Source organism: Bacillus sp. FSL H8-0534, from assembly GCF_038005885.1.
Classification (GTDB): domain Bacteria; phylum Bacillota; class Bacilli; order Bacillales; family Bacillaceae_G; genus Bacillus_A; species Bacillus_A pseudomycoides.
This window is the reverse complement of sequence record NZ_JBBOUC010000003.1, coordinates 115,344-173,014: the sequence shown is the minus strand read 5'-3', so window position 1 is coordinate 173,014 and position 57,671 is coordinate 115,344. Positions and strand designations below refer to the sequence as shown.

General features: G+C 32.9%; 56 protein-coding genes and 8 pseudogenes (1 of these 64 only partly in view). 29 read left to right on the top strand and 35 right to left on the bottom strand.

Annotated features, from left to right (window positions below):
- Nucleotides 1–452: 452 nt before the first annotated feature.
- The 4 genes and pseudogenes from MHH71_RS29255 to MHH71_RS29240 all read right to left on the bottom strand — a co-directional run bounded on the left by MHH71_RS29255 (nt 453) and on the right by MHH71_RS29240 (nt 2,918).
- Nucleotides 453–914: a CarD family transcriptional regulator gene (locus MHH71_RS29255; RefSeq protein ID WP_018783411.1), complete on the bottom strand. Its 462-nt coding sequence runs from the start codon at nt 912–914 to the stop codon at nt 453–455.
- Between the two features lie 215 nt (nt 915–1,129).
- Nucleotides 1,130–1,690 (bottom strand): annotated as a pseudogene (locus MHH71_RS29250) (acyl-ACP desaturase); the annotation flags it as partial.
- A 41-nt stretch (nt 1,691–1,731) separates the two neighbouring features.
- Nucleotides 1,732–2,613: an IS3 family transposase gene (locus MHH71_RS29245; protein WP_006096990.1), complete on the bottom strand. Its 882-nt coding sequence runs from the start codon at nt 2,611–2,613 to the stop codon at nt 1,732–1,734.
- A gap of 8 nt (nt 2,614–2,621) precedes the next feature.
- The gene (locus MHH71_RS29240; RefSeq protein WP_006096989.1) at nt 2,622–2,918 is read right to left on the bottom strand and encodes a transposase; all 297 of its coding nucleotides are present in this window, start codon (nt 2,916–2,918) and stop codon (nt 2,622–2,624) included.
- A gap of 780 nt (nt 2,919–3,698) precedes the next feature.
- Here MHH71_RS29240 and MHH71_RS29235 point away from each other — a divergent pair.
- The 3 genes and pseudogenes from MHH71_RS29235 to MHH71_RS29225 all read left to right on the top strand — a co-directional run bounded on the left by MHH71_RS29235 (nt 3,699) and on the right by MHH71_RS29225 (nt 6,159).
- Complete coding sequence (locus MHH71_RS29235) at nt 3,699–3,848, top strand: hypothetical protein (protein ID WP_006096988.1); 150 nt, start codon at nt 3,699–3,701, stop codon at nt 3,846–3,848.
- A 667-nt stretch (nt 3,849–4,515) separates the two neighbouring features.
- A pseudogene (locus tag MHH71_RS29230) lies at nt 4,516–5,185 on the top strand (IS6 family transposase).
- Nucleotides 5,186–5,769: 584 nt separating this feature from the next.
- Nucleotides 5,770–6,159, top strand: coding sequence for a hypothetical protein (locus MHH71_RS29225; RefSeq protein WP_006096986.1), 390 nt, complete (start codon nt 5,770–5,772; stop codon nt 6,157–6,159).
- A 63-nt stretch (nt 6,160–6,222) separates the two neighbouring features.
- Here MHH71_RS29225 and MHH71_RS29220 read toward each other — a convergent pair.
- Nucleotides 6,223–6,336: pseudogene (locus MHH71_RS29220) on the bottom strand (IS6 family transposase); the annotation flags it as partial.
- Here MHH71_RS29220 and MHH71_RS29215 point away from each other — a divergent pair.
- Together MHH71_RS29215 and MHH71_RS29210 are read left to right on the top strand one after the other, a co-directional pair.
- Nucleotides 6,332–6,634, top strand: a pseudogene (locus MHH71_RS29215) (transposase); the annotation flags it as partial. The pseudogenes MHH71_RS29220 and MHH71_RS29215 overlap by 5 nt on opposite strands.
- Before the next feature lie 148 nt (nt 6,635–6,782).
- Nucleotides 6,783–6,890, top strand: a pseudogene (locus tag MHH71_RS29210) (IS6 family transposase); the annotation flags it as partial.
- A gap of 64 nt (nt 6,891–6,954) precedes the next feature.
- Here MHH71_RS29210 and MHH71_RS29205 read toward each other — a convergent pair.
- From MHH71_RS29205 to MHH71_RS29195, 3 genes and pseudogenes are all read right to left on the bottom strand, one after another.
- A pseudogene (locus MHH71_RS29205) lies at nt 6,955–7,686 on the bottom strand (Rpn family recombination-promoting nuclease/putative transposase); the annotation flags it as partial.
- Nucleotides 7,687–7,710: 24 nt separating this feature from the next.
- On the bottom strand, nt 7,711–8,151 hold the full coding sequence (locus MHH71_RS29200; RefSeq protein WP_006096984.1) for a hypothetical protein: 441 nt from the start codon (nt 8,149–8,151) through the stop codon (nt 7,711–7,713).
- A 231-nt stretch (nt 8,152–8,382) separates the two neighbouring features.
- Nucleotides 8,383–9,543, bottom strand: a complete 1,161-nt coding sequence (locus MHH71_RS29195; RefSeq protein WP_033799756.1) for a tyrosine-type recombinase/integrase — start codon at nt 9,541–9,543, stop codon at nt 8,383–8,385.
- 354 nt (nt 9,544–9,897) lie between these two features.
- Between MHH71_RS29195 and MHH71_RS29190 the strand changes: the two genes are divergently transcribed.
- Both MHH71_RS29190 and MHH71_RS29185 read left to right on the top strand, forming a co-directional pair.
- The gene (locus MHH71_RS29190; RefSeq protein ID WP_340725684.1) at nt 9,898–10,881 is read left to right on the top strand and encodes a DNA-binding protein; all 984 of its coding nucleotides are present in this window, start codon (nt 9,898–9,900) and stop codon (nt 10,879–10,881) included.
- Between the two features lie 206 nt (nt 10,882–11,087).
- Nucleotides 11,088–11,975 carry an Rpn family recombination-promoting nuclease/putative transposase gene (locus MHH71_RS29185; protein ID WP_003209727.1) on the top strand — a complete coding sequence of 296 codons (888 nt, stop codon included), beginning with the start codon at nt 11,088–11,090 and terminating at the stop codon, nt 11,973–11,975.
- Nucleotides 11,976–12,375: 400 nt separating this feature from the next.
- On the opposite strand, the pseudogene MHH71_RS29180 reads toward MHH71_RS29185, so the two are convergent.
- The 3 genes and pseudogenes from MHH71_RS29180 to MHH71_RS29170 form a co-directional block, all read right to left on the bottom strand.
- Nucleotides 12,376–13,806, bottom strand: a pseudogene (locus MHH71_RS29180) (IS4 family transposase).
- A gap of 128 nt (nt 13,807–13,934) precedes the next feature.
- Entirely contained in the window at nt 13,935–14,408 is a 474-nt protein-coding gene (locus MHH71_RS29175; protein ID WP_006097123.1) for a GNAT family N-acetyltransferase, read from the bottom strand.
- Between the two features lie 30 nt (nt 14,409–14,438).
- On the bottom strand, nt 14,439–15,737 hold the full coding sequence (locus MHH71_RS29170; RefSeq protein WP_033799400.1) for an APC family permease: 1,299 nt from the start codon (nt 15,735–15,737) through the stop codon (nt 14,439–14,441).
- Nucleotides 15,738–15,889: 152 nt separating this feature from the next.
- Here MHH71_RS29170 and MHH71_RS29165 point away from each other — a divergent pair, with 152 nt between their 5' ends.
- The 3 genes from MHH71_RS29165 to MHH71_RS29155 all read left to right on the top strand — a co-directional run bounded on the left by MHH71_RS29165 (nt 15,890) and on the right by MHH71_RS29155 (nt 17,432).
- Complete coding sequence (locus tag MHH71_RS29165) at nt 15,890–16,333, top strand: Lrp/AsnC family transcriptional regulator (RefSeq protein ID WP_006097120.1); 444 nt, start codon at nt 15,890–15,892, stop codon at nt 16,331–16,333.
- A 448-nt stretch (nt 16,334–16,781) separates the two neighbouring features.
- A complete protein-coding gene (locus tag MHH71_RS29160; RefSeq protein ID WP_033799399.1) occupies nt 16,782–17,024 on the top strand; it encodes a DUF3937 family protein in 243 nt (80 codons plus the stop codon).
- Between the two features lie 114 nt (nt 17,025–17,138).
- Nucleotides 17,139–17,432, top strand: coding sequence for a barstar family protein (locus MHH71_RS29155; RefSeq protein ID WP_006097360.1), 294 nt, complete (start codon nt 17,139–17,141; stop codon nt 17,430–17,432).
- Between the two features lie 119 nt (nt 17,433–17,551).
- On the opposite strand, the gene MHH71_RS29150 is transcribed toward MHH71_RS29155, so the two are convergent.
- A complete protein-coding gene (locus MHH71_RS29150) occupies nt 17,552–17,761 on the bottom strand; it encodes a hypothetical protein (RefSeq protein ID WP_033799455.1) in 210 nt (69 codons plus the stop codon).
- Nucleotides 17,762–18,409: 648 nt separating this feature from the next.
- Here MHH71_RS29150 and MHH71_RS29145 point away from each other — a divergent pair.
- The gene (locus tag MHH71_RS29145) at nt 18,410–18,886 is read left to right on the top strand and encodes a hypothetical protein (protein WP_006097363.1); all 477 of its coding nucleotides are present in this window, start codon (nt 18,410–18,412) and stop codon (nt 18,884–18,886) included.
- A gap of 351 nt (nt 18,887–19,237) precedes the next feature.
- On the opposite strand, the gene MHH71_RS29140 is transcribed toward MHH71_RS29145, so the two are convergent.
- On the bottom strand, nt 19,238–19,945 hold the full coding sequence (locus MHH71_RS29140; RefSeq protein ID WP_078212243.1) for an IS6 family transposase: 708 nt from the start codon (nt 19,943–19,945) through the stop codon (nt 19,238–19,240).
- A 641-nt stretch (nt 19,946–20,586) separates the two neighbouring features.
- Here MHH71_RS29140 and ltrA point away from each other — a divergent pair.
- On the top strand, nt 20,587–22,236 hold the full coding sequence (gene ltrA / locus MHH71_RS29135) for a group II intron reverse transcriptase/maturase (RefSeq protein ID WP_006096946.1): 1,650 nt from the start codon (nt 20,587–20,589) through the stop codon (nt 22,234–22,236).
- A gap of 348 nt (nt 22,237–22,584) precedes the next feature.
- On the opposite strand, the gene MHH71_RS29130 is transcribed toward ltrA, so the two are convergent.
- Nucleotides 22,585–22,965, bottom strand: a complete 381-nt coding sequence (locus MHH71_RS29130) for a hypothetical protein (RefSeq protein ID WP_006097650.1) — start codon at nt 22,963–22,965, stop codon at nt 22,585–22,587.
- A 716-nt stretch (nt 22,966–23,681) separates the two neighbouring features.
- Here MHH71_RS29130 and MHH71_RS29125 point away from each other — a divergent pair.
- Complete coding sequence (locus MHH71_RS29125; protein ID WP_097795892.1) at nt 23,682–23,957, top strand: hypothetical protein; 276 nt, start codon at nt 23,682–23,684, stop codon at nt 23,955–23,957.
- Nucleotides 23,958–24,024: 67 nt separating this feature from the next.
- Here MHH71_RS29125 and MHH71_RS29120 read toward each other — a convergent pair whose 3' ends face one another.
- The 5 genes from MHH71_RS29120 to MHH71_RS29100 all read right to left on the bottom strand — a co-directional run bounded on the left by MHH71_RS29120 (nt 24,025) and on the right by MHH71_RS29100 (nt 27,044).
- On the bottom strand, nt 24,025–24,258 hold the full coding sequence (locus MHH71_RS29120) for a YuzF family protein (RefSeq protein WP_002068860.1): 234 nt from the start codon (nt 24,256–24,258) through the stop codon (nt 24,025–24,027).
- A 239-nt stretch (nt 24,259–24,497) separates the two neighbouring features.
- On the bottom strand, nt 24,498–24,731 hold the full coding sequence (locus MHH71_RS29115; protein WP_018767989.1) for a hypothetical protein: 234 nt from the start codon (nt 24,729–24,731) through the stop codon (nt 24,498–24,500).
- Between the two features lie 280 nt (nt 24,732–25,011).
- Entirely contained in the window at nt 25,012–25,176 is a 165-nt protein-coding gene (locus MHH71_RS29110; protein ID WP_033799362.1) for a BC1881 family protein, read from the bottom strand.
- A gap of 556 nt (nt 25,177–25,732) precedes the next feature.
- Nucleotides 25,733–26,194 (bottom strand): CarD family transcriptional regulator, encoded by a 462-nt coding sequence (locus MHH71_RS29105; RefSeq protein WP_170959259.1) that lies wholly within the window; start codon nt 26,192–26,194, stop codon nt 25,733–25,735.
- A 475-nt stretch (nt 26,195–26,669) separates the two neighbouring features.
- Nucleotides 26,670–27,044, bottom strand: a complete 375-nt coding sequence (locus MHH71_RS29100) for a MerR family transcriptional regulator (RefSeq protein WP_006097090.1) — start codon at nt 27,042–27,044, stop codon at nt 26,670–26,672.
- 158 nt (nt 27,045–27,202) lie between these two features.
- Between MHH71_RS29100 and MHH71_RS29095 the strand changes: the two genes are divergently transcribed.
- On the top strand, nt 27,203–27,589 hold the full coding sequence (locus tag MHH71_RS29095; protein WP_006097091.1) for a carboxymuconolactone decarboxylase family protein: 387 nt from the start codon (nt 27,203–27,205) through the stop codon (nt 27,587–27,589).
- Nucleotides 27,590–27,765: 176 nt separating this feature from the next.
- On the opposite strand, the gene MHH71_RS29090 is transcribed toward MHH71_RS29095, so the two are convergent.
- A protein-coding gene (locus MHH71_RS29090) for an IS3 family transposase (protein ID WP_098125495.1) occupies nt 27,766–28,928 on the bottom strand; the annotation gives its coding sequence in 2 pieces (ribosomal slippage) (nt 27,766–28,661 and nt 28,661–28,928; 1,164 coding nt in all).
- A 276-nt stretch (nt 28,929–29,204) separates the two neighbouring features.
- Here MHH71_RS29090 and MHH71_RS29085 point away from each other — a divergent pair.
- From MHH71_RS29085 to MHH71_RS29075, 3 genes are all read left to right on the top strand, one after another.
- Entirely contained in the window at nt 29,205–29,450 is a 246-nt protein-coding gene (locus MHH71_RS29085) for a hypothetical protein (protein WP_033799314.1), read from the top strand.
- 243 nt (nt 29,451–29,693) lie between these two features.
- Nucleotides 29,694–30,266 carry a DUF6037 family protein gene (locus MHH71_RS29080; RefSeq protein WP_006096899.1) on the top strand — a complete coding sequence of 191 codons (573 nt, stop codon included), beginning with the start codon at nt 29,694–29,696 and terminating at the stop codon, nt 30,264–30,266.
- 25 nt (nt 30,267–30,291) lie between these two features.
- Nucleotides 30,292–31,314: a hypothetical protein gene (locus MHH71_RS29075; RefSeq protein ID WP_006096900.1), complete on the top strand. Its 1,023-nt coding sequence runs from the start codon at nt 30,292–30,294 to the stop codon at nt 31,312–31,314.
- Between the two features lie 331 nt (nt 31,315–31,645).
- Here MHH71_RS29075 and MHH71_RS29070 read toward each other — a convergent pair whose 3' ends face one another.
- From MHH71_RS29070 to MHH71_RS29050, 5 genes and pseudogenes are all read right to left on the bottom strand, one after another.
- On the bottom strand, nt 31,646–32,545 hold the full coding sequence (locus MHH71_RS29070; RefSeq protein WP_006096901.1) for an Rpn family recombination-promoting nuclease/putative transposase: 900 nt from the start codon (nt 32,543–32,545) through the stop codon (nt 31,646–31,648).
- 457 nt (nt 32,546–33,002) lie between these two features.
- Nucleotides 33,003–33,254: an AbrB/MazE/SpoVT family DNA-binding domain-containing protein gene (locus MHH71_RS29065; RefSeq protein WP_006096902.1), complete on the bottom strand. Its 252-nt coding sequence runs from the start codon at nt 33,252–33,254 to the stop codon at nt 33,003–33,005.
- 251 nt (nt 33,255–33,505) lie between these two features.
- On the bottom strand, nt 33,506–33,970 hold the full coding sequence (locus MHH71_RS29060) for a DinB family protein (RefSeq protein ID WP_006096903.1): 465 nt from the start codon (nt 33,968–33,970) through the stop codon (nt 33,506–33,508).
- A gap of 96 nt (nt 33,971–34,066) precedes the next feature.
- Nucleotides 34,067–34,516 (bottom strand): annotated as a pseudogene (locus tag MHH71_RS29055) (IS6 family transposase); the annotation flags it as partial.
- A 122-nt stretch (nt 34,517–34,638) separates the two neighbouring features.
- Entirely contained in the window at nt 34,639–35,190 is a 552-nt protein-coding gene (locus MHH71_RS29050) for a GNAT family N-acetyltransferase (protein WP_006096905.1), read from the bottom strand.
- A 317-nt stretch (nt 35,191–35,507) separates the two neighbouring features.
- On the opposite strand from MHH71_RS29050, the gene MHH71_RS29045 reads away from it, so the two are divergent.
- The 5 genes from MHH71_RS29045 (at nt 35,508) to MHH71_RS29025 (ending at nt 40,171) form a co-directional block, all read left to right on the top strand.
- Nucleotides 35,508–35,879, top strand: a complete 372-nt coding sequence (locus MHH71_RS29045) for a hypothetical protein (protein WP_006096906.1) — start codon at nt 35,508–35,510, stop codon at nt 35,877–35,879.
- A 459-nt stretch (nt 35,880–36,338) separates the two neighbouring features.
- Nucleotides 36,339–36,584 (top strand): YczI family protein, encoded by a 246-nt coding sequence (locus MHH71_RS29040; protein WP_033799316.1) that lies wholly within the window; start codon nt 36,339–36,341, stop codon nt 36,582–36,584.
- A gap of 694 nt (nt 36,585–37,278) precedes the next feature.
- Nucleotides 37,279–37,500 carry a hypothetical protein gene (locus MHH71_RS29035; RefSeq protein WP_018767794.1) on the top strand — a complete coding sequence of 74 codons (222 nt, stop codon included), beginning with the start codon at nt 37,279–37,281 and terminating at the stop codon, nt 37,498–37,500.
- A 518-nt stretch (nt 37,501–38,018) separates the two neighbouring features.
- Nucleotides 38,019–38,600: a TetR/AcrR family transcriptional regulator gene (locus MHH71_RS29030; RefSeq protein WP_006097598.1), complete on the top strand. Its 582-nt coding sequence runs from the start codon at nt 38,019–38,021 to the stop codon at nt 38,598–38,600.
- 20 nt (nt 38,601–38,620) lie between these two features.
- On the top strand, nt 38,621–40,171 hold the full coding sequence (locus tag MHH71_RS29025) for a DHA2 family efflux MFS transporter permease subunit (RefSeq protein ID WP_033799831.1): 1,551 nt from the start codon (nt 38,621–38,623) through the stop codon (nt 40,169–40,171).
- Nucleotides 40,172–40,209: 38 nt separating this feature from the next.
- Here the strand turns inward: MHH71_RS29025 and MHH71_RS29020 are convergent, their stop codons facing one another.
- On the bottom strand, nt 40,210–40,917 hold the full coding sequence (locus MHH71_RS29020) for an IS6 family transposase (RefSeq protein WP_040118712.1): 708 nt from the start codon (nt 40,915–40,917) through the stop codon (nt 40,210–40,212).
- A gap of 165 nt (nt 40,918–41,082) precedes the next feature.
- Between MHH71_RS29020 and MHH71_RS29015 the strand changes: the two genes are divergently transcribed.
- The 3 genes from MHH71_RS29015 to MHH71_RS29005 all read left to right on the top strand — a co-directional run bounded on the left by MHH71_RS29015 (nt 41,083) and on the right by MHH71_RS29005 (nt 43,370).
- The gene (locus tag MHH71_RS29015) at nt 41,083–41,586 is read left to right on the top strand and encodes a GNAT family N-acetyltransferase (protein WP_006097542.1); all 504 of its coding nucleotides are present in this window, start codon (nt 41,083–41,085) and stop codon (nt 41,584–41,586) included.
- A 113-nt stretch (nt 41,587–41,699) separates the two neighbouring features.
- On the top strand, nt 41,700–42,050 hold the full coding sequence (locus MHH71_RS29010; protein WP_033799517.1) for a YunG family protein: 351 nt from the start codon (nt 41,700–41,702) through the stop codon (nt 42,048–42,050).
- A gap of 525 nt (nt 42,051–42,575) precedes the next feature.
- Nucleotides 42,576–43,370 (top strand): N-acetylmuramoyl-L-alanine amidase family protein, encoded by a 795-nt coding sequence (locus MHH71_RS29005; RefSeq protein WP_006097540.1) that lies wholly within the window; start codon nt 42,576–42,578, stop codon nt 43,368–43,370.
- Between the two features lie 448 nt (nt 43,371–43,818).
- Here the strand turns inward: MHH71_RS29005 and MHH71_RS29000 are convergent, their stop codons facing one another.
- The 3 genes from MHH71_RS29000 to MHH71_RS28990 form a co-directional block, all read right to left on the bottom strand.
- Nucleotides 43,819–45,249 (bottom strand): IS4 family transposase, encoded by a 1,431-nt coding sequence (locus MHH71_RS29000; RefSeq protein ID WP_006097539.1) that lies wholly within the window; start codon nt 45,247–45,249, stop codon nt 43,819–43,821.
- A 169-nt stretch (nt 45,250–45,418) separates the two neighbouring features.
- Nucleotides 45,419–46,144, bottom strand: coding sequence for a VanZ family protein (locus tag MHH71_RS28995; RefSeq protein ID WP_016132912.1), 726 nt, complete (start codon nt 46,142–46,144; stop codon nt 45,419–45,421).
- The gene (locus MHH71_RS28990; RefSeq protein WP_016132913.1) at nt 46,141–46,470 is read right to left on the bottom strand and encodes a PadR family transcriptional regulator; all 330 of its coding nucleotides are present in this window, start codon (nt 46,468–46,470) and stop codon (nt 46,141–46,143) included. The genes MHH71_RS28995 and MHH71_RS28990 overlap by 4 nt, the downstream gene beginning before the upstream one ends.
- Nucleotides 46,471–46,885: 415 nt before the next feature.
- On the opposite strand from MHH71_RS28990, the gene MHH71_RS28985 reads away from it, so the two are divergent.
- A complete protein-coding gene (locus tag MHH71_RS28985) occupies nt 46,886–48,124 on the top strand; it encodes a cytochrome P450 family protein (protein WP_018767729.1) in 1,239 nt (412 codons plus the stop codon).
- A gap of 547 nt (nt 48,125–48,671) precedes the next feature.
- Here MHH71_RS28985 and MHH71_RS28980 read toward each other — a convergent pair.
- Both MHH71_RS28980 and MHH71_RS28975 read right to left on the bottom strand, forming a co-directional pair.
- The gene (locus tag MHH71_RS28980; protein ID WP_006097535.1) at nt 48,672–49,367 is read right to left on the bottom strand and encodes a YqeB family protein; all 696 of its coding nucleotides are present in this window, start codon (nt 49,365–49,367) and stop codon (nt 48,672–48,674) included.
- A gap of 248 nt (nt 49,368–49,615) precedes the next feature.
- Nucleotides 49,616–50,209 (bottom strand): TetR/AcrR family transcriptional regulator, encoded by a 594-nt coding sequence (locus MHH71_RS28975; RefSeq protein WP_006097534.1) that lies wholly within the window; start codon nt 50,207–50,209, stop codon nt 49,616–49,618.
- A 273-nt stretch (nt 50,210–50,482) separates the two neighbouring features.
- Between MHH71_RS28975 and MHH71_RS28970 the strand changes: the two genes are divergently transcribed.
- Nucleotides 50,483–51,645 (top strand): IS3 family transposase gene (locus MHH71_RS28970; protein ID WP_098125495.1). Its coding sequence is split into 2 segments (ribosomal slippage): nt 50,483–50,750 and nt 50,750–51,645, totalling 1,164 coding nucleotides; the frame shifts between segments, so codons are not numbered across the junction.
- A gap of 123 nt (nt 51,646–51,768) precedes the next feature.
- On the opposite strand, the gene MHH71_RS28965 is transcribed toward MHH71_RS28970, so the two are convergent.
- The 3 genes from MHH71_RS28965 to MHH71_RS28955 form a co-directional block, all read right to left on the bottom strand.
- Complete coding sequence (locus MHH71_RS28965) at nt 51,769–52,479, bottom strand: class I SAM-dependent methyltransferase (protein WP_006094933.1); 711 nt, start codon at nt 52,477–52,479, stop codon at nt 51,769–51,771.
- 203 nt (nt 52,480–52,682) lie between these two features.
- A complete protein-coding gene (locus MHH71_RS28960) occupies nt 52,683–53,861 on the bottom strand; it encodes a macrolide family glycosyltransferase (protein WP_006097443.1) in 1,179 nt (392 codons plus the stop codon).
- A 286-nt stretch (nt 53,862–54,147) separates the two neighbouring features.
- Nucleotides 54,148–55,005 carry an alpha/beta fold hydrolase gene (locus tag MHH71_RS28955; RefSeq protein ID WP_006097444.1) on the bottom strand — a complete coding sequence of 286 codons (858 nt, stop codon included), beginning with the start codon at nt 55,003–55,005 and terminating at the stop codon, nt 54,148–54,150.
- A 410-nt stretch (nt 55,006–55,415) separates the two neighbouring features.
- Here MHH71_RS28955 and MHH71_RS28950 point away from each other — a divergent pair, with 410 nt between their 5' ends.
- Both MHH71_RS28950 and MHH71_RS28945 read left to right on the top strand, forming a co-directional pair.
- A complete protein-coding gene (locus tag MHH71_RS28950; RefSeq protein WP_006097445.1) occupies nt 55,416–55,970 on the top strand; it encodes a hypothetical protein in 555 nt (184 codons plus the stop codon).
- 471 nt (nt 55,971–56,441) lie between these two features.
- On the top strand, nt 56,442–57,434 hold the full coding sequence (locus MHH71_RS28945) for a beta-channel forming cytolysin (RefSeq protein WP_006097446.1): 993 nt from the start codon (nt 56,442–56,444) through the stop codon (nt 57,432–57,434).
- Nucleotides 57,435–57,552: 118 nt separating this feature from the next.
- Here the strand turns inward: MHH71_RS28945 and MHH71_RS28940 are convergent, their stop codons facing one another.
- A protein-coding gene (locus MHH71_RS28940) for a YhgE/Pip domain-containing protein (RefSeq protein ID WP_006097447.1) crosses the window boundary here: on the bottom strand, nt 57,553–57,671 show its 3' portion. 1,090 nt of this gene lie beyond the right edge of the window; only the last 119 of its 1,209 coding nucleotides appear in the window; its start codon lies beyond the right edge, outside the window — the gene reads right to left on this strand; its stop codon occupies nt 57,553–57,555.

Sequence of the window (57,671 nt, the reverse complement as noted above, 5' to 3'; positions counted from 1 at the left end):
ATATAGTGTTATCAATTCGTTTATCAATTTTACGTAAAGAAGATAAACAATTATTATTCACTTTTTCAGTAGATGTAAGAAATTCTTAAAGATAGAGATGAGATTGATTGTTTTTTCTTCTAGAAATAATGACTTAGATATATATACCTAAAACAATGAAAGCCCTACCTCTCTTTCATCCTTACGGCTCCTTGTCCGTACCAGTGTGAATCAGGATTGCAAAAATCAAGTGACTATTTGATCGAGTTATTTGATGAAACTTCAAACGTTCGTAAAAAGAAATTTAAATAATAAAAATGGATTAGATTGTAGAAATAACAAAAGAGGTTAATGCTCTAAAAGTGAGTTGAAGAAGTTGAATGTCTTTGAAATGATTTACTTTTAATAATAATCATATTCCCAAAAAATTCAGGATATTTTTTGGGGATGTAATACATTATCTATAATGAACCTTAACAGAAACTTTTTAATTGATTTTCAGTGATCCCTTTAATTAATCCCAGTTCACTAATCAAAAATTCATGTGCGTTATCCAACATTTTTTTTTCGCTTGTATTAAGTGCTTTTTCTTTCTTCATACGCATTAGATCACGTACAACTTCAGCACCTTCTTGTATTTCACCCGTTTTTATTTTGTCCGTGTTTACTTTATATCTTTGTTTCCACGGGAGTAATCTATCTGATTCTCCATGCTGAAAAATGTGTATGATGTGTTTTAATGCAAGTATATCAGTAACTGGACGTATACTCGAACTCAATATTTTACCCGTAGGAATCAAGACTTGCATATTACTGATTGACATTTTTATGACATAATACTGTTGTTTTTCCCCTGAGAATTCTTTTTCTTCTATGGCTTCAATTATACCTGCTCCGTGCATTGGATAAACAATGTTATCGCCAATTTGAAACATATAATCCACCTCCATATATGGTAACCTTCTTAAGCTTAACATATATGTTATTTTTTATCAAATATTTAATAATATCATAAATTTATTTTTAGTGTCAATAACTTTTTCTTTAAAAATTAAATTAAGTAAAACGGCCACAAAATAATAGGGAGCGTGCCAGATTTCCAATAAAGAGAAGGGGAATTTCCCCGCGTATATTCTGAAACCTCTACTAATTAACGTAGATCAGTTTTCCCTTGAAAACGACCAAATCGATCCCGTATTTTTTTCAATCTTGTGTGGTACTCCAAAATCTCAATTCTTGCTTTTTCAGCTAGAGGTGCAATTGGTCGTAAGTCTTTTAACCCCCAATAATCCACTACTACATCAAGTACTTGATCAAAATATTGCAGCGGCCCATAGTTAGCTTCTTTTGCAATCACAGCCATTCTATTTTCAAAATCAGGCATGACAGCACCTGGCATTTTAAAATTCATAATCACATTGGCAATATGATAGCAATAATTAGGTTCCAATTCCAAATGTGTTCGAATGACGTCTCGATAAAATGCATAATGAAGAGTTTCATCTTTTGCAAGACGGCGTAATAATGTAGCAAGATCTGGATCATGCTTACTTGCAACCTTAGCTACATTATTGTAAAACACCATCGTTGCAAGTTCTTGTAGCGTCGTATACGTCATCGCTTCGATTCGTGTATGAAAATCAGGTTCAAATCCACCCTCAACGACTGACTTTCTTAATTCATGTAATCTTTTAGGGTTCACACTTCGAGTGTACTGACCCCTGTCAAGTAGACAGTAATTAAAACGCATAGTTAAGAAGCCTGAGTTCGATATTCGTATGGACTCAGGTTTTTTAATTTCTTTTGAAAACGATGATAGTTATAAAAATGAATATATTTATGTACGGCAAGTTTAACTTCTTCTACTGAACGAAATGAACTCAGATTAAAACATTCCGCTTTGAAATGACTGAAGAAATTCTCCATACAAGCATTGTCCCAACAATTCGCCTTTCTAGACATATTAGCTTTCATCTTATGTTTTTTTAGGAAATCATTATATTGGCGTGAAGTATACTGGAAACCTTGATCACTATGTAAAAGAATCCCTTGTACGTCTCGTCGTTTTTTGGCCTTGTTTAGCGTATCAATAACTAACTGTATATCATGACGATGGCTAATATGATAAGCCACAATTTCATTATTATAAAGGTCCTTTATGGCAGACAGATATAGCTTTTTCCCATTGAAAATAAGATACGTAATATCTGTTACCCATTTTTCATTTGGTTGTACAGCTTTGAAATCTCGATTTAAGTAATTCTTTGAGACTACACATGCTTCTTTTGATACAAAATAAGGTCGTTTTTTTCTGATAATCGCTCGAAGCTTCATCCTATTCATTAGCCTTTGAACTCGCTTATGATTTACAATGAGCTCGTGTTTCATCCTTAACCACACAGTTATTCTTCGATATCCATAGATACCCTTCACTTGTTTATAACATTCCATAATTTTTTCTTTTATTTTTCCATCTTCTATCTCCTTCGGAGAAGGATTGCTTTGTCTTTTTAACCACTTGTAGTATCCGCTTCTAGATACTTCCGCAATTTTACATAGTAGCTGTATTGAACGCATACCTTTGGACATTTCTTGTATCACCTCATATTTTTTGTATGCCGGTACAGCTTTCATCCCTCCTTTTACATTCCCAATAGCTTTTTTAGCATTTCGTTCTCTGTTTCTAGGTATTTGATTCTTTCTGTAGGATCCTTTGGACAATTTCTAGGTCTCCCTTTTTTTCCTCCAGTAGCCTTTCCACGTTTTTCTTCTAAACCTTTGATTCCCTCGTCTTTGAAACGTTTTACCCATCTACGTACGTTTTTTTCATCAATGCCTAATTCTTTTCCTATTTTGGTATGCCCCATGCCTTCTTTAAAATATAAATCTATCGCTTTTTTCTTAAATGTTTCATCATATGTTCTTTTAATTTTCCCCATAAAAAAATCCCCCTTATAATAGACAGGATATAAAGCTTTCTTTTTTCTGTCTACTATAGGGGGATCATATCACTTATGATTCGGTTTTCTATCTATTTGCGCTAAGAGATTCTCCAAACTCAGATTGATGATGTCGCTTAGAATAAGTAAAATCACCGTTTTGTGCACCGAGGACCATGAAATGAACGAATTTAATATTTTTCGGCACCAACCATCCCAATAGAGTAAAGTCTATTGGGATAGATTGTTGAACCTGATGTAAAGGTATTTCACAGCGTCTCATGGGACTTGTTTCAAAATAGGAGAGAGAATTTAAGAAAGGTAGGTTATGTCTTTATTGTGCAAATTAAAGATTATGAAATAATGCATAATTATCAAAAAATACACGAACCGAATATTAAATGTAGTAAAATATTACTTGTGGATACATTCTATAAAGCAGATTCGTTTTTAAAGGCGTAACACATCAATAAATTAACTTTATAGATGTGGTGTCATTCTACATTGATCTCAATTCTCTTGTATTTGTACACTAACAATCTGGTATAAATAATTGATTCTGTTTTATAGGATGTGTTTACACGTATAGGTGGGGAAAATACGGATATATTCATATTAAATTGAAATGGTTCAAGTCAGAGAAAGACACTCGAGAGGGTGTCTTTTCTTATTAGGAATCACCATACATACCCTTTAATTTAAGAAATTTTAATACCCCTCAAGTACTAAAAAACGTTATCCTTTCTTAACAAGTTAGACTAGAAAGGATGACGTTTTTTTATGAATCTCTCGATTCACGGTGAACTACAACCATTTGCCGAAGAATTACAACGATATACCGTTTCAAAAGGTATACCAAAAGGTACCCCTTTTGGTATTACGCAAATTAATGCCAACATAGCATTCCAAAACATCAAAAATATATTTTAGGAACGTTCTTAAAACATTAATACCTTTCGGTACATGCTTGCTTATCCTCAAAGAAATCATCCGTTTGTAAAGATACACCTTTTTAAACGCTCGTTCGCTTTTTAGGACGGTTCATTTGTAAAACTCACCAATTGTGACTTTGCGCATAAATAATATAAGGATTAAATACCTGAATATTTACAATATTTAGTATAAATAATATCAATTTACTATAATATGTAATTTATGTAAAATCGTAATTAAGCTAAACTCTTCTTTAAATTCTTGCCCCTAACAAGGATTTAAAGACCATGCTACTTTTAGCTACAAATGCGTAAAAAGAAAAAAGCCAAATCTATACAGAATTTGGCTTTTTTCTTTGGAGTTCATGTAAATAACAACTTGAACCCACTACTCTTTTTCAAATGTAATTGTATTTTATCATATTTTAAACGTTTTGTTGTTAAATTTTTTAACTTATCAGGAAGTTCCGGGTGAATATTTGGAACAATCTTTAGCCTATGATCTTGCCCCCTAACTACTTGTATATAATAGAAAGTAAAACTAAGTTCATGACTTTTTATAATTTGTAAAATTAATCATTAGTATCAATTGCATCCTGGGTTCTGTTGCAAAGTTTTCTAAGCAAAATTAAAATGTAAGAAAAATGATTCGAGGAGTATGATGCATGAGATATTTTAAAGGAAAACAGTTCAAGCAAGATATTATTTTGGTAGCTGTCGGCTACTATTGCCGTTTTTCTTTAAGTTATCGTGATGTATCTGAAATAATGAAAGAACGGGGGATTTCAGTTCACCCTACCATCATCATGCGTTGGGTGCATGAATATGGGAATTTGATCTATCAAATCTGGAAAAAGAAAAATAAAAAGGTACAATCGTCGTGGAAATTAGATGAGACTTATGTAAAAGTGAAAGGAAAATGGTGTTATTTATATCGAGCGATTGATAACGATGGCCATACGCTCGATATTCAACTTCGTAAAAAGCGAGATCATCAGGCGGCATATGCTTTTATGAAAAGATTGGTGAAAGCTTTTGGAGAACCAACGATTCTCACAACTGACAAAGCTCCAGCACTACTTTGCGCGTTTAACAAATTAAAAGAACACGGCTTTTATAAACGTACAACTCATTGTACCATCAAACATTTGAACAATCTGATAGAACAAGACCATAGGCATGTCAAACGACGTTTTTCAAAATCTTCGTCATGCTTCACGTACCTTGAAAGAAATCGAAACCATTTATGCTATATATAAACGAAACCGCAGTTTACAGCCAAACTGCGGTTTTTCAACGTACAAGGAATTACATAAATTATTAGTCACTGCCTAAATGGTTCCCCTCATTTATCAATATCTGTCTCTGCCTTTTTAAACTTTGCAACAGAACCCATAATTTTTTCGGAAAAAAATTGACCTTTTTTTAAAATATTCCTTTATCCAACACAACATAGCCTTTAGCATATTTGTGAATGAATCTGTCCATTCAATCAAACGAGTACAACCATACGGTCCAGAAGCCTCCGCTTACACGAAGAAACGTTTAAAGGGACGACCGAAGTTTGACGTTCAACAGCGTGACAGATACGGATATCTATGTGAAGCTCCAAAAACAAACAAGGGATGCTAAGAAAGGGATTTGGGAAGAAAAATAATTTTAGAGAACAATAGTCTCGGATTTTTCTAAGGTTGTTTTGTTTTTAATTCCATTGCAATATTACGATATAAATTACTGATTTTTACTCTAATTGAAATTTTCCAATTTTTATGAAATAAATGTTGATTTATTTCTGCTCATATATTAAATTATAGGTAATAAATGGGTATTGAGTAGCTGCGCAGCTTTCAATATAAAAAATTGAGTCATGCATTTTCTTTTCCCTTGGATTAAAAATTAAAGGAAGGAATGTGATTTATATGAGAGTTGCAAAGCTTGTAGTATCTACTTTTGTTTTAACTATGATGTTGTCTATGTTTTTATTAGGTCATGGACAACATGCTCACGCTGAACTTAATGATTGCCCTGAAGGAGCTTATCATAGAATGATAGCAAAGGGTACTGCTGTTGTTGAAGATGAAAATACAGGAGATCACCTATTTACTGGAACCTTCTTCAAGTGCAAAAATTGCGGAGATTGGATAGTAACTTCGGGATATCCGCAGTCCAGAGGATCGATTGGTGATTATATAACAGAAGGAAAAATCACTGGTAGTTGGCGAGAGTCTACTAGTATTGAAGTAGACCCTGATTACGTGCATTACACCAAGGATACTAGACTCCCTGGTTATAGGTTCTATAAGTTCTAAGGTTCTGGTGCAAAAATCATTTGATAAAGACATAGAAACCTACATAGTCTGTTCAATGGCAGATTATGATGCAATTCCAAACAATTTATGTATGAACCTAACTTCATTTTGGGTAGACTTCACCCACAGGTGAAGTTGTCCTTTTTTCATCATATGCATGGTTTCAACGCCACTCAATGCATTTGCTGGTATTGATATACGTCGTTTTCAATCAGGTAAAACCTTTTTTAAAGATAAAATCAATAAACGTAGAAATAAACATTTGCGGAAGATCCTGTTTCTCATCATCCAGAACATGATTAAACAACGACGTTACGGACAAAATCATATTGTTGAGTATTACGATAAACTAAAAACGCAACCTTATAACAATTGTCATAAAGTTGCGTCCATTGCATGTGTAAATAAGTTATTGAAGCTCCTCTTCTATCTCATTACACATAATATATACTATGATTATCGGTTAACCGCCTGAAATCATAGTTTCATTCATCATATCATATTCTCCCCCCTAGTAAAAAAATGAACACATATTAGGGGTATTTGGTTTACAATATAATTGACATAAAATCTCTGACATTTAATGAATTAGAACTCTGAAAAACATTTGACTAATCGTAAGAAAAGCTATCGAGACCATTCATGCCCTATATAAACAAAGGCGAAGTCTTCAAAGAGACTCCGCCTTTTCAACGTACAATGAACTTCAACAATTACTAGCTACTTCCTAAACATTGTTCCTCATTTACCAATCTGTTTATGCTTTTTTCAAACTTTGCAACAGAACCATTATCATTATGATTTTTGTTCTAAAATACGTTCAATTTCTTCTACACTTAAATTACTTGCTTTTGCAATTGTTTCAACTGGAACTCCAAGTTCATTCATACCTTTAATCATTTGTATTTTCCCTTGTTGTACACCTTGTTCTATTCCTTCTTGAAGTCCTTCTTTTTTTCCTTCATTATGTGCATGCGCAAACTTTGCAGCCTCATCCATTAAAGCTTTTTCCCTTGCTTCATATGCTTGACGGAAAGAAGAATCTTGACTCATACGTTCCCACTTATTCATTGCTTTTTGTAAAATCGGATCTTGGTTCATCGCAATGTCCTCCAATGTTTGTGTAAGGTGTTCATCTTCATTTGCTGGCAATAATAGTAACCAGCGTACAAACGAATCCTCCCACGGATTTACTTTTTCTTCGCGCCATTGTTGCATTAGCTTTGGAATCTCTACAACGTGCACCTCTATATCATCGCTCAACATTCTTTGTTGTTGTCTATTCCGGAGTATTCCTGTTGTATGAAACTCATCATATTCTGGGAACATGACGAAATTTAATAAGTTTATGGTAATGGTTTTATGAAGTGAACTATAAGGCATTCCTTTTTGTAATTGAGATGTGTATAGCTTTCCCCAATAATACAAACTACGTTTAATCATATCGTGATTATTATTGAGCAGAATTTCTACATTTACATTTGTACCCGTATCTAATGTAGCTGAAACATCTAGAATGGACAATTTATGTACGTAAGATATTTTGTCTTTTTAATCATGCACTTGCATAGAAAGATAATAAATTCCCTTATTGGTTACGAAGACATATTCTTCATAACTACAAGCATAATAGGCTCCAATATCTAATTTTACACAATAAACTGCTTTAATCCCTTGTTTAAATGTATTCAATAACTGTTCTATTATAAATTCCTTCGGTGTTAGTTCTTTCAAATCATATCCACTTGGTATTGTTCCGAACCAATACTCTTCACCTTCAGGGAATTCACAAGAAAGGAAATCCTGCTGCCATTCTTTCAACTGTATAAGTTCTATTGTGTCTTCACTAGTAGCTTTTATATCCTTTTTTATAAGCTCACATATATCTTCTTGTGTATTTTCTGATAAAAGATATAGCCTATAATCATTACCTACGCCATCATATTCATTAACCTTAGCAAAATCACTTAAAATTCTATGTATCTTTTCCATTTCTAATCTCCTTCGGCAATAATTAGGAAATAGTTCCACCTTCATTATAGCAAGGTTCTACACGCTTCCCTATGGATATGTTAATTGTTTAGGGAATCTTGGCGAAGAACTAATGAATCCTTATAAGAACAAACAGAAAAAACAGGTAGATAATCAATTTTAATTATATAAAAAATACATAACTAAAAACAGTGGTATTGAAGCTGTTTAATACAAAATATAGCGATATAATTAGAATTCATCTTCCGAAATTAGATTTCCAGCATCATTATCTTTCGTTAATCGTTGTTTCAAATAATTTTCTTTTGTAGTTCTATCATTTTTATGACCAACTGCAGCTGCGATTATATGAGGTGCAAGCCCCTTGTAATCATATAAGTACTGTACATAAAAATGTCTAAAGAAGTGAGGGGTAATTCTTATATTCTCTGTAAAGGCTAACTTGGTATCCTTAATGACTTTAGAAACATATTGTGACAAGTAATTCTCTCTATAAGCTGAATGGTTCTTTGTTTGAAATATAGTCCCACCATTTTTATTCCCAATGTTTATAGGTAACCTTCTCCGGATTCGAAATGCAACAATACGATTAAAAATCTCCTTATTAATAGAAACAATCCGTTCATCATCCCCCTTTGTATCTACTGTTAAATAATAACGTCCACGTATATCGTCATACTCAAGATCTTCCCACTTTGCATGCGCAACTTCTGCAACACGTAACCCTGTAGTAGCTAGGACCGATAATAAAGCGTAATTGATCTCATTATCCTTATAGTAATGAAGCAACTGCTTCACTTCCTCATATGATAACTCGCGTTTTGGTTTATGGTGTTTATTAACGGTCGTACTTAGAATTTCCACATGAAGAGGTTCCTGGATATATTGAATTTCATATAGCCATTTCAAATACGAACGGATCACACCAAGTTTCCGACTAATCGTAGATGCTTTGTATTTCTCTTTGGATTGATAGGAAACAGCCTCCTCCGACAACCACCTCTGATAGTTACGGATATGACGTTTTCGTAGATTCCTCCATATACGATCATCTTCGTAGTCTTTTACATCTTGTTGCAGAAATTCTGTGCTTTTTGTAACAAAGAAATAGAATTGACTTAGATCACGTGCATATAAAACACGTGAATTATCCTTTATCCGTTTTTCCTTATCAAAATGAGTTTGTCGGTTTAAATAGTAGTACAGTATTTCTTCATCAGAAAAACTATCATATGTTTGTTTATCTTCTCGTTCATTGTTTTCTTTTCTTTGCTCCGCTTGTTTTAGAATATCTTCATTCCAAATTGCAATTATATTTGCAAATTCTTGTTTTTGTTTTTCAATAATTTCTAAAGAACTATCCTTATGTAGTGTATTTATTTCAAATTTCATCATATATCAACTCCTAAAGGAATTACACTCTATTATTATTATAACCTATATACATGTAAAACTAGTTATATAAAGAAATTAAACTTTAATTATTAGTAAATGAATAACAACTATAGAAAAACGCCCATTTTCTATAGTTGTTATACGTTTACTTTTATTCATTCTTGTTTATTCGTTTTTCACTAAAGTAAAAATGAATTTAATTATAAATTATATCTCGTTATTAGATATCAATTTAAATAGTTTACTTTTTATTTATGTTATAATAAATTTAAATTATATATTTTATAAATTATAATTTACATAATAATATTATTTCTTATATATATAAATGGAATCTTAGGGGGAACGTAAATGCTTAGTACATATGAAATAAATATGACCACGAATGAGGTAAAAAAGTACTTAGATATTAGTCACTTCACATTTAATAATTTAATGAAACAGGGACAACTAAATCCAATTAATAAGGATACATGGCGTTTAGATGGAAGTTTTTTATTTAACAGGGAAGAGGTAGAGAAATTAAAAGGAGAACTTGAGGTAGAAGGAATTACTTTATATCAAGCAAGCAAAGAGTATCATATCAGTATGTATCAACTCGAAAAATGGATAGAAGAGGGAGAGTTAGCTTGTACTATACAGGAGCATCGTAATCGTAAAACAAAATTTGTAAAAGAAGATGACATCCGTGAATTAGTGCAACAAATAGAGCGGAAAAATACGATCTATACATACTCACAAAAGCATAATGTAGTATTATTACAAAGGTTTATGAAAGGGAATACGTTAGCACGTATTATCTCGATTCCAAAACGTGGAGATATCATACTTCGTGATGAATTTGGGAATGACATAACATTAGGGGATGCAATAAAAGTAGGATATGAGCCTGCCTATGTTTTATCTGATCAACCGCGAAGTCATCATCAAAGATTTGTGAAATTTCGCTTCCCTAAATCTGATCAATTACGAAGTGATATTTTTCGATTTACTGATCTCATATTACAGTATGTGTCACCGAGAAACTTAAAAATATCAATAGAAGATGAATTTTGGTATTTTGATATTCGTCAATCTCTAGTATCATTACCATCTGGAATGCAGACCGAATGGATGGATAGTTTAGCACCCTATATAATAGAAGGAAAACTGATACAACGTGTTAATCACAGTGTATATTTAGATAGTAATACCGTAACAAAGCCGGTAACTCTCACACGTAACGAGTATAAATCTATAACAAAAATTGTAGATGAAACAAATAGTTCCATCGAAGAATTTATTAAAAATGCAATTCAAGATAGAATTAATCAGCACTTACTTAATCAAAAATAAAAAAACGTCCCAAAAAGTAAAGGTTTTGGAACCATATTAATTAGGGATAATTACAATTGAATGTTGTAACTTTTTAGTGCTCCAAAAATTGATGACAAAAGTGAGTTTAGAAATTTGATTCATATTTGTATAAGTTTGCATGTCCAGATTGTTTTTATGTACAATAAAGAAAAAGAAATAGCATTAGACAGAGAGAGGAAAAACCTGTGTCCAATCAAAAATTAGTAAATTTACGCATCGATTTTGCTTTTAAGCAATTATTTGGTACAAATGGTAGTGAGGATATTCTCATCGCGTTTTTAAATGCGATGCTACAAGATTCCTTAGAATCACCTATTGTTTCTTTACAGCTAGAAGATCCACATTTACATCGAGAACATGAAGAGGATAAATTATCGATTTTAGATATTTCAGCTACATTAGATACAGGAACAAAAGTAAATGTAGAAATACAGCTCAATAATAATCACGATATGATCAAACGAAGTTTGTATTATTGGGGGAAGCTATTCACATCGCAATTGCAAAAGGGGATGCCATATAGTTCTCTTCATAAAACTATCACCATTAATCTGTTAAACTTTGTGATGTTTCCAGAATATGAAGCGTTTCATACAACAGGAATCCTGTGGAATAAGCAACAACAGAAGATATTGAGTGATGATATAGAAGTTCATATGGTTGAGATTCCGAAGTTAATGCAACAGTGGCGGAATGAACAAGTAAATCCCTGGGAAGATTCTTTTGTTCGTTGGTTATTATTACTTCCAGCGAATGAAGATGAACACTTAACTCAAACATTGGAGGACATTGCCATGAATCAAGATCCAATTTTACAAAAAGCAATGAATAAGTGGGAACGCATGAGCCAGGATTCTTCTTTCCGACAAGCCTATGAGGCAAGGGAAAAAGTGTTAATGGATGAAGCTGCAAAGGTTGCTCATGCTCGTAATGAGGGGAAGAAAGAAGGAATCCAAGAAGGAAAAATACAAATGATTAAAGGTATGCATGAACTAGGTGTACCACTCGAAACAATTGCTAAAGCAAGTAAATTAAGTATAAATGATATTGAACGTATTTTAGAGGAGAAATAAAATAAAAAAAGCACATAAAATGGGGATAACATGCGCAAGAAAATAGTAATTTAGGTAACTTAACCATAATATAAAAGCTCTGATTTATGGCGCTTTTTCTTTTTTCTCAATAAACAATATAGATAAATATGGTAAAATGGTAAGTGGATGGGAGTCCACATACATATTATTAAAATTAAGATGGTTCAAGTCGGAGAAAGGTACCTTAGGGTGCCTTTTCTTTTTTAAACGGACCTGCTCATATATCATTTAAAAACATAGGGTAGCACCACATTGCTATCAACCTAAGCTTATGCAAAGGCAATTATAGTAGAGGTTTTTTCTTTTTTCTAAAGGCTACATGTAGGAAATTTAAAGATTTGCATACGAAATAAACCCTAACGGGTTTCATTTTTTTGATTTAAGCCGCTTGATTATCAGACATGGTACAATTGTAAACGACACCTAATATATCAAAGACTGTTTTCTTCTCATATCGATGAGATTTTCGCCCGTTTTGCTGTAGGAGGTTGAATAGGCGAATTAGTACCTTTGATAGCTCTTGGGTGTCCTTTTGTATTGTTTGGAACAGAAGAAAAAAATAGTCCTTAATCATATATATGGCTTTATATTCACTGAGCTCTTGCTTTTTCTTCCTGAGGAGCAATTGACGCATTTGAAACATGATGGAAGAACAGAGTAGAATGGCAATTAATTGACCATATAAATAGCACTCCAATCGTTCTGATTTTATCTTTTTACAATGATGAATGCGAAAGAATGATTTCCACGTTTTAAATAAAATTTCTATTTACCAACGCAAAGAATACAAATCATGTACTTGTCCCATCGGGACAATTTCTGTAGGGGTATTTGTCATATATACATTAATACCACTGAGTCGTTTACTACGAGGAGAATACTTCATTCCTTTCTTCTTTTCTCTTACAACTTGATCTTGTAATCGTTTTTTTTGTTGTTCTTTTGTTAATCGATGTACAATCACACGAGTCGGTACTTTATCCTTCATTCCTACATAGGCTTCGGATATTTCACATGTTTGTCCTGGCTGGAGGGAGTTCATTAAGATTTCCATATCTATCTGTATATACTCTGTACCTTTCTTGATTCTTCCATCTTGAAAGTAATCAGGGTTGGGGTTTTTATGATAAATGCGTGTATTCGATTTGATACGAGAGATATAGTAAGCCTTTTTATCTTGTATATGTTGAAGATCTTTCAAATGAAAATAACCTAAATCTCGGATACATAAATCATTCGCTGTTACAGTTGGGACACACAGAGAACCGTAGGTTCGATCATGTTGTTTACCTGGACCTGTATAAATATGTAGGAACTGTCCGCTTAGCAGGTCATACTCAAGTTGAATTTTCATCCCAGCTGTATGACTGCATCCTCCTGCACCTGGATAAACGAATGAAAAGATATCTGGAAGTTGAAATGCGGTGGAATCCAGAATTCGAATACGCTTGAAAACAGAAGTGAATGGAGAAGAAATCGGTATAGATGAGGCCAATTTTTTGCTTAGTAGTTCGGCTAGTATGTGTTGTAAAAGTTGGACGGCCGCTTTATTAAATCGTTGATTCAGTCCCTCAGGACTGATGAGTACTTCTGTTGATGCTTCTAAACGGCTAGATAGCTGAGTTAAAGAAGTCTTAGCGACATTTTGAATCATCCATACACATAAAGCGACTAAATCTTTTGCTTGGTATTTACTGGTTCGTTGCACGAAACCAATATCTCTAGCAAGATCTCGTAAGATATTTGGGGACAAAAAGCTTTGAATTTCTTGAGCAAATAGTTGTAATTCATCAGATACAGAAATAGACATACAAAAACGCCATCCTTTCTTATGATTCTACAGAAAGAATAGCGTATTTTTTTATTTTAGAGGGTATTTTGTTTTGTTAGGTAGATAGCGATGTGTCGATACCCCTAATATAGCTCGAAATTCTCGCTCTATTTAAGAAAGAAATTATAATGAAAACATTCATCATCCTTTTCATACCCCATAGACTCGTATAAACTTTGAGCATTGTAATTATCAATAGCTGTTTCAAGTGTTAATCCTTTTGCACCTGTTTCCAAAGCATATTCCTTTGCTTTTTCCATTAAGGCTTTTGCTACGCCTTTTTGTCTCGCTGATTGCTCTACATATAAATCATTTAAATTCCAAAGTTTTTTCATCGCGACCGACGAAAAAGATGGATAAAGTTGAACAAATCCTAACGGTTTTACATCACCTATTTGATTTTCAAAGGCTAAAAAAATAACGGAATCATCATTTTCCATTCTTTCCTGAATAAACTTTTTAGCCTCCTTTAAGTTTGATGTTTGCTTGTAAAAGATTCGATATTTGTCAAAAAGTCTAGTGACTAAATCTAATTCATTTAAACCAGCTTTTATTACCGTGAATTTTTCATCATGATTCATTTTCCTACCTCCAAAATTGAATTATAAGAACTACGCTTCTATTGCACCATATTTCTCCCTTTTTCCTCTCCAAGTGATATACACAATACATGAAATGGCTACAATGATTGGAATCGCGATAAAAGAACCGATGAAAGGATAAGCTGCAAGACAAAGTATACAAGCTATCGCAGCTAATACCTTACCCAAGACATTTGTAATCAATTTAACTCCAGCTGCCGTACCAACAACATAGGTGGCAATTGCTAGTGAGTTAGGAATAAATACTAACTGTTCTAATCCAATGTCAAAAATAAAACTTAACAATAAACCTATTGTTGCAATTAATCCTACTAATAAAACTGCACGGCTAGGAGTTGAATATTTTTCGTTAAGGTTATCCAACCATGAGGGTGCTAAACGTTCATGGGATAAAGAATAACCTAACCGACTCATACTCGCAATAAACGCATTGTTCGTTCCTAAACATATAATAAAAGCGAGAATTGCTGTTACCCAAGCACCATTTACTCCTGCTACTTTTTCCACAACTTGAGCTAGTGCTGCACTATTCATAGCCTCATTAACAGTTTGTTCTCCTATTGAATAAGAACTCGTACCAATCACAGCCAAAATAATGCCTAAATACAAAACACCGATTATAACAATAGCTCCCCATGTTGATCGCATGATGTTTTGTTTTCTTGGGTTTTTAAATTCTGGTGCCAAACTGGAGATAGCTTCCCATCCAAAAAATGACCAAAAAATGAGCATTGCAGATTGCCCAATTGGCATGATGCTATTTTTTGTAATATGGAGCGCTATACTCTCTTGGTTAATAACTGGAAAAGCTAACACTGATGTACTCAATAAAATGAACAATGTAAGCCCAGCCAAACTTAACTGAACTTTCCCACTTGTTTGTAATCCCACATAGTTTCCGATAACCGCAATTATGAGTAATATGCCTGCAATAATATAGGTAGAAAAATGTGGTAAATTGAATGCAAAAGCTATGTAAGTCCCACCTGTTAAAGAGACAATGATTTGTCCTACACTTCCTGCAATGAAAAAAAACCATCCAGTGAGAGCGCCTACATAATGTCCAAAAGCTTTATTTGCAAAAGTCAATATACCTCCTGAGCTGGGAAAATCGATTGAAAGAAAGGCAAATGTACAGGCTAATGGAATACTAAGAAGTATCATAAAAATCCATGAAATTAGTGCGTTTGCACCCGCAATACTCGCTGTCATACCAGGCAATATCAAAATTCCTGATCCTAAAACAGCTCCGACATATAACGCAATGCCTTGTGGAACCGAAATGGTTTGCTTCAATGATTGCGACAAGCCATCCTCTCCTTTATATTTAAGTATAATTATATTATAGAAGGCTATATGTTCATTTTATATAAACTATTGAACAATTTATACTCTTATTACTTTATGATTTGAATAAATAATAATATAATTATTTACAATCAGGAAAGGCGGGAATAGAGTTGGATATAATTGACCGAAAAATATTGGAACTCCTTCAGGAGGATGGACGGATAACAATTATACAGTTATCGAAAAAATTGAACCTTAGTCGCCCTAGTGTAAATGAACGATTGCGGCGATTACAAGAAAATGGGGTCATTCAAGGTTTTGCAGCACGTATTTCTCATGAGGCAATTGGAAAAAATACACTTGTAATCATTCAAATAGGAAACATAAAAATAGAATGCCACCGATTTGAGGAGATAATTAAAGAGGAAATGGATATTCTAGAATGCCATAGGGTGACAGGTGCAAATAGCTATTTTATGAAGGCAGCAGTTACCTCAATGAAAGATGTAACAGCTCTCGTAGATCGACTTATTCCTTACGGACAATTAAACACATCTGTAGTACTTTCATCACCTGTTATTTATCGTCCTTTGCTCCCTGTGAATGATTGCTAAGTTTCACTTAAATTGAGAGTTATCACTCTATAGATCCAGTTTTTTTGTTATTGAACGAACGATTAACAAGCTAAGAAATATATATCTCCTCAAAACGAAAAAAACAGTTGAATGCTTTTTAATTCATTAACTGTAGAAGTTGAAAATTTTCGTTTTGGGGTATTTGCTTTTCTTAACTTGATAGCGATGGGGTAGCACCACATCGCTATCAAGCTAACAAAACAAAACACCCCCTAAAATGAAAAAATAAGCTTTTTGTTGCAAGTTAGCACAAAATTTTGTTCTGGGGATACCATAAAATTTTAATTAGTTAGCAATGTTGTGGAATCACTAACCTAACAAATAACAGGACATTTAAAAATCCCTTCTACTCTGATCACTTTGACAAAAAATTAAACAATTATTATAATTTTATATATAAATATAATAATTAACAGGGGGGAAAAATATGTTTACAAATAAAAAGGGGATTCGAATAGGTTTAGGTTTATTTATCTCTTTATCTGTAATTCAATTTACTATCGGTTATATAGGGGCATATTATAAATCTTCTACAGGTAATGAGTTATTAATTTCAGGAACATGGAAAACTGTGTTATTAGATGCCCCTAAAGGTATACTTGTTATTTTAGGAGCAATTGCTTTATATCAATTTACGAAGAAATTACCAGAAAAAACGGAATCTATATAGATTCCGTTTTTTCTGGTTTGCTTCCGATAACAAAAATTATGTGAACTATTATTGAATTGAGGTTAAGAATGATACGATATAAATCTAAAATTCAATAGAGGTGTATTTTAATTAATGAAAAATGACTACAAAGTAACAACGATCATTGATTTAACCGGAGTAACAAACAATAGAGATTTACACTTGCTATTTAAAGAAAAACTTGTGTTTCCTGATTTTTACGGGGAAAACTGGGCTGCGTTTTGGGATGCTATTACGGGTCTAATTGAAATGCCAAGTGAATTGGTGTTTCAAGGATGGTCTAACTTCAATAAAAACTTACCTTCGGATGCAGCAATGTTAAAAGAAATTCTCGATGAATATAACAAAGAAGTAGCTTCTCAAAAATGCGAAATATATTTCCGATAATCTTGATTAAGTGAATGAAAAGTCTCTTCAGATCTTCTTCTGAAGGGACTTTTCTAGGTTTCTAGATACATTGAATACCAATAAGTGGGGTTATGTTAACTGAAGATGAAAAAATGTATTCATCCTTTTTTTATAAATTTATAATTAGTAATTGAAAAAACTGATGTGAGAATGGCAAGAATGCTGACAATAAAGATTTGGATATTTTCAACATGTCCTGTTTCAAAATAATTCATAAGTAAAGCTATAATAGATATACAAAGAGAAGCTAGTATTATCATGGATATTCTGTTTAATAAAATTTCTGTTTTAACTTGATTTGTTATCATACGAATCACCTCCTTATCTTATAAATTATTATAAACGAATTTAATGATTTTATCTTCCATTGACGGAAATTATGTAAAAAAGCTAATCTAGATTTAGCTTTTCTTTTTTGTTTACAGCTATCTTATCCTCTTTATTTATAGTGTTTTGAATGTATACTTTCCTTTCAGATTTTGAGGGTATCAAGGGAATTGAGGTAAAGTCAATGTTTGAGGGGAAATGAATCTAAACTAATATTAAAAAGTTTACTTTCAGGAATAATAAAAAAGAGTCCTATTAATTTAGGACTCTTTTCTGTTTTATGTATGAAGATGCTTAGCTTTTTAATTGATGATATGTTGAACTGATTGCTCCGACAATGAAGATTAAAACTAATGCACACATAATTAGAATACGATTCATTTCAGGTGAAGGATCCCAATTAATAATTGCAATGATAGAAACAAGTAATATGATTAAAAGATATATTTATGATATTGAAGATTTTTGTCATCGGTTGCAACAAACAAGCTTTCTGAATCGAATATATGGATGACACTTAGTGCAGGGATACAGAAGAAATTATTGAATAAAGTATATGTAAATAAACAAGAAAGACAATTATATTTAGAATTTTTATACAGTGGGTAGGATATTTTAGGAGGAGGAATATGACTTATTATTTAATAAGGTTTATATACGCTGTATTTACTTGGTTGTTCATTCTTTCAGAAACACTATTCTTTACATCAAATGAAATTAATGATCGAACGTTTTTTCAATCCTTAACATTATTTCTATTCCCTTTTTTTCTCGATTATATTAAAATCTTTTTGTCATACGAAGGGAAAGTCGGGATTCCAAGGTGCGTAACAGTATATATATATATATCATTTTTCACAACATGTGTGGGTGTTGCTTTTGGACTTGGTGGTTTGTTTAGTGAAGTCTTAAATGTAGATTCCAGTCATAAAACTTTAGTTTTCTTCAATTCTCGGGATATTCCGTTAAGCGATATTTGGTGGATAACAATTATTTGGGTGATTTTTTCTATAATTGATTTAATTTGGAAAATTATAAGGCACCGTAAAGAGATTAAAAGGGGTACAGAAACGACTCAGAAAACGAGGGTTCATTCAGAGAAATAAATACGAAACCGAGATACATTTTATCAAATTTTATTTCAAAGCAACAGTAAGGGGGCTTTTTTTGTACGCCAGTTCTTTACGTATATCCAAGAATTATAGTTCTCAATAACATGAAATTCATATTATTATAATTTATTAAACATGAATATAAATATAGTATATTAAGTAATAATATCTCATTCTTCTCTATTAGGATATACCTATATTTTTACTAATTTATTATGATATTGATGTTGATTTAAGATGATTTATATAAAATGAACAACTAGAATTTTCAAGGAAGGAAATGGGTTCTGGTGCAAAAATAAATTATAAAAAAAGTAGGACCTGAATTTCCTACTAAATTACAGATTATGATGCGATACCAAACAATTTATCAATGAAATCTTTTTGATTTTGGGCAGACTTTCCCCCTTGATGAAGTTGCTTCTTTTTCATCATATGCATCGCTTCTATGCCACTCAGTATGTAAGTGGCTGTACGGAATGATTTGAATCCTAACATCGAACGCACTCGCTTTTTAACAAATCGATGATCTTGTTCCACGATGTTATTAAGATATTTCACTCGCCTTATTTGGATGCCTACAGGCATCTTTTTTTCATTCTTCAACTCTTCAATTGCTACAGGATAGGCGGGATTCTTATCGATGGTTATCACACGAGGCTGTGAAACATGAAAAGACTGCAAAGCTTTCTTGAAGAAACGCTTTGCAGCCTTGTGGTTTCTTGCTTTGCTTAGGTGAAAATCGATGGTATTTCCTTTCGAATCGACAGCACGATACAGGTACATCCATTGACTTTTTACTTTGATATATGTTTCATCGACTCTCCAAGAGTCATTGGTTTGCTTGAGATGACGACGGATTCTTTTGTCTAATTCAGGACCATACTGATGAACCCAACGCATAATCGTTGTATGAGCAACGGATAAGCCCCGTTCCTCCATCATTTCCACCAAATCACGAAAGCTCAAGTTGTACCGTAGGTACCATCTTACTGTTTGCAAAATAATATCATGATGATAATGCTTCCACTTGAATAAATTTCGCTTTTCCATACTGATCACGCACCTTTTTTAGAGTAATAGTATCAGTATGTCCAAGATTTAGAGATTACGTGCAATTATCTTGAAGTTTTCGCACCAGAACCCAAAGAAGGTCTCCATCCGAAACTGTATTTCTGGTAACGGGAATGTAGGTTGCATGAGGAAATGCGGAAACAGAGGACAAATGCATGGTCCGGAACACTGCTAGGAGAAGATAGGTATGGTAAACGAGAGTGAAGGTTTGTAAGCTTCGTAAACGTTAGCTCAAGATAATGCATGGCTTTGCTTGGGTATTGGCAAGAGGAAAAGTAGGGTCATAATACTACTGTGCTGCGTCCCGCATCTTGCTCGGAGTAAAGAACCTGCCTAACCCTATCGCATCTGTGGAATGTGGAACTTGGTAAGCCCTATGTTATCTGTATAAACAGTAGAGAGATCGAAAGGTCAAACGATGTAACAGAGGGTATGGGATATGGGAGAAAGCAAATGCCGTTATACCGAAAGGTAACAGGAAAGCAAAAATGTATAACTGAACGGATACTGTCGTCCTTTTGAACACATTATGACAGACTTGAAAGAGGGCCCACTTCCCATAGGTCTTCAACACATAAATACATTTGTGGTTAACTTTTGATGAAAAGGAGCGTGCAGTTATGAACACCTCAGAACGAGCGTCGGCGCACGCTTCATATACAAATTGGAATTCAGTAGATTGGCATACAGTCCAAAAGTATGTGATGAAGCTACGACAAAGAATTTATCGTGCCGAACAACAAAAGAAACTTAGAAGAGTCAGGAAACTTCAACGATTACTCCTACGGAGTGAAGCTAACTTACTGTTGTCCATTAGAAAAGTAACACAACAGAATAACGGAAAGCGTACCTCTGGAGTAGACGGTTATACAGCACTTCATTCTGGAAAAAGAAACGAATTATACCGACAGCTAAAGAGGCTCAGTATATTTCAACATCTTCCCAAGCCAGCGAAACGAACCTATATCGCTAAAAAAAACGGAAAACTGAGACCTCTCGGTATTCCAACTATCAAAGACAGAGTCTATCAAAATATGGTGAAAACGGCGCTAGAACCGCAATGGGAAGCACGATTTGACCCCGCCTCATACGGGTTCCGACCGAAGCGGAGTACACACGATGCCATTAGTAATATCTTTAATAAGATTAACACAAACAGTAAGAAAAAGTGGATATTTGAAGGCGATTTTAAAGGATGCTTTGACCATCTAAGTCATCATTGGATACGAAAACAAACTTACAGTTTTCCAGGAAAAACACTGATTCAGCGATGGTTGGAGGCTGGATATATAGATCAACATTCTTTCTCTGAAACAAAGGAAGGAACTCCGCAAGGAGGAATTATATCCCCGCTTCTAGCTAACATTGCATTACACGGAATGGAGGAGGAACTTGGCGTTATATATCGAAAGACATATAAATCCAATGAAAGCTACGCAATTCATCCTAAATGCAAAATAGCGATTGTTCGATACGCGGATGATTTCGTTGTCTTAACAGAAACGAAACAACAGGCTCAATCCATATATGAAAAGATACAACCGTACTTGAATAAAAGAGGACTTGAGCTGAGTATTGAAAAAACAAAGGTGACTCACATTGAAGAGGGATTTGATTTCCTAGGTTTTTCCGTACGTCAGTACAAAACGTGGAAAGGGAATAAATTACTGATTAAACCCAGCAAAGATAGCGTTAAGAAGGCAAAGGAAAAGATAAGGAATACGTTCCGCATCATGAGAGGACAGCCTATTGGGGAACTCATTAAAGTGTTAAACCCAATTATTAGAGGGTATGGACAATATTGGAGACATGTCGTATCTCAAAAGACATATGATAAAATCGGTCATTATATTTTCGAGAAAATATGTAAACATCTTATCCGATTGCACCCTAAGAAATCATGGAAATGGATAAAGAAGACTTACTTCAAAAAGCCTCATCACGGAGGCAAGGAATCTTGGACTCCGACCTGTCCTCTAACAAATATCCAGCTCTTACAAATGCCTTGGTTTAAAATTAAACGGCATGTGATGGTCTTATATAAGAACAGTCCCGATGACCCTACTCTTAAAGAATACTGGGAAAAGCGAGACCGTAAGGTCTTTGATGGAACAAATACCTTAGATAGAATTAAACTGGCGAAAAAACAAGGGTATCGTTGTGCATTATGCAGACAACCACTACAAAATGGAGAAAAGGTTATTATACGTGATTTACCAATACACTCAAATAAGGTTACAAAGCTAGTACATGTACCTTGCATCAAGTAAGAAGTTGTTTGGATAAAAAGAAGGCTTGAGCCGTATGACGGGAAAGCTGTCACGTACGGTTCTTAGGAGAGTTAGGGGCAGTGATGCCCCTCGCTTATCCGACTAAATGAGCTGTCCAAATGGATGGCTTATTTTATTTTTAGGTTAACGTGGCTTTTTTCCAAAATGCTGGCGGTACCCCATGGCTATCAAGCTAAGAAAATATAACTCCCCCAGAACCAGATTTTGTCCTAATTTGTAATAAAAGAGCTCATTTTTTCGTTATGGGGGGTGACCTGTTTTCTTAAGTTGATGGATGTGTGGTGCTACCCCGTGTATGTTTAATTGAAAAATAATTTTGTCATAACGTTACCAACGCAAAATTCCGTCTGCACTACATGAAGTACCAACACATTCTAAATATAATCGGTAGTAACCAGAAGAAGGAGCTATTAGTGTTATACCTAAATCTCCTGTAGGAGTCATGGTCCGACCAAAAACTGTATTACCTGTTTCATTATTTTTTACATATACTTGAACTGGGTTGCGATTGTTCGTTCGATGACTATATCCTAAATAAAATTTAGTTCCACCTTTTAAATATACTAAGGAAGTTGATTTCAATCTTTGACCATAACTAATATTAACCGCTTTAGTAGCTGCAAGTCCCTCAGTGGAAAATGATAAAAATGCAATTATTGCTGTGAATACACCTACGTAATATTTAAATCTTCTTTTCAATGAGATCACATCCTTTGAAATTAGATTTTATTACATTCATAAATATTGGATGGATGGTATTATATCCCCTTCCTGATTTCTATTTTTTCAAATAAGTGTTTCTGTTATATATTTGTTTTTCCTGTTTTCGAATCTTTATCTAAGGATTCTTTCTTAATAAATATAGCTTGTTTTATTTAACAAACGGTGTAGAGCAATAATAGGGGTCATCATATAAAAAAATTGTACCTTTGAACACAGTTTGGACACTAGTTGTTCAAATGGATACATTTTAGGTCACCATACATGCCCATCAACCTTAGCTTGATGGGTATGTATGGTGACCCCTAATAGTACATCCATCCACCATCAGCAAAACAGTAAAATCTTATTTTCCCTATGACAAAATGAATTTATTAAAATTCAAAAAAGAGGTTCTTGTACATTAATAAGTTAAAAATTATCTGAGCGTACAGAATTCTCATAATTAACTGTAGTAAGATGGAATTCTTGTTTTTGGGGCGTTATAAAATTCTTAAGTTGATGGGGATGGGGTCACCATATCAAAAAAAGAAAATTGTACGTTTAGACATAATTTAGACACATTTTATCCGGTTCCCTGTACGTTAAGGGATTAGTTTGTATATTTGAGGAGATGTACTAGACAGATGTGAATTTAGGGGAATCCAATATTTTCTATTCAAATATGATAGAATGGAAATATATACAAAACGGAGGAAAAACAAATGAACTCAATCACAAAACAGTTTATTAATGATATCCGGCAAAGAAAGAACAATTATTTAGAAAATGTATTAATAGCAATACAACACCCTAAAAAAGAGCAATCTGAACAGGTCATTCAAAATATAGTAGAGAAGATGGATATGATGATCAGTTTAGTTGCTACTTACATGGCTATTGAATCAGAATCTATGAAAGAATTAAAAGAGCTTCAGGAAGAAATTATTCATGCTCAAGCATATATTCAAAAACGAAAATTTGAAGAAACACAGAGATAAAACCCTGTGTTTTTACTTGGTCGTCTATGACGCTAATCTTTTATAAATCAAATTAGATGTAGTTTGATTATTGTTTTGGCATAATCCATACAATTTGTTGAATGCGTACAATATACGGTACCGTATCTTCAATGAGCAAATGATCTGGTTTCACATCCTTTAACTTGCCTCTTACATTACCTCTTACAGTTTCAATAACCACATGTTTACCAATTACTGATTGTAATGTCTGATATACGTAGGGATTAGGTACACTTACCATATTTTGTTCACTAAAGTCATTTCCCTCCAAATAACTCATTCTATAAGACTCCTTTCTAACTTGCATTCTTTCTCCTAATATATGATATAAATCTTATAAATATGCTAGAAGGATAATTCATTATATGAACGAAAATAACATTTTAATAAGGTACGTTTTCTATTCCTAAATTACTAAAAAATTATTAATATAAGATTATTTTTTAGTAGTTAATAGGTAATGATATAGGGATATTTTGAATGTACATTTAGGTTGTTCTTTTCAAGATATTTATCATTTTAAATACGCCCTTTATTAGAATACTGCTCATACTTTTTTTGAGATCCTTTAGTAATACGTGCGTTAAGTAAAATTGCTAACAACAAAAACACTCCATATTTTCCCCCTGTAGCTCCTATGATAATCACACTACTACAAACAAGTACAATTAATAGGAGAAACGAAACTAAATAAATACGGTTATAGTTCTTTGACATCTTCTCGTATTTTATGCGTTCTTTCCTTGCATCCATCTAAATTCCTCCTTTAAATTATCTAATTCACTATAAAATAAATATCGCTCTTAAAAAGAAAACACTCTATCGTTTCAAATAATTAGTTTGTTTTTTTATCAACTAATTTATATAAGATAAAAAGAAATACTACCAATATTAAGCTTTCCACCATGATAATCCCGACCCTCTCCTTCCTTTTAACCCCATCACATCCGATGAAATTTATGTATATCCTATTATTATCAGCAACAAACAAAAAGGATCATCCCTTTTCGTAAAGGATCATCCTTTTCTTCGTTCATTCAACAATTTTTAGGTATTCTTGATTAATTAAAATAACAGCCGGTCCATCTACAAGAATTCCACCAACTTCAATTTTTTCATAAGACTCAATCTTAATAGAAGTAATCCCTTTCCGCTTCTTTAACTCGTTACTTAATTCTTGCGTTGGCATGTGTTTCATATCTTCACTCCTTCTTATTGTTTCATTTAATCTTATTATGTTAAATGAATTATAAAAATGGTTTCTAGTTCTAGAAATTCCATCATTTTTTATCGTTGACCATATATTTAGATGTTACCAACTCGCGTATCTCTTTTATGAAAAGAAGATAAACAATTACTATTCACTGTCTCAGTAAATGTAAAAAATTCTTAAAGATAGAGATGAGATTGATTGTTTTTTCTTTTAGAAATAATGACTTAGATATATATACCTAAAACAATGAAAGCCCTACCTCTCTTTCATCCTTACGGCTCCTTGTCCGTGCCAGTGTGAATCAGGATTGCAAAAATCAAGTGACTATTTGATCGAGTTATTTAATGATACTTCGAACGTTCGTAAAAGAAATGTAAAAATAAAAATGGATTAGATTGAAGTAATAACAAAAGAGGTTCCTACTCTAAAAGTGAGTTGAAGAAGTTGAATGTCTTTGAAATGATTTATTTTTAATAATAATCATATTCCCGAAAAATTCAGGATATTTTCGGGGGATGTAATACATTATCTATAATGAACCTTAACAGAAACTTTTTAATTGATTTTCAGTGATCCCTTTAATTAATCCCAGTTCACTAATCAAAAATTCATGTGCGTTATCCAACATTTTTTTTTCGCTTGTATTAAGTGCTTTTTCTTTCTTCATACGCATTAGATCACGTACAACTTCAGCACCTTCTTGTATTTTACCCGTTTTTATTTTGTCCGTGTTCACTTTATATCTTTGTTTCCACGGGAGTAATCTATCTGATTCTCCATGCTGAAAAATGTGTATGATGTGTTTTAATGCAAGTATATCAGTAACTGGGCGTATACTCGAACTCAATATTTTACCCGTAGGAATCAAGACTTGCATATTACTGATTGACATTTTTATGACATAATACTGTTGTTTTTCCCCTGAGAATTCTTTTTCTTCTATGGCTTCAATTATACCTGCTCCGTGCATTGGATAAACAATGTTATCGCCAATTTGAAACATATAATCCACCTCCATATATGGTAACCTTCTTAAGCTTAACATACATGTTATTTTTTATCAAATATTTAATAATATCATAAATTTATTTTTAGTGTCAATCACTTTTTCTTTAAAAATTAAATTAAGTAAAACAGCCCTAATAGACAAATTACTTAATAAAAATAAACGAAACGATATTAATAAGCTCAATAAATCAATCTTGGAAATAAAAGTAAGCCTATGACCTATTTTTACACGTATCTCGGTCGAACCCCAAATAAAAAGAGACGCTACTAAGTTAAAAAGACTAGGAAAATAAATCCTAGTCTTTTTAACTTATACTATTTATTTCTATATTAGGGGTCACCATACATGCCCATCAAGCTAAGGAAAAATTAATACCCCTAAAACAAAAAAACGCCATTCTTTCGAAAGAATGGCGTTTTTTCAGTAGATACTTCCCTAAAATTTTGACATAAATGATAATGTAAAATGGTTATTTCCTGTATTCTTCCATCCCTTTATAGTAATCAATCTTTTCTTCAATTTTCACCAGATTATCCTTCAACTCTTTAATTTCTTTAAGGACTTTGTTTTGATGTATTTCTAACAATTCTCGTCTAGATCTTATTGTAGGTTCACCTTGACTTCGTAAATCAGAAAAAAGTTTCATATCTGTGACTGACATTCCTGTTACTCTTAAACGGATTAAGAAATTGATCCAAGAAATATCAGCTTCTGAATATTGACGATAACCATTGATATCTCGGCTCACCTCATTAAGTAACCCAATTTTTTCGTAGTAACGTAAAGTGTGCACAGTAAGTCCTGTTATTTTTGAGATTTGTTTAATAGTAAATATCTTTTCCATAAAATTCATTATAACACAAAGAAAAGGGGTTGCTTTAGAGTGCACTCTAAGGTGTAACGTTTAATCAAGAGTTACTTTTTAATCAATTGATACTATGCAACATAGATGTACTAAATGATTAAAAATTTAAATTGATAAATTCTTAGGAGGCAAATGCAATGAGTAATGAACGTTATCAGCGTGGCTGGAAAAAACTAATGGAAGTAGATGGAGAAGGTGGGCAACGTGTTATAGATTCACTAAAAGATATTGCTCCTGATCTCGGTAAATATGTTGTTGAATTTGCTTTTGGTGACATCTATCCTAGAGAAGGATTAAACCTCAAACAACGTCAATTGGTTACAATCGCATCACTAACTACACAGGGTGGCTGTGAACCACAACTTAATGTCCACATTAACGCGGCACTTAATGTTGGTCTCTCACCAGATGAGATAATAGAAGCAATCATGCACTGCATCCCTTACACGGGCTTTCCACGAGTCCTTAATGCAATCTTTGTGGCAAAACAAATTTTTGAAGAACGTAAGCTGAACTTAGGATAAGATACTATTAATGAATAAGCTCAGTCGAATCAATTACCTTATTTTTATAATAGGGGTCACTATACAATTACTATCAACCTAAGATGAATTTATACCCATAATTCATAGAAAGCGTTATTCTTTTTGTAGAAATATACAGTGGTCTGACCCCATTTGGTGAGACAAAGAAAAAACACCTAGACAACATGTTTCCTATAAGCTATAGGTGACATGTTATCTAATTTTCTCTGAATCCGTTCATTATTATAGTAGTGGATGTATTCATCCACAGTTTGTATTATACTAGCATTATTCGATTGTTTTATATTTTGCGCATAGAATCCTTCGGATTTCAAGTGAGAATGAAAGGATTCTATGAGGGCATTATCATGGCAGTTTCCTGTACGAGACATGCTTGTGATAATGCCTTTTTCTTTGGCATATGTTTGAAATTGTTTTGATGTATACACTTTTCCTTGATCCGAATGTAAAATCGTATCAATCACATTTCGCTTTCTTAAAGCTTCTTTTAGAGTATCTAATACAAGAGAAACATCCTGTGTCTCACCTATTTTATAACTTATAATTTCATTGTTAAACCCATCTATAATAGATGAAAAATAAAGAGTCTTATTGCCGAACATCAAATACGTGATATCCGTGAACCATTTTTCATTAGGCTTGGTAGCTTTAAATCTTCGTTGTATTCTATTTTTAGCTACCACTGGTTCATGACCGAGTACAAATGTCTTTTTCTTTTTTCTAACCCGAGATAATACGTTGTATTTTCTCATGATACGTAATACTTTTTTATGATTGATTACGATGTTAAATTGATTACGTAGACAAGCTGTAACCCGACGATATCCATACCGATATTTATGATGTTGACATATTTCTATTACGGTTTTTTCTTCATGATTAGTTACTGTTTTCTCCTGCTTTTTCCAACGATAATAAGTAGCACGTGAAATATCAAATATGGAACACAGTTCTGCAATTGTAAAAATTGATTGCCATTCCTTTATCATTTTCATTATTTCTTCTTTTCCTCCCACCTCCTTAAAATTTCTTGGCACTTTTCCAGCAATATAATCTTTGCCTTTAAATAACGTATTTCTAATTCTTTTTGTTCAAGTTCTGTTAACTTTTTTAAGCCTTTTCCATGTACAGATTGTCTTCCAATAGATTGTTCAAACCGATAGGTTTCGCCTTCACGATACCATTTCATCCAAGTTTTAATTTGAGCCACATGTTTAATTCCTAAGGCATCCATAATTTCTTTATTTTTGAATCCTTGGTGTTTCATTTCAACTACTTTCCACTTTATTTCGGCGGGATAATGCGTCTTTTTCCCCATACGAAAAACACCTCCATTAAAATCATAACTGATACTTACGATTTAGAGAGGTGTTTTTTATCGTCTCATTCTCAGGGTTCACTCCAATACAGAAAGGATGGCGTTTTTTTTCATGCTATGGATACACAATTATCTAAACTTGATAGTGATGTGACATTTGATAAGAAAACGGAAAAAAACCTAAAGCCTTTGTGATATTCTGTAAGTACAGCATGTTAACGTACAATAATTTAATGATAAAAAAACAAAAACATTTTTTAGGAGGAGAAAGTAAAAATGCAAACTATTTCATTAAAACAAGCTAATATCAAGACAACTAGCAAGGCTTTAGGGATTTATCCTAAATCTCTAACACCCGATAACCAATTACCTAAAACAATTGGTATCCAATTATCTAGCAAACAAGCTATAGATTTAGCTACAAAGTTACTCGTTGCTGCACAAGATTGGGACGAAGTAAGAATAACTGCATTTAGAAGGGATAATTCAATAACTATTACTACCAAACAAAGTAAAATATAAGGGTTTTACTGGATGCACAAGCTTCTTCCAGTATAACGCTGTTAAATATCCAAATAAAAACCCAGTGATATCATGCACACGTACTGATGTCACTGGGTTTTTATGAGTGTAACATTCTGTAAGTTTTGTAAAACTCGTTTTCTGTTTTTCATTTTACCTTAATTTGTAAATGATTTATAATTACTTTATTCGGAATAGTCAGATACTATAGTTAAACCATTATTTAATAAGAGGAATTTACAAATGAAATTAACAGGACTAGAACCATTGTATAACAGTATGATTGAACAAAGCCTTCAACGTGTGAAATTTTCAATAACCATTAATAAAGCCGTTTTTAGTATTATTTACATAATAGATTCTACGCCTCATGCACTTGCTATTGGAGTAAGAAATAAAAATCTCTTCTTTGAAGTTGCCGTCAAAAAAGGATTTGTTATTAATCCGTATTTAGGTGACAAATACGGGGCCATTTGTGAAGCACTAGGATTAACTTCAAGTCCTTCACAACCTTTTAGTCCTAAAAAATTTTATGAGGAAATTAACAACAGAATTCCAAATACCACAAGCCCAAGACAGATTCCAAAACCAAGCGACTTTGCACCTTATAGAAAAGATGTAGAAGAACCGGAGAAAATTTACTTTTATGACTGGAGAGACAACACAATAAGGGGTGAAAAAGTTAGACCTAAGAACCTCACTAAAACCAAACAATGGCTGAGTGAAGAGGCATATAAAATGTGCAAAACCTATAATATTAGTAGTTGTTGGACTGCAGATCCAGCTAAAGAAAAAGAATTCACATTACCAAGGTAAGCACTTAAATACAAGGAGAGATCTTATGAAATACGTTCAAGATTGTGAAGACCAAGAAACATATTGTTTCCATGATACAACTTCATCAGATTTGGCAAACCTCTATCGTTATCGAGTACGTTCTCCCTTAATTGAAGCGTGTATTGAGGGCGGTACAATAAATAATACAGAAATCATATCTTTTACCCTGCAAAATGAACGTTATAATTTCACAAGATATTATCTAACATCTTTGATTAAATTTGCTTTTAATATTCAAAGGCGTTTAGGCTATGAAGAAACATATTACATGCCAATTGAATATGGAGAAAATGTTAATCGTCGAGAATATTTTGAAGATACATTAGCATTAGCAAATTCAATTTCTGACGAGATGTTTTATGAAGCGGTTAAAGAAATACAAAATATATACGAGCATACTCAATACATGTTAAAAACATGTAATCTAATAGAAGAAGGAGGATATGTACGAGTCTATCGCTCTTTAAATGCTATTGAATTACCACTAGCCCTTCGACAAATAGAAATAGGTGGTTTAAATAATCCAGAGTTTTCATTTGAAATTGATACAAATATTCTATTATCTGGCGAGTGCCTTCATGATAAATTGGATATAGAGTATAGTCATAAATGGATTAAAGTTTGTGTTAAAGTTCCAGTTGAGGACATTATTATGCATCCGGATTTTATATTAACGAAATATGCTAAAAGAGCTTTTCCAGCTAACAGCTTAAAATGCGAAAATGAGATTTTGTTTGTAAATAGACATCCTAGAGGGAAAATGACATTTAAAACTAAAGATATATATCACATAAACAAAGAGGCTTGTTATGAAAGTATTGAAAAATTGAATCAACATAATGGACACTTGGACATTGCTACTAAACAATATACAAGTCATTATAGGTATATAAATGATGCTACATATTATTTAATGATGGATGCTCAATTTTTAATATTAAACAGCCAATTACAAGATACGCTAGCAAAGTTAAAGCCCCGTTTAAGAAAAAAAGTAATAAAAAGCCTTAATGAATGGGACGCTTAATTTTGACAAATATATATCAATTGTAAACTCTCTAAAAAGTACGCTATATTTATGTATTGAAGAGCAATCTGTAAGGATTAGTTGCTACATATAGTGAGTTTACGCAGAGAAAAGATACAGTCACGAATTATCGTGGCTGTATCTCTTTTTTGAGGAGTGTTCCCACAACACACTCTATACATATAGGCTTTTCTTTTGTATGGTAGAAGCTATTTTGATATGATATATACGTACAAACACTTGCAAAATTACAAACACAACAAAGACAGTCTGGCATAACTGTCTTTGTTGTGTTTTTTCGTAAAAAGAGACGGTCCAAAGTCCGCCTCTTTTATGTTTTCTCTATGATTTTCTTTACTTCTTCAATCGTGAGTTCACTGGCTTGTGCAATGGTTTCTATTGGGACTTGTAAACGATGCATACCGAGAATCATTTGACGTTTCCCTTGCTGAACGCCTTCTTGAATACCTTGTTCTCGCCCTTTATTTAATGCATGTGCGATGCCTGCCGCTTCATCCATTAGAATCTTTTCCCGTGCTTCATACGCTTGACGGAATGAAGCATCTTGACTCATATGTTCCCATTTATCGAGCGCCTTCTGTAACATTGGATCTTGGTTCACTGCAATCGCCTCCAAAATTTGTGTTAAGTGTTCATCTTCATTCGCAGGAAGTAATAGTAACCATCGTACAAAAGAATCTTCCCACGGATTGACCTTTTCTTCTCGCCATTGTTGCATGAGTTTTGGAATTTCTATAAGATGAATTTCAATTTCATCACTTAAAAGTTTCTGTTGTTGGATATTCCACAGTTTCCCCGTCGTATGAAACTCTTCATATTCTTTAAACATAACAAAATTCAATAAATTAATTGTAATGGTTTTATGAAGAGAACTATAGGGTTTTCCTTTTTTTAATTGAGACGCATACAACCGACTCCAGTAATACAAAGAGCGTTTTAGAATGTCATGATGATTATTCATCTGTATTTCTATATTAAGTTTCGTTCCTGTATCTAATGTGGCGGAAACATCGAGAATCGATAACTTATCTTCTTCATGTTCCCTATGCAGATGTGGATCTTCAAATTGAAGCGATTGAATCGGTGATTCTAACGAATCCCTTAACATTGCGTTCAGAAATGTAATGAGAATTTCTTCGCTTCCCGATGTACCAAATAATTGTTTAAATGCAAAATCAATGCGTAAATTCACTAATGATGGATTGGCCATGGATTTCCTCTCCCTGCCTACTACTTTCTTTTCATTGTACCGAAAAAAGGCGGAAACATGCAAACAGGCTCTTATGATTAACATAAGAGCCTCACTGCAGATACATACAATAGATTAAATAACGACCATAAACTGACTTAAAAAACACCTGACAAATTCACAAAAGAAATCATGATTAGTATACATTTTATTTGAAATACATACAAGGAATGGTGAAATACATCGTTTTTTCATCATTGATTTATGATATGATACACTTGCGGATTTTGTTTGGCAACAAGCTATGTAGGGATAATATACGTTTCTCAATCAGCACATTTTCTGAAAGTAGCATGTCTTACTACTCATAAGACAAGCTATATTTATAATGTTCAAATGATACAAGAGGTCTCCAATTCAGGAGACCTTTTTTACATATTTGATATCATATTCCGCTTATTTTTTTACTACTAACCTTCTATTTCACAAGATATTGCTGTAATTCCTTTATTAGAAGTTCCGCACCTTCTGGACTCAGAACAATCTTTCCATTTCCTAATGAAACATTCCTTTCTGAAATGTCGCCTGTTATCACACAAGCTTGTTGAGGTTTATATTTCTGCAAAATGATTTGATCACCTTCCACAAATATTTCCATTGGATCTTTTTCTTCAATGTCCAAAGTTCGTCTAAGTTCCATTGGAATGACAATACGCCCTAATCCATCCAAATTACGAGTAACTCCTGTTGCTTTCTTGAACTACCACCTTTGATTTGTCTTATTTTACCATGATTATCTTAACAAAAAATTCTCAATAAAGGCCTCACCATATCCAAAAAAGAAAATTGTACGTTATCAAGACCTAATATCAAAAAAACTTGTAAAAATAAGCTGTTTTGCATATTGGTCATGTACAATATGTCAAACAGCCTACTAGATAACACGCAATTCAACTAAAGCGTACGTTAATGGAAGGAATATCATTCAAACATTAAGATTTTAGGGTCTTTATCGTAACAGTGAACAAGCATAGCGTGTAATTGTCCCCGATGATGATAAACGTGTGCTAATATCTCTAACAGCCATTCATATCTTGTATAAGTCAAATCCCAATATGAAGTAGTTTGAGATAGGAGTTCTGCCTCGGATAAATTCATATATTTATTTTTTAATGATTCAAAATTGGTAAGGAAACCATCTTTTATTGAGTCTAAGGTTTTATATGCTACTCCTGAATAAAAATTTTCCATTTCTTCTTGCGTTGCTTCTTTTGAAATACGCCAATCAGCTTCACAAATCACTGCCATATGTTCTAATAGTTCCCCGATAGAATGCTTATTAGGTGTTGGTCTTTTTTGTAAATCGTCTTCCTCTAAATTGCCTATTATTTCAATTACTGTTTTTACAGCTACTTCAATTTGGTGTAATACACTTTCACAATTCATAAGTAACCTCCTTGTTAAACTCTACTGCCCTTTAGTTAGAAAAGGGAGGGAAACGGTGTTCCCTTAGATTTTTGTATAAACCTCCGCATAAACAATTTTTAACTGTTCAATTGCTATAGGATAAGCCGGATTCTTATCGGCTGTTATGACACGAGGTTTAGAAACATGCAAAGACCGCAAAGCTTTCTTAAAGAGGTGCTTTGCAGCCTGTTTGTCTCTTGTTTTACTGAGGTAAAAATCAATCGTGTTTCCTTCGGAATCCACGGCACGATACAGGTACATCCATTGCCCTTTTACTTTGATATATGTTTCATCGACTCTCCAGTCATTGGTTTGTTTGAGGTGACGTCGGATTCGTTTGTCCAATTCAGGACCATACTGATGAACCCAACGCATAATCGTTGTATGGGAAATGGATAAACCCCGTTCTTCCATCATTTCCACCAAATCACGAAAACTGAGGTTGTACCGTAGGTACCATCTTACCGTTAACAAAATAATATTAGGTTGGTAATGTTTCCACTTAAATAAATTTTGCAGTTCCATACTGATCACGTCCTTTTTTAGAATATTAGTATCAGTATGTCCAAGTTTAGGAGATTACTTGCAAGCGGCTTCGTTTTTTTGCACCAGAACCTTAAAATGTGCGTGCTACCCCATTTACAACATTAAGCTTGTTCCCACTCTTTTCTTAAAATCCCCATTTTAATTGCATCAAAATATTTACTATCTACCATTCTTGCTTGTCTTATCCTTGCTTCTTCTTTCATCCCCATTTTTTCTGCAACTTTCATCATTCTTATATTTCCTGACCAAGTTGACATTCCTAATCGATGCAACTCAGTAGATCTAAATAGAAAATCAATCCAAAGTTTATAAGCCTCCGCACCATATCCACCGTTCCAGTAATTTTTATCATAAATAACAATACCGGTTTCTAACCAATTAGTATTTTTATCTACCCAATAACAACCTACTGTCCCAATTAATTTATCTTTAACAAAAATAATTAATGTATTAGGTACATTCGGAAAAATCCAATAATCATTCTCCCAACTTTCCATAAAATCTTCTTTTGTTATTTTACGTTCAGGTATATATGGACCATTCCATTTCTTTGCTTCTTGTTCTTTTTCTTCATATTTCCAATAATATAATTCATCAAAATCTCGATAAGTTGCTTCTTTCAATACAATTTTTTGTCCAACAATTTTAATCATAATAACTAAGTTTCCTCCTAAATATCTATTTCATCCATATATTAATATTATCACAAAATTCAAAACTCCTTCCTTAACTAGGAAGCTCTATTAATATAAAAAGAAATCAAATAGCTTTAAAAGTAAACTTTTAGATATTTGTTTACATTTGATAAAGAGAGAATCAAATTCCTCCCTAACATCATCTCATCCCTTTATTAGTCCCAATCAGTTCGCTAAGAAATATGGCAAGCAATTGTTCTAGCCTGTATCCTTTCGATGGAATGGAAATGATATAATCTATCTGAGATAGTAACTCACATCAGGAGGTATATATTGTGCTAAATGAGGATTTAAAGATTATTTTGAATAAGATTGAAGCGTTGGACAATCTTGAAATTGAGCTGGAAGTTGATGACACTGAAATTGAAACTATATCTATTCACCTATTTTCAAGAGAGGAATTTGAAGAAGGACAATTAGGATACAGTGTAGATGAAGAAGATAATTCTTTAACTGGGGATAGTGAAGGTGATTGGAAAGAAACTTGGTATGTAATTGGATACGATGAAAATTTAGGAGACCCGATTTTTGTAGATATTGAAGATAAAAATTACCCTGTAATGACCGCAATGCACGGCGAGGGTGATTGGGAACCAGAAGTAATGTTTTCATCACTAAATGAGTTTTTAAAGTATGTATCAAATTAAAGGGACGAAATATCCGTCCCTTTTTGTTATTTAAACTGCTAATTTAGATGCTAAAAAGTTGTTGTTTGGGCTGAATAGACATCTGATTTTTTATCTTCCCTCCCAAAAGGGAACCCGTTAATAAACACAGGACTCTTTTTTGTTTTTATCAAATGTAAACTTTTAAATATTTGTTTACATTCAAATCCTCTAAAACATTGACTTTATACTAATTCCCCTGACATTCTCAAAATTAACCGAAAAAGTATACATTCAAAACATTATACATAAAGAGATTGAAAGACCTATAGACAATATAAATATCTCATTGAAATTAAAATACTTATACGTAAGACATAATAAATTTTATTTACTTGATTAATACTCTTCCTTTTCTTTTATGTGTTAATAAATGGTAAAAAATGATAGTATCCTATAAAATATTTTCTATACTTATGACTTAACTAAGGAGGTTGTTCTTTGCTGACATTATTAAGAATTGTATTCGGATTAATTAGTTCCTTTTTAGCTATATATAGTTTAATAACTGATACATTTGAATTCATGTCTCTTATGACCTTATTTATGGGGTTAATGTTTTTAATGTTCGGTCTTTCTGATTTAAAAGAAAATCGAAAAGCTTCAGCATATACATTTTTTTTAGCATCAGGATTTATTATATTTGTTGCAATCTATACTTTCATTTTTTTACATGCATATACATAGAAAAAAATGAAAGTTAACATAACTCCACTTCTCGGTAGCAAACATGTTAATGCCGTAATTACATAAAGAAAAAGAATCCCTTATGATTTCTGGGATTCTTTTTCTTGTTTAAAGTTTGCTCACACAAATGATCTGCACATCAATTCGGTTTTGATATACAGATCATTTGTATGATAATTTTTATAAATAAGTGCAGAGAATTCTATTACATGAATGCTTTTAGAAGTGTTGCTACTAATGGAATTACTCCACCTAAGAATGATAAAACTGCCATTGCGATTGCCATATTATTTCCTCCTCTTTAAATTTCTGAATATTAAGAATTATATAAATTAATTATATTGCAGATTTAAGAATATAACAATATCTTTTTTTATTCTCTCTAAGATTTCGAAATATGCCCTTAACAACATTTTTCACGCCACATTTATTCATGATAATTAAGTTCACTTTTTTCGTTTTTGGGTATTCGCTTTTCTTAGCTTGATGGTGATGTATGGTGACCCCTGTAGGGAAAATATAAGAAAAATGACTAAAATTGAGGAAGAAGAAATGGCGTGCAGAACGTGAATTTGAACGTGCGCAAGAAAGAATTGCAAAGAAAAAAGAAATGGTATATTAATATATACATATCGAAAGTGATAATGTGATAAAAACTTCATATATCTTTTAGTATACTAGGGGGATTGTTTTAGTGTTTTGGAAAATACTTTTTCTTTGTATTAGTGTAGTGTTGAATGGCTTGACTTTTTTTGTTGCTCTATTTGTTGGGATAATGGCAACAGATGCTCCTGGGAGTGGACTAACTGAATTTTGTCTTGGATTCTTTATGATTCAGGGAATCCCTCTTATTTTACTCATTATTAGTGTGTATTGCTTGGTAAGGAAGCCGAAAAGTGATCAGAAAGCCAATTGAATGTATTGTAAAAATGACGATAGAAATTGTTGCAGTCAGAACACCAGGTGAGTACTATAGCTGGTGTTCTTTTATATTCATTTAAACGAATTGTAAAAGCACAAAGAGACACCTAAAATTGTGTCTTTTCTTTACATAAAATCCCCACACAATGTGCAGGGATCAAGTGTAAACTAATACTTTTTGAAGGAGCAACTTTATAATAGTACATCCATCCACCATCAGCAAAACAGTAAAATCTTATTTTCCCTATGACAAAATGAATTTATTAAAATTCAAAAAAGAGGTTCTTGAACATTAATAAGTTAAAAATTATATGAGCGTACAGAATTCTCATAATTAACTGTAATAAGATGGAATTCTTGTTTTGGGGGCGTTATAAAATTCTTAAGTTGATGGGCATGTATGGTGAGGCCAGATAAGAGATGTAATAAAGATGAAAGTAATTAGTTACTTTCATTTTATTTATGTTAACATGTTAGTAATCACTTACTTACATATCGGATGGAGGAATTAAAATGGGAAAGCCAACAGCAAAAGAAAAAGTTATGGAAGCAGCAACTATATTATTTGGTGAAAAGGGGTATACGGCAACGACAATTCGTGAAGTTGCAGAAAAAGCTGGGGTAAGCGAGCTTACAATTTTCCGTAATTTTAAAAATAAGGAAAATTTATTTCGAGAGAGTATTATTTTGCGGACAACACCAGTTGCTTTGTTGAAGGAACTAGAAGAGAAGTTTACCGGTAATTTGAATCAAGATCTTACAAAAATTGCAGAAACATATATTCAGGTAAACTTACCAAAGTTAAATTATATTTGGGCAGCACTACTGGAATCTAGACAAAACAGTGAAATGAAACGATTACTTCATGAATTAAATGCACATTTAGTAGATCATCTAGAAACGTATTTACAGCAACTTGGAGAAAAAGGACACATTATTCCATGTAATTATCGCTTAATAGCGAACATGTTTTATGGACAATTGTTCTTATATATTATGAATGTCAGCATAACGGAAGAAGATATTCAATTAGAAGAGTATATTGAGGCATGTGTAAATCTATTTATGAATGGGATTTCATTTAAGGAAAACTAAAGGGGGGGGAAATGGAAAACATGCGAAACATATTTGTGTTAATTGCATTAGTTTCAGGATTCTTTATGGCAATTCTAGACTCAAATATTGTAAATATTGCATTGCCAGGGATGGCAAAGACATTTCATACTTCAATAGATGCGATTTCTTGGATTGCAAATGGATATAATGTTGCTTTTGTGACCTGTTTATTAATGGCAGCTCGTCTTGCAGACCAATTTGGCCGCAAGAAGCTGTACCTTATTGGCTTACTAGGATTTTCTATTAGCTCATTTATGTGCGGAGTAGCGTCATCTTTTCAAATGCTAGTGATTTTTCGCGTATTACAAGGAATCTCTGCGGCTATCATTGTACCTGTTGCGATGCCGCTTGGACTTGAACTTGTACCGAAAGAAAAACAAGGCATGATAGGTGGAGTTATGGGAGCTTTTGGCGGGTTAGCTGCAGCGATTGGTCCGTCACTTGGAGGAGTTTTAATAGATAAATTAAGTTGGAACTGGGTATTTTTCATCAATGTTCCAGTCGGTATCTTTTCTTTAATCTTCATCTTTCTTTTTATTAAAGAATCTTATGATCATACCGCAAGTTCTAAAATAGATTGGGCAGGTATGGTTACTTCATCATGTGCACTATTTTTACTTGTTTATGCTTTGATACAAGTAAATAAAGCGACTTTAAGTCCGTTAAGCATAAGTCTTCTCTTTGTTATTTCTATTATAAGTTTTATGTTATTTATCTATATTGAAAAGAAAAGTAAAAATCCGATGTTGCCCCTTTATTTATTTTCATATGATAAATTTTCACTTTCAAACCTCGCGTTATTTTTTGTAGGTATGGGGTTAATGAATTTTTTATTTATCTTTGCATTTTATTTGGTCCAAGTAGAAGGAATGAGTGAACTGAAGTCGGGAATGATTATTAGTACACTAGCGATTGTATCGATAATAATTACGGCAATTATGACACCAATCGCTGCAAAACGCGGAAGCAGTGTGATTAGTAGTGTAGGTGTTATTGCATTTATCGTTGTCTCATATTTATTCGGTCATATGGAATCAAGCTTTTCGGCTTGGGATTATATTTGGAGGCTTGTGATTGTAGGGTTTGGCGCGGGATGTACACTTGCTCCACTTACAACAACTGCAGTATTAAGTGTGCCAATTGAAAAATCAGGTATTGCATCAAGCATATCTAATATTTCGAGAACATTGGGCAGCATTGTGGGAGTAGCTGTATTAGTCGTTTTATTAAATCAACAATTATTGAATGAAAAAGAAAAAGTAAATCAACAAGCAATAACAATGATTCAAAAAAGTAATCAAACAAATTTAGAAAAAAAACAAATATTGCAAGCGATACAATCAGTTGATAAGCAGGAACGAGTAATAGTAGAGTCAAAAGAGGGAAATGAATTATATGAACAAATGAGGTGGAAATATAAACATGCAGTTATACGTAGTTTCAATCAAACATTTTTAATAGGGGCATTTATTTTTCTTTTGGCACTTATTTGTAATGTAGTAGAAATATACATGAATAGAAAGAGGGGTTCTGGTGCAAAAACCATTTGATAGAGATATAGAACCTACATGGCCTATTCAATGACAGATTATGATGCAATTCCAAATAACTTATGTATGAACCCAACTTCATTTTGAGCAGACTTCACCTGTAGGTTAAGTTGTCCTTTTTTCATCATATGCATGGCTTCAACGCCGCTCAATATAGAAGTGGCTGTTTCATACGATTTGAATCCTAACATAGAACGTACACGTTTCTTAATGAAACGGTGATCCTGTTCCACTATATTATTGAGATATTTAACTTGCCTTATTTGTATGCCTTCAGGCATATGTTTCTCTTCTTTTAACTCTTGAATCGCTACGGGATAGGCCGGGTTCTTGTCTACTGTTATAACACGAGGTTTACAAATATGAGAAGCAGCCAAGGCTTTCTTGAAAAAGCGCTTGGCTGCTTGTTTATCTCTTGATTTACTTAGATAAAAATCAATGGTATTCCCTTCTGAATCAACGGCACGATATACATACATCCATTGCCCTTTCACTTTAATATAAGTTTCATCGACTCTCCATGAATCATTTGTTGTTTTAAGATGATGTCGTACTTTCTCTTCTAATTGAGGTCCATATTGATGAACCCATCGCATAATCGTTGTGTGAGCCATGGATAAGCCTCGTTCCTCCATCATTTCCACCAGGTTACGGAAGCTCAAATTGTACCGTAGGTACCATCTTACTGTTAATAAGATTAGTTCCGGCTGATAATGCTTCCATTTGAACAAATTTTCCTTTTCTATATCGATCACACACCTTTTTCTAGAGTAATACTATCAGTATGTCCAAGGTTAGGAGATTACTTGCATGTATCTTGAATTTCTTGCACCGGAACCCGATATACAACCAAAATTACACAACATATCACTTCTTTCGAATGGTACAATTAGGAAAAAGGGGGAGAAGTAATGCAAAATCTAGAAATAAAAGAGATTAAACTACTTGATAAAGATATTGAAGAGCTTTCTGAACTTTTGAAAACTGTAGTAGATGATGGAGCGTCAATAGGTTTTTTACCTCCACTGGAACAAGAAGAATCGACAAAGTATTGGCAAACTGTTTTAGCACCAGAGGTGATATTGTTTATTGCCAAAATAAACAATAAAGTGGCAGGCAGTGTTCAATTGCATTTAATTACAAAGCCGAATGGAATCCACAGAGCTGAAATTTGCAAGTTAATGACTCATCCTAGCTTTAGACGTAACGGTATTGGACGTTCACTTATGCAAAAAGCAGAAGAAAGAGCAAAACAAGAAAGTAGGTCTCTTTTAGTATTAGATACTAGAGAAGGAGATCCTTCCAATAGATTGTACAAGTCATTAGACTATCAAGAATCCGGCAAAATACCGGGGTATGCAATTTCTCCGAATGGTGAATTTGATGCAACGGTTATTTATTATAAATTTATTTAGTTTTTTATTTGAAAAGAGAGATAGTTTTTAAACAACATTATTGGTATTTATTTCTGTGATGAATATTTGCAAGTAAGTTCCGTAAATAAATATTTAATATAGGAGATGGGAAAATGTTATTTTTCGAAGGGGAAAACATAAAAAATATTTTACTTCAATCTTGGTCGATAGAATCAAGTTCTAAGTGGACTTTAAACAATCCTGCAATGGGACAATGTGGTGTAACAGCACTAGTGATAAATGATTTGTATGGAGGAGAAATATTAAAGACAGAACTTGAAGAAGGATGGCATTTTTATAATGAAATCAATGAAAAACGTTATGATTTTACAGAAAGTCAATTTCCTAGTTCTATCGAATATATGGATGTTCCTTCTAATAGAGAAGAAGCTTTTGCAGATACAAATGACAAACAATATAATTATTTAAAGCAAAGAGTAAACGAAAAAATAACAAATGAATAGTAATTACCTTCCTTCGAATATTTTTATTCGTAGTTTTTTTTAATGTTATTCTTCGTATTCCAATTCTTTTTTTAGTTTAGCTGTTTTTTCTTTCAAAACTTTGAGTTAAATATTTAACTTCCGCTTTCGAGAATTATGTAAAGGAGCTGTCCATATGGGCAGCTTATTGTATTTTTTGCTTAGCGTGTTTTTTTCTAAAATGCTGGCGGTACCCCATCGCCATCAACCTAAGAAAACAGGTCACCCCCCATAACGAAAATTTTACCTTTTTACAGTTATTTATGAGAATTCGACTCATCTTTTTCGTTTTTGGGACAATTAATCCCTTAAGTTGATAGATATGTAATGATACCTACACTGTAACTGAAAAGTAACAATAATTACATTAATGGATATTTTGTTTCGTTAAATTAAAAAATATTACATTTTTGTTACAAAAACTATTGATTATATTTAAATATTATAATATAATTCTGTTTGTGGAAATAAAAACTAAAATTACACATTATTTGGGGGATATAGAAAATGAAGAAAGCTATTTTACCAATTTTGATGTCTACAATGTTTATCGTTCCTGCAGTATCACATGCAGAAAAACAAGATAATATGAAGCAGGACGCTCCAAAAGCAGAACAGACAATGCAACAAAGTGGTTGGGTAAAAGACGGAGAAACATGGTATTTCTATGATCAAAAGGGTATGAAGAAAACAGGATGGCTACAAGATGGAGGAAAATGGTACTACTTTGATGCAAGCGGAAAAATGAAAATGGGCTATATTGAAGATGAAAATGGAGCTTACTTATTAGGAACAGACGGTGCACTGTATACAAATACGGGATGGGTTCAATATGAGGGAGATTGGTATTACATTCTCGAAGGCGGAAATCTACACATGGGCTATCTTAAATATAATGATAAAACATATTATTTAGATGGATTTAGTAAAGGGAAAATGCGAACAGGTTGGATAGGAGAATTCCTACAAGGTAATTATTTCCTTCCTGATGGCTCAATGGTAACGGGTTGGAATTTAATTAATAATCAGTGGCATTATTTCAAAGATAACGGAGGTGCTTATAATGGCTGGTTAAGTTATCAAGGAAGCTGGTATTACTTTGTTGGTGCTAAGATGCAAACAAGTTGGGTACAAGATAAGGATAATTGGTACTATATGAATGCAGATGGCACAATGAAAACAGGTTGGGTACAAGATAATGGAAATTGGTACTATTTACAATCTAATGGTGCAATGGCAGTAGGAAAACATTTCATTGATGGTAAATGGTATTCATTCAAAGATAATGGCGTTATGATGTAACAAAGGGTTTTTTATTGAATAAATGACATCAGATATCTATTTTAAGATATTTCTATAATGAAAAAAGACACCTGTGAGGGTGTTTTTTTTCATCCCTCTGATTAATCTAGGAAGAATAACTTTTATAACAATAATGGGTAGTAAGTACTCTTAAGTTGATGGCGATGTGGTGCTACCCCACGTCCATCAACTTAAGAAAAATAAACGCCCCAAAACGAAAAAAATAAGCGGACTTCTGAAAATAACTATCTGTAGAGAAAGAAAATTTTTATTTAGGGGGTATATTAAAACCTTAGCTTGATAGCGATGTGGGGCGGGACCCATGCCCATCAACCTAAGATTAAGTAAAAGTCCGTTCAACTAGATTTTTTCTGTTTTCTAAAGAGGTGATATCAGCTATCTAAAAATCTGCATACCAAATAAACCCTAACGGGTTTCATTTTTTTAATTAAGCTACATGATTATGAGTAACGAAACAAGTGTATATGACACCCAATATATCAAAGACTGTTTTCTTCTCATATCGATGAGATTTCCTTCCGTTTTTCTGCAAAAAATTAAACAAACGAAGCAAGATTTTTGATAGTTCTTGAGTATCTTTTTGTAGAGCTTGATAAAGAAGTAGAAAGTAATCTTTAATAATATAAACCGCTTTATATTCACTCAGCTCTCGTTTCTTCTTGGTGAGGAGTAATTGACGCATTTGAAACATGGTGGAGGAACAAAGAAGGATACTAATTAATTGTCCATATAAATGACATTCTAACCGTTCTAATTTTACAGAATTACAATGATGAATACGAAAAAATGATTTCCATGTTTTAAATATCAATTCAATTTGCCATCGTAAGGAGTAAAAATCGTATACTTGTTCCCTTGGTAGGTATTCCGAAGGGATATTCGTAATGTAGAAGTTGATTGCACTAAGTCGCTTACTGCGTTCTTTATAGGTGATTTGCTTCTTGTGCTCTTTAGATGCTAAGTCCTTTTGTCTACGTTTCATTTGCGTTTCAGTTAATTTATACAGAATAAGTCTTGCAGGAAGTTTTTGATACATTCCAATATAAATCTCAGGAATCTCATATGTTTCACCAGACTGTAATTGGTCAATAAATTGCTCCATATCTAGTTGGACGTACTCAGAGTGTTTTTTTATTGTTCCATTTTGAAAGTATTCAGGCTCTCTATTCTTCTGATATATACGAGTATTGAGCTTTAATCGAGAAATAAAATAAGCACCACACTCGTCTATCGTATGCAGATCTTTCAAATCAAAATATCCTAAATCACGTATACATACATCGTGCGGTTGAAGAGACGTTAAGCAAGTAGAACCATAATTTTTATCATTGTGCTTTCCAGACCCTACATGAACATGTAAAAACTGACCACTAAGTAAATCGTACTCTAGTTGAATTTTCACACCAGCACTATGACCACTACCTCCTGAACCTTGATATGTAGAAGCAAATTTATCTGGAATCTGAAAATGTGTAGAATCCAATACACGAATACTGCGAAAATGGTTTGTATATAAAGTTGAAATCTTACTAGATGTACAGAGTTGTTGGTGGAGTAAATAGGTTAATATTTGTTGTAAAAACTGCACAGCCTGAGAATTAAATCGTTGATTGAGTCCTTCTGGACTCATAGAAATACCTGTATTCGTTTCTAAGCGACTACATAATTGTGTCAATGAAGTATGAGCTATATTTTGGCTTAACCAAACACATAGAGCCACTAAATCTTGAGCACGGTATTTACTTTTTCTTTGAACAAATCCTATCTCTCTAGCTAACTGTTCTAAAACATGTGGTGACATATATCGTTGTAATTCTTTAGAAAACAATTCTAGTTCATCTAAAATCGATAAATTCATACAAAAACGCCATCCTTTCGTGTATGTGGTTAACAAAAGAATAGCGTTTTTTTACATATAAGGAATAGTCTAAATTGCTACCTGAATAATAAAGACAAAACATTTTTAGATTCTTGTACATTTTTTATTTGGTTCCAAGATCCTCTATGAATTAATCACAATAAAATTTTCACTTCACATAGTTCATATTAGATGGTGTAAGGAATTTTTTAATCTGCAGTTTCTGTAGTAATTTCCATCCCATAAACCCAACTAAGAGGCCAACCAAATGAAAAATAATACTAGTAGTGTCAAAAGTACCTACTAACATGACAATATACAACAACTCAATGCTTAAAGTTAATTTAACAAAGAGCATAAAAGCTGCTTTAGAAGAGCGGAACCTATGAAATAGAATAGGAATTAAAAATCCCAATGGAATCAATAAGATAATTGGTTTAACTGCATGAGCTATCCAATAACCAGGTATGTTATATAGAAAAAGGGTATAGAAAGGTGTAATATCAATAAAAGTGCGAAGCAACCACATTACATCATGATTTCTTGAAAATTGCTCAATAATCCTAAGAAACCACTCACGACCAACGCTATTTCCTAAGTACTGATACCAAATAAAGAATAATATATAAGGAACAAATAGAGACCATGCAGAACGCTTTATGAATTTTTCATATGGAAAAATAGATTTTTGAAGCTCCCCTCCAATAGAATCTGGTTCTCCAAAATGTTGTATCGCCAATTGTTTTGCTTGCTCTATAGACATTCCTTGTTTAACATACTCTTCCTTTAAACTAATAAGATGATCAAGTAATTCTATAGCTAGTTCCTCACGGGCTGACCTATCTAGATTAGTCTTTTTTACAATACATTCTATGTAATTTTCAAACTCTTTCATGCGAATTCTCCTTTCCGACAAGCTTGAATAAGTGCAGTGATTTGTCCCCAATAATCCAGCTTCTTCTCTAGTTCCTGCTTTCCAGCCTTAGTAATACGGTAAAATTTCCTTTTCATTCCACTTTCTGATTCTCCCCAGTATGATTCAATCAAATTTTTTTGCTCCATTCGTTTGAGTGCTGGATATAGTGTGCCTTGACTCATATGGTAAACGTCATTGCTTTGTACTTTAAGTTTTTGAATGATTTCATAACCGTAAGTATCATGGTGAGAAATTATAGAGAGTACAAGTATATCAATGCTTCCCTTCATCATTTCTTTGTCCATTTTTTCACCTCCTAAAACATATCGTAACACGACATATGTCGTAAAACAACATATGAAGATAGAAAATAACATCTTTCATTATGAAAGATGTTATTAAGATCCTAGCTGTATAAATTTTTCTTTTTACTTGTTTTGGATAAATACACTTATCTTAAGTTGATAGTTCCTCAAAACGAAGAAAATTTTCGTTTTGGGGTATTTGTTTTTCTTAGCTTGATGGTGATGGGGGCGGGACCCCTTATAAGTGATATTCAAATGACTAAACGAGGTAAATATCTCAGAATTTTTCTATTTATTTTACCAAGTAAAGTAATATTTTATCTGAATATTCTTTACGTTATTGAATTTAAATGGGTTATAATGCAAATTAAGAGTTGAGTTACCCAATAAGTCTGTAAAAATGGAGGTTATATTGATGATTTCAAAAAACGAACTAAATTTTAGTCTCTTGGCAGAAACACAATTAGCTTCTCCAATGTTTAAACAGAAAGCATACGATATTTACAAAGAACTACGTGCCTTTCAACCTGTTTATCCTTTATCTCTATGCGAACAAGGACAAGGGTGGCTTATTACGAGATATGAAGATGCTATGGCTTTATTAAAAGATGCAAGATTAATGAAAAATTTTGAGAATGTATTTAGTAAAAAAGAGGACGTTAAAGTTCCTTTTTCGCTAGAAAATAGGGAGCTTTTAAGAAATCATATGTTAAACTCAGATCCCCCCGACCATCACCGTCTACGGTCACTTGTTCAAAAAGCATTTACTCCTCAGATGATTTTGCAACTTGAATGTCGAATTCAACATATCGCTGATGCTCTATTAAATAAAGTTGAACACACTCATTCAATAAATCTTGTAAACGATTATGCCTTTCCCTTACCCATTATGGTAATTAGTGAAATGTTAGGAATTCCTCTTGAAGATCAGCATAAATTTAGAATTTGGTCACAGGCGATCATTGATACTCCACTTCGACTAGAAGATGTTCAAAAAAATAATCAAAAATTAGAAGAATTCGCTGAATATATACAGTATTTAGTTTATAAAAAAAGAAAAAATCCTACAGACGATTTAATCAGTGCACTAATACAAGCGGAAAGTGAAGGAATAAAATTAAATGCATCAGAGTTATACTCGACAATTACGTTGCTTATTGTTGCTGGACATGAAACAACTGTAAACCTAATTGCCAATATGACACTAGCATTGTTAGAGCATCCAGTTCAATTACAAAAGCTTCTTCAAAACCCTGATTTAATCGATTCAGCTATTGAAGAAGCGTTACGATTTTACAGCCCCGTTGAATTAACTACTATACGTTGGACAGCAGAACCGTTTACAATGCATGGCCAAGATATTCAATCAAAAGATAGGATTATTATTTCACTAGCATCTTCTAACCGTGATGAAAAAATTTTTTCAAACGCTGATGTTTTTGATGTTACAAGAAAAAATAATCGTCATATTGCATTTGGTTATGGTAGTCACTTTTGTCTTGGAGCATCACTTGCTCGTTTAGAATCAAAAATCGCAATTTCTACATTATTACGCCGTATGCCAAATTTACAGATTCAAGGTGAAAGAGAGCAAGTGAAATGGAAAGAAAGCTATCTAATGAGGTCATTAGAAGAATTACCTTTACAACTTTAATTAGTATAATTTTTAATAAATGGTAAGTTAAAAAGCCGCTCTCCATGAAGTGCACCTCCGATTGTTAGACTGTGTCTAACAATCGGGGTGCACTTCATAGGAAATCGGCTTTTTATAAGTGAAAAATTGCTTAGTGTAAGAAAAGGTAGTTTTTTATTCCAAAAATTGTCTTAACGTAGGTTTTATGTCATTTGGTTGGCGGGACCCCATGCCCATCAACTTAAGAAATTAATTGTCCCCCAAAAACGAAAAAAATGAGCCGAATTCTATAAATAACTGTAAAAAGGTAAAATTTTCATTTTTGGGTGGTTCCAAATCCTTAGCTTGATGGACATGAGGCATCGCCAGCATTTCGGAGAATAGCCACGCTAAGGATTATTTACACAGTAACAAATTGCAAAAAAAGAAGACGGTAAACCCACCTCCTTTATCTATTACCATGGAAGATCAGCTACTTTGAAATAAAGTTCGATTAAAAATAGCGCACAATTACTACTCAAATTGATAAGGAGTATAGAAAATAGTCTTACCTAAATCGAGTTAAATGCTAAACATCAAAATTAGCATTTTGGGCAAGTCTCACGTACTGACCATTTTTTTCATCTCTAATGACAGCTCCTAACTGAGCTAAATCTTCTCGTAGATATTTAGCATCTGCCTTTTTCTTTTCTTTCAATGCACGGTCTCTAGCATAAAGTAATACATTAATTTTTTCGGGAAAATCAGTATGTCCTAAAGCCCATCGCTCATATTCGCTACCAAATGGATCAGTTTCATTCCATGAATATTGATGCTTATTAAAAGCTTCTCGTACAGTATCCTTCTTCACTTCAATAACTTCTCTATATAATTCATTACTCTTTTGCCCAAGGATAATTAAATGCTTATTTTCTATATAGATTGCTAAAATGTCCTTTTTATCAATGATAATTATTTTTTCTCCAAATTTTAGTTGCAAATTATTGTAGGAAATTGTGACTTCGATACTCTCATTTAAAATAATAAAACCCAATAATAAACCTGCTATTGTTCCAATAACGGTGGCAATACTTGAAACCCATAAGCTGTTAAAGAATGTAATGAGTAAAATCAACTTCTCCATTGGAACTACTGGAAGTTTTAGTATCCAATTGGCAATGATGGGAACAAACCAACCAATCAAACCACCTAATATCATGGGTACTAAAACAATAATTACTTTTTGGGGCTTACTATGTCCAAGAAATGTTTCGCTTTCTATCATAATCTCTATCCTCTCTATTAAATTAGTTATAAACAATATTTTGGAATTATATATCGACATATAAGTCGCAGATATGCAGAATACAACATGGCCGCTACTGGTTTACTCTCTTTGTTTTAAACCTCGCATGTGTCAGGAAAAGGCCCTGACCGCTTCTCTGAACGGCCAGCTGCTCTCGTCCTCCCCTAAAAAGAAAGGGGTTTTTATGTCATTTTATTAACTTATATATAAATGATTTTTTGTTTTCATTATTTAACTATTTTCAATATGCTTTTTATCAATTCTTCACTATAATTTTCTAAACTCATTTTACTTTGGTTCGATATCAAAGATTCTGATATCGAACCTTGAATAATTGTTGCGGTCACTTGAATATTAAAATCTCCAAATTCTTTTGATTCCTGCCCCTGTAAGAGAATTTCTTGTAATAAACCCTTTATTAAATCTTCTTCATCGTCTTCTAGTAAATAATAAGGAATATGATCTGGTGTTCGTGCATTAAAAACTATTTCAATTAAAGCGATATTATTTGTTCGGTTTATAACCTGATAAGCTAAACTTGCTTCGATAAATGCTTTTAATTTTTCTGTAGATGCTTGTTTTTGACTAACTCTTGCATTAATAAATAACCATTCTTGTTCAACTAAATACATTAAAGTATTGTTCATCAAATCTTCTTTACCAGAAAAGTGATAAGAAATTAACCCTGTACTTATGTTTGCTTTTTTTGCTATTTTCGACAAACTTGTACTTACATACCCAACTTCTCTTAAAACTTCAACAGCGGCCTTAATTATTTGTTCTCTTCTTGCTTCTGTTATAAAAGATTGCCTGTCTTCCATAAGAATCACCACCTTATAAATTGTTCACTATTTTTAATTGAACATTCATTTTTTTGATTGAACGTTCAATTAATTGAATTTTATATCCTTTTCCTATTCTTGTCAAATCTAATTGGGGGCCCACCACATCGCCATCAAGCTAAAAAAGTGTATCCATAAAACGAAAAAAACGCCATCCTTTCTGTATTGGAGTGAACCCTGAGAATGAGACGATAAAAAACACCTCTCTAAATCGTAAGTATCAGTTATGATTTTAATGGAGGTGTTTTTCGTATGGGGAAAAAGACGCATTATCCCGCCGAAATAAAGTGGAAAGTAGTTGAAATGAAACACCAAGGATTCAAAAATAAAGAAATTATGGATGCCTTAGGAATTAAACATGTGGCTCAAATTAAAACTTGGATGAAATGGTATCGTGAAGGCGAAACCTATCGGTTTGAACAATCTATTGGAAGACAATCTGTACATGGAAAAGGCTTAAAAAAGTTAACAGAACTTGAACAAAAAGAATTAGAAATACGTTATTTAAAGGCAAAGATTATATTGCTGGAAAAGTGCCAAGAAATTTTAAGGAGGTGGGAGGAAAAGAAGAAATAATGAAAATGATAAAGGAATGGCAATCAATTTTTACAATTGCAGAACTGTGTTCCATATTTGATATTTCACGTGCTACTTATTATCGTTGGAAAAAGCAGGAGAAAACAGTAACTAATCATGAAGAAAAAACCGTAATAGAAATATGTCAACATCATAAATATCGGTATGGATATCGTCGGGTTACAGCTTGTCTACGTAATCAATTTAACATCGTAATCAATCATAAAAAAGTATTACGTATCATGAGAAAATACAACGTATTATCTCGGGTTAGAAAAAAGAAAAAGACATTTGTACTCGGTCATGAACCAGTGGTAGCTAAAAATAGAATACAACGAAGATTTAAAGCTACCAAGCCTAATGAAAAATGGTTCACGGATATCACGTATTTGATGTTCGGCAATAAGACTCTTTATTTTTCATCTATTATAGATGGGTTTAACAATGAAATTATAAGTTATAAAATAGGTGAGACACAGGATGTTTCTCTTGTATTAGATACTCTAAAAGAAGCTTTAAGAAAGCGAAATGTGATTGATACGATTTTACATTCGGATCAAGGAAAAGTGTATACATCAAAACAATTTCAAACATATGCCAAAGAAAAAGGCATTATCACAAGCATGTCTCGTACAGGAAACTGCCATGATAATGCCCTCATAGAATCCTTTCATTCTCACTTGAAATCCGAAGGATTCTATGCGCAAAATATAAAACAATCGAATAATGCTAGTATAATACAAACTGTGGATGAATACATCCACTACTATAATAATGAACGGATTCAGAGAAAATTAGATAACATGTCACCTATAGCTTATAGGAAACATGTTGTCTAGGTGTTTTTTCTTTGTCTCACCAAATGGGGTCAGACCACTGTATATTTCTACAAAAAGAATAACGTTTTCTATGAATTATGGGTATAAATTCATCTTAGATTGATAGGAATTTATGGTGACCCCTTATAGATTGTTTTTTCTCACAGCATATGTGATTGCATTTGTTTTTAATAAAACAGACTTTTCATTTCGAATAATTTTACATTCGAGCGGTTTTACTATAACACTCAATACTTCCCAACCATCATATATTTTTTTTAATTTATTCATCATTTCTTCTGTTGAAATGTTTATTTCCATTAGTGCATCCAGCTTCTTATTGGTATCCATATCAATTTCTTCAACTTCAGAATTTACCATGATACAATTTATTCCGTTGTACTTCGTTCCGTCTGCCATTCGTTGAACAACTTTTTTAAATACCTCTTCTGATTGGACATGTTCTAAACTTGAAACTGCAACAATGAAGTCGAAGTTATTAGGTTTAATGTCATAGTTTCCTATATCAGCTTTTTCAGTTTGAATTACTTCTTTAACTTCATATTCCTCACTGTATTGATTTAATTTTTGCAAAGCAGAGTCTAATAAATCAACACACACAACTTTACCGCCATTTTCTTTTATAGCTTGGGCTAATGGGATACTATTTCTACCCACTCCAGAACCTAAATCAAGCACACTAAGATTGTCTTTTCCTTCAAACAATGCAATTAGATCTATTACCGTTTTTACAGGTTTATGTAGCCACGAACCTTCTTCAAACAGTTTATAATTATCGTAACAATAGTCATGATATTTTTTCTCCTCTTTTCTTATAAATTCAATTCTGTTCATTGTTTTCCCTCATTTCTCAAATTATTTATTCTATAAATTACTGTAACAGATTTAATATAACTTTTTGGACTATCTTATCTTGTTATTTGAAGAAAGAATGATGAATAATATATACATGTGAGGTTGACATAACCACTCATTATCGGAAGTCAAACTAAAAAAGCCTTATTCAACTCGCATTGAATAAGGCTTTGTGTTTCTCTTCATTTTTTGTTTTGCACAAAAGCATCAATAGCTTCTATAGCTTTTTCTGCCCCGCCGCTTTTTTGAAAACTTTCATTAATTTTTTTGATACCCTCTTTATAGGTTTCGTTGGTCAGCACTTCTTTAACGGCATCCTTTAACGTTTCAGGTTTCAAATTATCCTTTAATACTCTGTAGCCGGCATTAAGCTCAGTCAGACGCTGCGCCACTGTAGGCTGGTCCTTGTCATGCGGGATAACAACCATTGGGATATTGAAGTGGATCGATTCATTCACGCTGTTCATACCGCCATGGGTAATAAAGACATCCGTGTGCTCGAGTACCTTTAATTGCGGTACATATGAAGAAATGATAAAGTGCTCGGGAGCTTCTTTAATTTTTGTCATATCTACTCTTTCACCGGCAGCGATGACAACTTTTCCTTTGAAATCAGAAAATGCATCAATACATGTATTAAAAAAGTCCTCTGTACGGTCAAGAACCGTCCCCATCGAAATATAAAGGACTTGTTCATCCTCTAATGCTTCAAAGGGAAAGCTACCCGTATAAGCCCTCTTTGGGAATGTCGGTCCGATAAAGATATTTGAATCATCGAATTTTTCGCTATTAGGCTGAAAATACCGGCTCGTAAATACAATCGTTAATTCCGCCGCATTATTCATAAACTGAGCCGAGCTCTCCGGCTCTACGCCATAACATTCTTTCATTTGTACCATTAACTTTTCAGCTTCTTCATCAGGTTTAAATCCGGATTCTGGAGATAAAGGCATGTTTTTAAGAAATTCTTTGGGAAACAAAAAGGATGCTGAAGAGCAAACTCCCGGAATTTGCAAGTAATCTCTCACTAGTTGCCCTGATCCAAATTTTTCATAAAATACAAAGTCAAAATCAATATCCTGAGATAACTGTTTTGTGATATCTAAAGCGTCCAATGAAGTTTGAATTTGAATTTTCAGAAAGGCATTTAAACCGGCATTTGAATACGGATCAATGGATGCTTTACTCAATAAATCAGGCTGAAGATGAACCGTTGCGCCAACTTTTTCTAAACGTTCTTTAAATTTTTCAGTTGTAATATAGTGAACACTGTCTCCTCTTTCCGCAAAAGCTTTTACAATGCCCAAAGTAGGATTGACATGCCCTTCTGCTGGAAAGTTAATCATTAAAATGTTTGCCATCCGAATAACACTCCTTGTCTCAATACTTGCAACATATTAACTCTCTTACTGCTTTCTCTTTGACTATTAAGGATACAAATAATCCCCCGCTGCTCTAGCCATTGATTCTACCTGCAAAACCAGTTCAGAAACCCCTTGAACCTTAAGCTTTATATTTCATCCCCCATTTATTAAATATTAATTAAATGATAACAAAAAAAGGAATTTTCAAATCATACTTAATAATGAAACTGATTCATACTTTAGACCTATTTTATTTATATAAAACCCGATATCGGAAGTAAATTTAAGTTATTTTTAGAGTAGGTATAGCTAGTATAAATTCCTGAATTGCGCGCCTGAATTCTTCTTTGTTTTCTAAATAAGGATGATGCTTATCTTCTAAAATAGCAACGGACATATTAGGAAAATTAAATTTTTTATAGTGATCTGGTCCAACAGCATCATCATACTTGCCACTAATTACAAGAGTTGGCATTGAAATTTCAGCTGTGATTTGAGTATAATCTTGAAAAAACTCAGGATCCGCATGTACATATTTACGAAAATCAGGGCGATGTTTAAGTTCTTTATCTAAGCTCTCTAAGACTTTAAGATTTTTTCTATCCGTGAACTGTAAATCATAATATTTTCCCATTTCTAGCAGTTTTTCAGCCATTGCAAAGAAGTCTTTATAGAAAGACTCGATTGACTCATAAGAATCCAAAACATTATCTTCTTCTAACCAGCTTCTTCCTACATTCATTTGATGCAGGTTTGACTCTCGCTTGTTTAGTGTACAATTAAGCAAGATTAAACTTAAGACACTGTCAGGGTATTGTTTGGCGTAGTTAGTAGCTAAAATACCACCAAATGAGTGTCCCATTACAATCCATTTATCTATCTTTAATTCTTGCCTTATTTCTTCAAGATCTAAAAGTAATCTTTTTAGTGAGTAATCTCCTTTCGGAGCGAGTGAAGAGCGACCACACCCCCGCTGATCAAGATAATGCATTTCCATAAAACTTTCTAAAATAGGGCCGCCTGTCTGTTCAAAAGAGTAACTCCAATAACCAGGACCTCCATGTAAGAAAACACAAGGTAAGCCTTGTCCATTTTTGCTTATATGTAAGGTAGTACCATCACTTGTCATTAAATTTTTCATTTTATGAATCCTCCTTAAAGTAAACTTTTCATTATTAATAGTTCGTGACTGTTCATTGGAAAACCTACCTTAAAAACCTGTATACCCTATACATGTAAGGTTAACATAATCCCTCTTATCCTTGTTCTATGGATCTATGCATCTTTTTATACATTCCTATTCTGGTGCGCCTTTTGGCTTCCCTATGTCTCCCTATGTCTCCCTATGTCTCCCTATTTTTCTCATAAAATCTTGTATAAATTACTAATTTAATCAGAGAAATGAAAGTAAACTTTTACATAAAAGTTTACTTTCAAATATATTTTATTTATTACTGTTTTTTTATCCCGTTTAATTTTCTTAATATTGCAAATTATAAAAATACAATTTGCAATTATTGTATAATTAAAAAATTTTGAAGGAGTGTTGATATGAAGATTAAAGGGGTATTAATGTCTTTACTAGTTTTTGTTATATTTTTAGGATTTTTTCCAATAGAGAAAGCAAGTGCATCCGTATCATCTGATTCAGTAAACGAAGTAGGAGATAGGATTGATACAAGTAAAAACTATTATATAGTTCCAGCAGATTTACCAACAAGAGGATTAATTTTCCGTCCGCTTCATAATTCTCCATTAAATGTACTAGTTAGTTCACATGGTAAAACAGTAGAAAACCCTTCCGGAACTCCTGTGAAATTACATTTTTCTGAAGAAAACAAGAAATATCGTATTGAGATGCCTACAAATTTCATTATAGGACGTCCTGTTTCTTATTGGTTCTATGCAAGCGGCAATAGTGTAAGTCTTAATTGGGAGAAAGATGCATCTTATTGGGATATAATTCCTGTAGAGGGAGGGTATACAATTCAAGCAGAGGGTGGATCTCTCTCTTATAAAGATGTTTTTTCGTCAATGAATGGTCCTCTTACAACGACCTATTTAGGTAAAGAAGAAGTTGTGTGGAAATTAGTACCTGCGTTTTAAATTTTGTATAAGTTTTAAGTATAACTTGTCTAAAAAATAATACATAAATAAAACAGTACAAGTCATTTTAATATGCGATTTGTGCTGTTTTGTATTTATTAAAACTCAAATCTAAGTAAAAAATAAAATAGATTTTGATTCATTTTTCTTAAATAAACCTATAATTCCATCTATAAAAAATAGTATTCCTACAACAAGAGAGTACCTATAAAAGATAATAAAAAACTATATGGAAAGACCGCATTTTGTATAAAAATATACCTTAAGTTGATGGATGTGTGGTGCTACCCCATAGCCATCAAGCTAAAATTTTAAAGTACCCCCTAAACGAGAATTTTATCTTTCCATGAAAATTAAATGTAATACTTTTGTTATATTTACGAAAGGAATTTGCAAGATATATAAATTAGTATTTGTTTATTGATATATAAATATTTCTATTAATCTTTATATGAAAGGAAAATAAAAAAAATGACCCAAAAGAAAAAAACTAAAACATTCGTACAAACTTTAGCATTGGCTACCACTATTGTTGGTGGATCTTTAGCATTTAACGCTTCATTTGTACACGCAGATGCTTTACCAAAAGTTGAAGATATAGGACAAGGCGCGAAAATTATGCATAGTCTAGATTCAACTTATAATGCTGACGCAAACATAAAAAATTCAATAAAAGTTTCATTTATTGATGATCCAAATACTGATAAAAAATATGCAATCGTTTTTACAGAAGGAAGTAATATTGCTTCAAGTTTTCTGCGTAGCCCTGAAACACCATCTGCAGCTTCGTTGACTTGGCCATCTGTTTTTAAAACAGGGTTAGAAATTACAAGTAATGACAATGCAAAATTTTATAAAGTTGCACCTAAAAATGAAATTGAATCAAAAACAGTATCTTCTACAGTTTCATACAATGTAGGCGGAGGTTTAGAGATTAAACCAGAAGGTCCATCATCATCTGCATCAGCCGGTGCATCTTGGTCTAATACTATATCATATGAACAACCAGACTATAAAACGTTTGTAACAAATAACACAGATAAAAAAGTAGATTGGAATGTAGAATTTAATCAATTTTATAATAAAGGATATGGACCTTATAATAGAGATTCGGGTGGTTTTTATGGTAATGAACTATTTATGAACTCACGTACCGATCCATTGATTAATGCGGGAGATAATTTCACATCAGACAGTCAACTTCCAGCTCTAGTAAGATATGGTTTTCAGCCAAGTACAATGGCAATTATAATTGCAGATAAAAATGCAACTACAACGGATTTATCTGTAAAACATGCTAGAGAAAACGATGTGTATCTCTTAACTTATAATCCTATAAAAGGTTGGACAGGAGAAAATCACAAAAATTCTACGTATGGCAACCATGGAACTATAGATAATTATAAACTTGATTGGAAAAACAATAAAATTATTCACCAAAGTTCTGGGCTACAATCGAATTAACAACAAATTTTTATCTATAATAGTTAAACCTATTCCAATACTGGAATAGGTTTTTTACTTAATATCTGAATGTAAACTTTTGAATATTAGTTTACTTTCAAAAGATATGTAGCATCATTTAATGAACAATACTATTTTTCCCTGTAGGTAGCCTGTTTGATTCAGTTTTAGTGTTTTTTTGCAGAACAATTCTTCCCATTGCTATAAAAATAGTAATAATTGAAATGAAAAGAAGAA

What these genes read in the sequence shown, in the direction of transcription:
- MHH71_RS29255 (WP_018783411.1), bottom strand. Translation starts at nt 914, where the DNA reads ATGTTTCAAATTGGCGATAACATTGTTTATCCAATGCACGGAGCAGGT.
- MHH71_RS29245 (WP_006096990.1), bottom strand. Translation starts at nt 2,613, where the DNA reads ATGAAAGCTGTACCGGCATACAAAAAATATGAGGTGATACAAGAAATG.
- MHH71_RS29240 (WP_006096989.1), bottom strand. Translation starts at nt 2,918, where the DNA reads ATGGGGAAAATTAAAAGAACATATGATGAAACATTTAAGAAAAAAGCG.
- MHH71_RS29235 (WP_006096988.1), top strand. Translation starts at nt 3,699, where the DNA reads ATGAATCTCTCGATTCACGGTGAACTACAACCATTTGCCGAAGAATTA.
- MHH71_RS29225 (WP_006096986.1), top strand. Translation starts at nt 5,770, where the DNA reads ATGAGAGTTGCAAAGCTTGTAGTATCTACTTTTGTTTTAACTATGATG.
- MHH71_RS29200 (WP_006096984.1), bottom strand. Translation starts at nt 8,151, where the DNA reads ATGGAAAAGATACATAGAATTTTAAGTGATTTTGCTAAGGTTAATGAA.
- MHH71_RS29195 (WP_033799756.1), bottom strand. Translation starts at nt 9,543, where the DNA reads ATGAAATTTGAAATAAATACACTACATAAGGATAGTTCTTTAGAAATT.
- MHH71_RS29190 (WP_340725684.1), top strand. Translation starts at nt 9,898, where the DNA reads ATGCTTAGTACATATGAAATAAATATGACCACGAATGAGGTAAAAAAG.
- MHH71_RS29175 (WP_006097123.1), bottom strand. Translation starts at nt 14,408, where the DNA reads ATGAATCATGATGAAAAATTCACGGTAATAAAAGCTGGTTTAAATGAA.
- MHH71_RS29160 (WP_033799399.1), top strand. Translation starts at nt 16,782, where the DNA reads ATGTTTACAAATAAAAAGGGGATTCGAATAGGTTTAGGTTTATTTATC.
- MHH71_RS29155 (WP_006097360.1), top strand. Translation starts at nt 17,139, where the DNA reads ATGAAAAATGACTACAAAGTAACAACGATCATTGATTTAACCGGAGTA.
- MHH71_RS29150 (WP_033799455.1), bottom strand. Translation starts at nt 17,761, where the DNA reads ATGATAACAAATCAAGTTAAAACAGAAATTTTATTAAACAGAATATCC.
- MHH71_RS29145 (WP_006097363.1), top strand. Translation starts at nt 18,410, where the DNA reads ATGACTTATTATTTAATAAGGTTTATATACGCTGTATTTACTTGGTTG.
- MHH71_RS29140 (WP_078212243.1), bottom strand. Translation starts at nt 19,945, where the DNA reads ATGGAAAAGCGAAATTTATTCAAGTGGAAGCATTATCATCATGATATT.
- ltrA (WP_006096946.1), top strand. Translation starts at nt 20,587, where the DNA reads ATGAACACCTCAGAACGAGCGTCGGCGCACGCTTCATATACAAATTGG.
- MHH71_RS29125 (WP_097795892.1), top strand. Translation starts at nt 23,682, where the DNA reads ATGAACTCAATCACAAAACAGTTTATTAATGATATCCGGCAAAGAAAG.
- MHH71_RS29120 (WP_002068860.1), bottom strand. Translation starts at nt 24,258, where the DNA reads ATGAGTTATTTGGAGGGAAATGACTTTAGTGAACAAAATATGGTAAGT.
- MHH71_RS29115 (WP_018767989.1), bottom strand. Translation starts at nt 24,731, where the DNA reads ATGGATGCAAGGAAAGAACGCATAAAATACGAGAAGATGTCAAAGAAC.
- MHH71_RS29110 (WP_033799362.1), bottom strand. Translation starts at nt 25,176, where the DNA reads ATGAAACACATGCCAACGCAAGAATTAAGTAACGAGTTAAAGAAGCGG.
- MHH71_RS29105 (WP_170959259.1), bottom strand. Translation starts at nt 26,194, where the DNA reads ATGTTTCAAATTGGCGATAACATTGTTTATCCAATGCACGGAGCAGGT.
- MHH71_RS29100 (WP_006097090.1), bottom strand. Translation starts at nt 27,044, where the DNA reads ATGGAAAAGATATTTACTATTAAACAAATCTCAAAAATAACAGGACTT.
- MHH71_RS29095 (WP_006097091.1), top strand. Translation starts at nt 27,203, where the DNA reads ATGAGTAATGAACGTTATCAGCGTGGCTGGAAAAAACTAATGGAAGTA.
- MHH71_RS29085 (WP_033799314.1), top strand. Translation starts at nt 29,205, where the DNA reads ATGCAAACTATTTCATTAAAACAAGCTAATATCAAGACAACTAGCAAG.
- MHH71_RS29080 (WP_006096899.1), top strand. Translation starts at nt 29,694, where the DNA reads ATGAAATTAACAGGACTAGAACCATTGTATAACAGTATGATTGAACAA.
- MHH71_RS29075 (WP_006096900.1), top strand. Translation starts at nt 30,292, where the DNA reads ATGAAATACGTTCAAGATTGTGAAGACCAAGAAACATATTGTTTCCAT.
- MHH71_RS29070 (WP_006096901.1), bottom strand. Translation starts at nt 32,545, where the DNA reads ATGGCCAATCCATCATTAGTGAATTTACGCATTGATTTTGCATTTAAA.
- MHH71_RS29060 (WP_006096903.1), bottom strand. Translation starts at nt 33,970, where the DNA reads ATGAATTGTGAAAGTGTATTACACCAAATTGAAGTAGCTGTAAAAACA.
- MHH71_RS29050 (WP_006096905.1), bottom strand. Translation starts at nt 35,190, where the DNA reads ATGATTAAAATTGTTGGACAAAAAATTGTATTGAAAGAAGCAACTTAT.
- MHH71_RS29030 (WP_006097598.1), top strand. Translation starts at nt 38,019, where the DNA reads ATGGGAAAGCCAACAGCAAAAGAAAAAGTTATGGAAGCAGCAACTATA.
- MHH71_RS29025 (WP_033799831.1), top strand. Translation starts at nt 38,621, where the DNA reads ATGCGAAACATATTTGTGTTAATTGCATTAGTTTCAGGATTCTTTATG.
- MHH71_RS29015 (WP_006097542.1), top strand. Translation starts at nt 41,083, where the DNA reads ATGCAAAATCTAGAAATAAAAGAGATTAAACTACTTGATAAAGATATT.
- MHH71_RS29010 (WP_033799517.1), top strand. Translation starts at nt 41,700, where the DNA reads ATGTTATTTTTCGAAGGGGAAAACATAAAAAATATTTTACTTCAATCT.
- MHH71_RS29005 (WP_006097540.1), top strand. Translation starts at nt 42,576, where the DNA reads ATGAAGAAAGCTATTTTACCAATTTTGATGTCTACAATGTTTATCGTT.
- MHH71_RS29000 (WP_006097539.1), bottom strand. Translation starts at nt 45,249, where the DNA reads ATGAATTTATCGATTTTAGATGAACTAGAATTGTTTTCTAAAGAATTA.
- MHH71_RS28995 (WP_016132912.1), bottom strand. Translation starts at nt 46,144, where the DNA reads ATGAAAGAGTTTGAAAATTACATAGAATGTATTGTAAAAAAGACTAAT.
- MHH71_RS28990 (WP_016132913.1), bottom strand. Translation starts at nt 46,470, where the DNA reads ATGGACAAAGAAATGATGAAGGGAAGCATTGATATACTTGTACTCTCT.
- MHH71_RS28985 (WP_018767729.1), top strand. Translation starts at nt 46,886, where the DNA reads ATGATTTCAAAAAACGAACTAAATTTTAGTCTCTTGGCAGAAACACAA.
- MHH71_RS28980 (WP_006097535.1), bottom strand. Translation starts at nt 49,367, where the DNA reads ATGATAGAAAGCGAAACATTTCTTGGACATAGTAAGCCCCAAAAAGTA.
- MHH71_RS28975 (WP_006097534.1), bottom strand. Translation starts at nt 50,209, where the DNA reads ATGGAAGACAGGCAATCTTTTATAACAGAAGCAAGAAGAGAACAAATA.
- MHH71_RS28965 (WP_006094933.1), bottom strand. Translation starts at nt 52,479, where the DNA reads ATGAACAGAATTGAATTTATAAGAAAAGAGGAGAAAAAATATCATGAC.
- MHH71_RS28960 (WP_006097443.1), bottom strand. Translation starts at nt 53,861, where the DNA reads ATGGCAAACATTTTAATGATTAACTTTCCAGCAGAAGGGCATGTCAAT.
- MHH71_RS28955 (WP_006097444.1), bottom strand. Translation starts at nt 55,005, where the DNA reads ATGAAAAATTTAATGACAAGTGATGGTACTACCTTACATATAAGCAAA.
- MHH71_RS28950 (WP_006097445.1), top strand. Translation starts at nt 55,416, where the DNA reads ATGAAGATTAAAGGGGTATTAATGTCTTTACTAGTTTTTGTTATATTT.
- MHH71_RS28945 (WP_006097446.1), top strand. Translation starts at nt 56,442, where the DNA reads ATGACCCAAAAGAAAAAAACTAAAACATTCGTACAAACTTTAGCATTG.